This window comes from Labrys monachus (assembly GCF_030814655.1).
GTDB lineage: Bacteria > Pseudomonadota > Alphaproteobacteria > Rhizobiales > Labraceae > Labrys > Labrys monacha.
Genome location: NZ_JAUSVK010000001.1, coordinates 3721882 through 3778590, shown reverse-complemented (window position 1 = coordinate 3778590; position 56709 = coordinate 3721882). Strand labels below are relative to the sequence as shown.

Here is a 56709-nt window from a genome sequence, read left to right as displayed (position 1 = left end):
GCGGCGAGATGGCCCTCATAATCGGAATCGATGCCATAAGTGGGATCGGTGAACCAGATGCTGTGGTCCGATTTCACCACCACGTCGTTCGGGCTGTTGAGCCGCTTGCCGTCATGGCGGTCGACAAGCGTCGTCACGCTGCCGTCGAATTCCGTGCGGGAGACCCGCCGTCCGCCATGCTCGCAGGTCACGAGGCGCCCGGACCGGTCCACCGTATTGCCGTTCGAGTGGCCGGCCGGGCTGCGGAAGACCGACACGATGCCGTTGCACGCGTCGAGGCGCAGCATGCGGTCATTGGGGATGTCGGACCAGACGAGCGAGCGGGCCGCCGGGAAATAGGCCGGGCCTTCGGCCCAGCGGCATCCGGTGAACAAGGTGTCGAGCCGCGCTGTCGGGATGAACAGGCGGCGGAAGCGCTCGTCTAGACACTCGAAACAGGAGGGGGTCGCAGGCATTTTCGCTCTCTTGATGGGCCGGGTTTGCGAGGCATCTTGACCTTAAGCCGACTTGTACCTTAGGTTCAATTCAAATTCGAGGTGACTTCTCGCGGTCGCCTCGAACGAGCCGCAAGGGCCCGGGGAGGCCACGGCGAACGCCGACGCAAAACGAACGGGAGGATCTCCATGAAACCTGCAATCGCCATCGCCTCGGTGCTGGCCCTGTGCCTCGCCACCACCGCGCTTGCCGACACGTCCGGCAAGAAGATCGCGCTGTCCAACAATTACGCCGGCAATTCCTGGCGCCAGGCCATGCTGCAGAGCTGGGACAAGGTCGGCAAGCAGGCCGTGGCGGACAAGATCGTCGCGGCCGCCGATCCCTTCACCACGGCCGACAAGGAGGCGCCGACGCAGGCCGCACAGATCCAGAACCTGATCCTGCAGGGCTACGACGCCATCGTCCTCGATGCGGCCTCTCCCGAGGCCTTGAACGGCGCCGTCAAGCAGGCTTGCGACGCGGGTATCGTCGTCGTCGCCTTCGACGGCCTCGTTACGGAACCCTGTGCCTACAAGGTCACCGTGGACCTCGCGGAGACCTATGGCGCCGAGCAGGTTCGCCAGGTCGCCAAGCGCCTGCCCAATGGCGGCAATGTGCTCTATGTCCGCGGCCTTGCCGGCACCAGCATCGACGCCGACATCACCACCGGGGTCCAGGCGGAGATCCAGAAGCATCCGAACCTGAAGATCGTATCCGAGGTCAACGGCAATTGGGACCAGACGACGGCGCAGAAGGCTGTCGCCACGGCTCTTCCTTCCCTGCCGGAGATCGCGGCCGTCATCGACCAGGGCGGCGACGGCTACGGCACGGCGCAGGCCTTCAAGGCCGGCGGACGCCCCTTGCCGCTGATCATGCTGGGCAACCGCCAGGACGAATTGGCCTGGTGGAAGCAGCAGCGCGCGGCCGGCAGCTATGACAGCTGGTCGGCCTCGGAAGCGCCGGGGATGGTCACCTTCGCGTTCTGGGTCGCCCAGCAAGGTGCTCGACGGCAAGAAGGTGCCCCATCAGGTGCCGATGGGTATCCTGACCATCGAGGCGAACGATCTCGACAAATATTTGGCCGAGACGCCGGTGGGCGGTGTCGCCAACAAGGAGTACTCGCAGGCCGAGGTGATCAAGGCGATCGAGCGCGCGCACTAGTCGCCCGCCCGCCTGGGAGGCCGTCGTGCCTGCCTGCGCATGTGCTCTCCGGGCCGGTTTACGTCCCGGCGCCGGAGAGTGCTCCGGCGCCGCGGATCATGACGGGGCCGATAGGCTGCCCCTGTCGCCGCCGCGACCGTGCACCGAGGGAGCGTGACCATGGCACGCCGGTGCGGGTTGCGGTCTCTTCGGCAAGGGCCGTTCCGGCGCGACACGCTCGTCGGCACGACGCTTGACGAGATCCCTCCCGGCCATGGCATCAAGGCGAGCCGCCAATTTCGATCGCCCGCCCGCAGGATCCTGCCCTCGAGCAGGAATGACGATATAGAGGAGGGCGCGACCGCAGCTCCACCCGGCGGCAGGAAGAACGATCATGGATGACGCGCCGACCGAAGCCTATGAGCACACCGAGCACGCCGAGCATGCCGCTCACAGCACCGATAAATTCGTTCCGCTCGTCGCGATGACGATCGCCATCCTCGCCGTGCTGGCAGCCGGCGTCGGCAGCCTGGAGACGATCGAAAGCGGGGCCTCGACCGCAGCCAAGACCGAATCGGTGCTCTTCCAGAACAAGGCCACCGACAATTGGAACTTCTTCGAGGCAAAGAGCCTGAAGAAGAACATGTACGACATCGCCGCCGCTCAGGGAGGTCCAAAATCGGAAGAGTTCCAGGCCCAGGCGGCACGGAACGAGGCGGACAGCCTGGACATCCAGAAGAGGGCCAAGGATTTCGAAGCGCGGTCCGACGACGCGCTCGAGAAAGCCGAAGTCCATGAACGGCGCCACCATTTCCTGACCGTCGCCGTGACGCTGCTTCACATTTCGATCGCCATCGCCACCATCGCCATCATCACCGGCGGCCGGCGCTGGCCGTGGTATACGTCGCTCGTCCTTGGCGTGATAGGCGCGGTCGTCGCGGCGGCGGCCTATGCGGCATGAGGGGGGTGGGAGCGCGCGAGGGAAACAGGGGGCCTCGCAGCGCCGCATGAACGTCTCCGCCGCTCGGCGCATCGGCCATTGCCGCGAAGCCGCTTCGAAAAGGCGGGACCCGCCACCCTGTGCCCCTGCGCTCGCCTCATCCGCAGCGACGCCTGCCCATGATCCAGGTCAATGTCGGCCGGCCGGTACCTTGATAGTCACGCATTGACAGGGTGGCCGGCGTCCCGCTGGCCAATGGTTCATTGGAGCTGTTTTCGGTGCGCTCTCCCGTTTCCTTCTTCATCGCCGCCGCGCTGACGGCCTGCATCGGCCTCGGCGGCGTCGGGGCGGCCGCCGCCGCCGAAACCAGCTTCGGCGACAAGCTGCAGGCTCTGTGGGCTCGGCTCGGCGGCAAGCATCTCCCCGACGGCATCGTGATGACGAACGGGCGCATCGAGGCCGAGGAGGTGCTGGTTTCGGCCAAGCTCGCCGGCCGCGTCTCCCAGGTTCTCGTCGACGAGGGGCAGACGGTCGAGGCCGGTGCCGTGGTGGCCCGCATGGACACCGCGGATCTCCAGGCCCAGCTCAACGGCGCCCAGGCGGTCGTCCGGCGGACGGAAAAGGCCGAGACCGAGGCGCAGGCCGTGATCGCGCAGCGCAACAGCGAGCTCGTGCTCGCCCAGCAGCAATATGATCGGGCCTTCACCTTGAACGCCCGGGGTTACGGCACGACGCAGGATCTGGATCTGCGCCGCAGCCAGCTCACGGCGGCCCAGGCCGCCTGCACGGCCGCCGGCGCAGGCCTCGAAGAGGCCCATGCGGCGACCGATGCGGCCCGGGCCGACGTCGCCCGCATCCAGTCGCAGCTCGACGATGCGGTGCTGACGGCGCCACGCCGGGGACGGGTGGAATACAAGCTCGTCCAGTCGGGCGAGGTCGTCGCCGCCGGGGCTCCGATCGTCACGCTGCTGGATCTTTCCAACGTGTATATGACGGTCTTCCTGCCGGCCTCGGCCGCCGGCCGCCTCGCCATCGGCGACGAGGCGCGCATCATCCTCGATCCTGCTCCCGACTATGTGGTGCCGGCGACGGTCTCCTTCGTTGCATCCGAAGCGCAGTTCACGCCGAAGACCGTGGAGACGGATGACGAGCGCGAAAAGCTGATGTTCCGCGTCAAGCTGCAGATCGCCTCGAGCCTTTTGCGCCAATATGAATCGCAGGTGAAGATCGGCGTGCGGGGCGTCGCCTATGCACGTACCAGCCGGGCGGCGGTGTGGCCTGCCGAACTTGCCGTGAAGCTGCCGCAATGAGCGAGGTCTCGGTCAACCTCCAGCAGGTCGTTCACCGCTACGGCAAGGCACTGGCCCTCGACAATGTCGACCTGGCGATTCCGGCCGGATCCATGGCGGGTCTCATCGGGCCGGACGGGGTCGGCAAGTCGACCCTTCTCGGGCTTGCGGCCGGCGTCGTCCGCGTCCAGCAGGGAGAGGTGCGCGTGCTCGGCGGCGACATGGCCGATGCCCGCCAGCGCCGTTCCGCAGGCGCGCGGATCGCCTATATGCCGCAGGGCCTCGGGCGCAATCTCTATCCGACCCTGGGCGTGGCGGAGAATCTCGATTTCTTCGGCCGTCTCTTCGGCCAGGACGGCGCCGAGCGCCGCGCCCGCATCGAGGAGCTTCTGGCCGCGACCGGCCTCGCTCCGTTCAGGGACCGGCCGGTCGGCAAGCTCTCGGGCGGCATGAAGCAGAAGCTGGGCATCTGCGCGGCGCTCATCCACGACCCCGACCTCCTCATCCTCGACGAGCCGACGACCGGCATCGATCCGCTGTCGCGCCGCCAGTTCTGGGATCTCATCGCCCGCATGCGGGCGCGCCGCCCGGACATGAGCGTCATCGTCGCCACCGCGTATATGGAGGAGGCCGAGCGCTTCGACTGGCTGGCGGCCCTCTATGCCGGGCGCGTCATCGCGACCGGCAGTCCGGCCGAGGTCCGGCAGCAGACGGGCGAGGCGACGCTGGAGCGGGCCTTCGTCGCCCTGCTGCCGGAGGACATACGCCGGGCCGACACGCCGCTGGAGGTCGCGCCGCGCGTCGTCCATGACGGCGCCCCGGCGATCGAGGCCGAGGGCCTCACCCGCCGTTTCGGCACGTTCACCGCGGTCGATCACGTCAGCTTCCGTATCGAGAAGGGGGAGATATTCGGCTTCCTCGGCTCCAATGGCAGCGGCAAGAGCACGACGATGAAGATGCTGACCGGCCTCCTGCCCGCCAGCGAGGGCCGGGTGGCGCTGTTCGGCCAGCCGCTGAACGCGGGCGACATGGAGACCCGCCGGCGTGTCGGCTACATGTCGCAATCCTTCTCGCTCTACGGCGAGCTCACCGTGCGGCAGAACCTGGTGCTGCATGCGCAGCTGTTCGGCATGCCGCATGAGGAGATCGAGCCGCGCGTGCAGGAGATGCTGAACCGTTTCGACCTCGCGGGCGTCGTCGGCAGCCGGCCGGAAAGCCTGCCGCTCGGCGTCCGCCAGCGGCTGCAGCTGGCGGTCGCCGCCATCCACCGGCCCGAGGTGCTCATCCTCGACGAGCCGACCTCCGGCGTCGATCCGGTCGCGCGCGACGGCTTCTGGCGCTTCCTCCTCGCCCTGTCGCGGGAGGAGGGCGTCACCATCTTCCTGTCGACCCATTTCATGAACGAGGCCGAGCGTTGCGACCGCATCTCGCTCATGCATGCGGGCCGGGTGCTCGCGGTCGGCAGCCCGGCGGAACTGAAGCAGCAGCGCGGCAAGGATAATCTGGAAGAGGTCTTCATCGAGGTGCTCGAACAGGCCGGGATGGGCAGCGAGGCCGGCGAGGGGAGCCTCTCCGCTCCGCCCCGCTCCCGGGCTGCTTCGGAGCCGAAGGCCGTCGATCCACGCCGGCTCTGGGCCTATGCATGGCGCGAGATCCTCGAGATCCTGCGCGATCCGGCACGGCTGGTCTTCGCCTTCCTCGGCCCGGTCGTGCTGTTGCTGGCATTCGGCTACGGCATCTCCTTCGATGTCGAGCACCTGCCCTTTGCGGCCTTCGACCAGGACAGGACGGCGCAGAGCCGCCAATTGCTGGAGAGCTTCCAGGGCTCGCGCTATTTCGACGAGCAGCCGCCCATCACCTCGGCGGGCGACATGGAGGCACGCCTGAAGAGCGGGGAACTGAAGCTCGCGGTCGAGGTGCCTCCCGACTTCGGCCGGGATCTCCTGCGCCAGCGTACGCCGGAGGTTGCCGTCTGGCTCGACGGCGCCATGCCCTTCCGGGCCGAGACGACGCGCGGCTATGTCACCGGCCTCGCGACGAGCTATGTGACGGATGAAGCGATGCGGCGGGGCGGCAAGGCCATTTCCCCCTATCCGATCGGGATCGAGCCGCGCTACCGTTACAACCAGGCCTTCAAGAGCGTGAACGCCATCGTGCCCAGCGTCATCGTGCTGATCCTGGTGATGATCCCTGCGATCATGACGGCGATCGGGGTGGTCAAGGAGAAGGAGACGGGCTCGATCGCCAATTTCCGGGCCACGCCGGTGACACGGATCGAATTCCTGCTCGGCAAGCAGCTGCCCTATGTGGCGATCGCCTTCGCAAGCTTCCTCTCGCTCCTGGCCCTGGCCTGGCTCGCCTTCGGCGTGCCGCTCAAGGGCTCCTTTCCCATGCTCGCCGCGGGGTCGCTGGCCTATGTGCTCGCCACCACCGGCTTCGGCCTGCTGGTGTCGAGCTTCGTCAGGAGCCAGGTCGCGGCGATCTTCGCCACCGCCATCATCGCCTTGATCCCGGCCGTGAACTTCTCCGGCCTGCTGGTGCCGGTCTCCTCGCTTTCCGGCAGCGGGCGGCTGATGGGGCTCGCCTTTCCTGCGGCCTGGTACCAGCCGATCAGCGTCGGGACCTTCGCCAAGGGGCTCGGTTTCGAGGCGTTATGGCCCAACCTCGCGGTGCTCGTCTTCTTCGGCGTGGGCTTCATCGCCGTGGCGATCATGACGCTGCGCAAGCAGGGAGTGTGACATGATCGCTTCCCTCGTCAGGATCCTGCGCCTCGGCATCAAGGAACTCTACAGCCTCAGGGCGGACCCGATCCTCGTGGTGCTGATCGTCTACACCTTCACCTTCGCCATCTACGCCGTGGCGACGGGCGCGAAGTTCGAGGTGGAGAACGCCTCCGTCGCCGTCGTGGACGAAGACCGCTCCATGCTTTCCGCCCGGCTGCGCGATGCCCTGCTGAAGCCCTTCTTCAAGGAGCCGGCGCTCATCGGGGCCGATCAGGTCGATACGGCCATGGACGCGGGAAACTATGTATTCATCGTCGAGATTCCGCCCAAATTCGAGCAGGACGTGATCGCCGGCCGGCATCCCGAGGTCGGCCTCGACATCGACGCGACAGCCATGTCGCAGGCCGGCAACGGCGCCTCCTATATCGAGAACATCCTCCTGAACGAGGTGACGGCGGCCATGCCCAGCCTTGCGCAGACCGACCCCATCAATCTCGTGGTGCGCGCCAAGTTCAATCCCAACCTCAAATCCGAGTGGTTCACCGCCGTCATGCAGGTGATCAACAACATCACCATCCTGTCGGTGATCCTGGCGGGCGCCGCGCTGATCCGCGAAAGAGAGCACGGTACCATCGAGCATTTGCTCGTCATGCCGGTGCGGCCCGTGGAGATCATGCTCGCCAAGATCTGGGCCAACGGGCTCGTCATCGTCACGGCGGCGATCCTGTCGCTGCTGGCGGTCGTCGAGCGCCTGCTGGGCGTTCCGGTGGTGGGGTCGCTGACCCTTTTTGCTACGGCGGCGGTGCTCTATCTCTTCTCGGTCACGGCGCTCGGCATCCTCGTCGCCACGGTCTCGACCTCGATGGCGCAGTTCGGGCTGATCGCCATTCCCGTGCTGATCGTCATGAATCTCCTGTCCGGCAGCACCACGCCGATGGAGAGCATGCCGGCATGGCTGCAGGACGTCATGCAGGTCTCGCCGTCGACGCATTTCGTCGCCCTGTCCCAGGCCGTGCTCTACCGCGGCGCCGGCCTCTCGATCGTCTGGCCGCAGATGGCGGCCTTCGTCGTCATCGGCGCCGCCTTCTTCGCTCTCGCGACCCTGCGCTTCCGCAAGGCGCTGCTCAGCATGCAATGACGCGCGATCGAGGCCGGGAGGCCGCCGCGCCCGCCCGATGCGGAACGCGGACGCGTTGACGTGCATCAAGCGCGCGGCGGCGATGGCGGGTACCTTTCCCAGCAGAATCCCTGCGGGCGGCCTCATCGACGCGCAGGAGCTATGGAGCGGACGGACATGCGAGGGATCATGGTGGCGACGGATGGCTCCGACAGCGCGAACCGGGCGGTGGATATCGCCGCGGAGCTTGCAAGGATGGGCGGCTGCGCCCTGCATATCGTCAACGTCGCCAGCGACTTGCCGGAGGAGGCTCTCGACCAGCTGAAGCAGAACCCGGCCATGGACCAGCTTGTCGGCGACGCCATCGAGATGCGGTCCCGGGGCGTTCTCGCGCATGCCCGGGAGCGGGCATCGGCCAAGGGCGTAACGGATATCCAGACCCGGCAGGCTTGGGGCGACGTCGCGGAGAAGGTCCTGGAGGCTTCGGCGCAGGCGGGCGCCGACATGCTCGTCGTCGGCCGGCGAGGCCGCGGCCGTCTCGCCGGCCTGCTGCTCGGAAGCGTGTCGCAGAAGCTGGCGAGCCTGTCGCCCTGCGCGGTCGTCGTGGTTCCCTGAGCAAATTCGTCCGCGTACGAACGCATCGAATCGCGAACGTCATTCCGGGGCGCCCGAGGGGCGAGCCCGGAACCCATAAACGCCGTCCTGCCGATGGTGCGGCTATGGGTTCCGGCCTTTCGCTTCGCTTCAGCCGGAATGACGGGTTCTGCGTTCAACCTGAAGCCATCATGTTCGAGCGCCCATCGGCCGATCGTGGACGACGGCTATCGCTTCAGCCGGGACAGCGCGAAGGGCGCCAGGTCGATCGTGCTCCTGCCTTCGAGGATCGTCTGCGCCACCGCTTCGCCGATCGCCAGGGAGTGCTTGAAGCCGTGACCGGAGCAGGCGCAGATCACGGTGACGCGGTCCATGGCCGGATGCCGGTCGATCACGAAGCCCCTGTGGGGCGTATTCGTGTAGAAGCAGGTGGCGTTGGCGACCACTTTCGGACGGACGCCGGCGATGTTGGGGGCGAGGAGCCTTGCGTGGAACGCCAGCGAGGCCTCGATATCGGCGGGCTCCATGGCTTCGTGGTCGATATCGGGGCCGTCGTCACTGGTGATGATCTTCAGCCCTTCGGCCGGGTCGGCGACCGGGAAGCCGGTGAAATAATCGCCCGGGCGCTCCGACACGAACCACATGAAGACCGGCATCTTCTCCGGCCGGAAGGATGAGGGATCCTCGACCGCGTACCAGCGGACCACCTGGCGCGTGACCGTCAGCAGGCCGTCATAGGGCGGACCGAGGAGCTTTCGCGTCCAGGCCCCCGCCGCGACGACCAGGTGGCGTGCGGCGAAGGCGCCGGCATTGGTCTCGATGCGAACCCGGTCGCCGGCCTGTCCGATCCTTTCGACCACGGTGTCCGGCAACACCGTCGCGCCGGCGCGGCAGGCGCCCGCGATCTGCGCGTCGATGAGGGCCTCCGGCCGCATATAGCCGGCATTCGGCTCGAAATAGCCGCGGTCCGCGTCGCGGATCGTGCGGAACTGCGGATAGCGCCTGCGCAGCTCGCCGGCATCCAGGATTTCATGCTCGATGCCGAACCGCCGGGCCATGGCGATGCTGCCGGCGACGAAATCCGGTGCGCCGTGCAGCGCACCCCCGGCGGCTTGGGAGCCGATGATCAGCGTGCCCGACCTCACGAGGAAGGTTTCGCCGAGTTCGCGTTCCAGCTCGGCGACGATCCGGTGCGAGCGCATCACCAGGGGAACGTAATCGGCGCCTTCGCCGACGGCCTCGCGCGTCACGCGGCTGTTGCCGTGGCTGGCGCCCCGCGCATGCGGCGGGCGGAAGCGATCGATGCCGAGGCTCGTCGCCCCCCGTGTCGTCGCCTGGTAGAGCGTCGCGGCTCCCATGGCGCCGAGCCCCACCACGGCGACGTCGAATTCCTGCGGCATCACTGCGTCTCGTCCTCGATCGTCAGCGCGGCCAGGGCGGCGGCCGGAAGGGGGGTGAGGGGCGAGCGGATGCGGTAATATCCGACCTCGCCGGGATCGGTCTTCCGCTGCCTGGCGGTGATTTCGGTCAGGCTGGTGCCGCACAGCCGCCCCTGGCACGGCCCCATGCCTGTGCGGACATAGGTCTTGACCTGGCCGGGGCCCAGGCCGCCGTGGGCGAGCGCGTCGCGGATCTGCCCGGCGCCGACATTCTCGCAGCGGCAGACGATGACGGCGTCGGACGGATTCAGGATTTCCTCGCGCGGCCTGTAGAGCCGTTGCAGCAGGGGGCGGACGGCGAGGTGGGCCTTGCGATGCCCTGCGAGCGTGCGACAGGCCGCGTCCCGCTCGGCGGCCGACAGCCTGCCCAGGCGGGCGGCGATCGAAACGGCCGCGATCTCGCCGTCGAAGGCGCTCGCACGCGCGCCGACGATGCCGCCGGCATCGCCGGCCACGAAGATGTTGCGCACCGAGGTCTCGCCCCATTGGTCTCTGCGGGGGCGGAAGCAGCGCTCCGCCGCGTCCCAATCATGGACGCAGTCGAGCGAGCGCGTCATCTGCTGGTGCGGAACGATGCCCTCATGCAGCGCGACCAGGCTGCAGGCTCGGCGCAATCGCCGGGCGCCGGCCGAGAAGGACAGGCCGGTCACCCGCTCGTCGCCTTCGATCGCGATGCCGCGCACGCCGCTGTGGACCTCCGCGCCGAGCCTTCTGATCGAGGCGAGCATGGCGATGCCCTTGGCGAGATAGCGCCAGCCCTGGCCGGCGAGCGCGCCCGGCAACCGGCCGAGCGAGGCGAGCCGGTCCGCCGTGGTGGCGGTATCGAGGATCACGACCCGGCCGGAACCGGCTTGCAGGCATTGCCGGGCATAGAGATAGAGCAGGGGGCCCGTGCCGGCGAGGACGACATCCTCTCGCGGCACCAGGCCGGATTCCTTCAGCATGATCTGCAGGGCGCCGATCGTCATAACCCCCGGCAAGGTCCAGCCGGGCAGGGGAACCGGCCTCTCGATCGCGCCGCAGGCGACGACGACGTGGCGGCCGCGCTGCCGCTCCAGCCGGTCGCCTTCCCTCGTCCAGACCTCGCCGCCGGCGTCGACGCGCCAGACCGAACGGCCGAGGGCCAGGGATGCGGAGGAACGGCGCAGCCTGTCGAGGAGCGCGCCGCCGCCCGCATAATCGGGGCCGAGCACGGCCATCAGCGCGGCGTTGTCGCGGTTCCGTTCGAGCCCGCGATAGATCTGTCCGCCCGGCGCATCCTGCTGGTCGATCACCAGCACGGAGGCGCCCTCTTCCGCGAGGCGCGCCGCGGCGCTCGCCCCGGCCGGTCCGGCTCCGATCACGATGGCGTCCCAGATCTGCGTCATGGCAGCACCCTGGCGCCGCGCTGCCGCCGCACGGCCATGCCGTCCTCGGCCTTCAGGAGGCAGGTCTGCCGGTTCTGCACGCCGTCCACTTCGGCCAGGCATTCGAAGCAGATCCCCATCATGCAATAGGGACCGCGGGCGGAGCGGGTGACCGCATGGTCGCGGAAGCCGTCGATCGATGCCGCGAGAAGGGCGGCGGCGACGCTGTCCCCGGCCTCGAAGGCTACCGCCCGGCCTTCGAAGAAGAGGGTGCCGCCGGGCCGCGCCGCGGCGCCGTCAATGCGCTTGAACATGGAAGCGATCGCTTGAGAAGGTCCGGACATCGTCCGGGAGCCGGCCGGCCAGGATGGCCGGGCCGAGGTCCAGCGCGTGCACGCTGGCGAGTGTCACGCCGCTGTGGCAGGTGACGGCGAAAGCGCCGGGATGGCGGGGCGACTGCTGATAGATCGGCCGTCCGTCCGGCGACAGGATGCGCAGGGCGCCCCAGACGCGGACCACCGAAGCCTCCGCCAGCGCGGGAAACACCTCGATCGCCGCCCTGACGAGCCTGGCCGCCGTTGCGACGTCGGTGCCGTCGTCGAGGCCCGCCTCCTCATGGCTGCTGCCGAAGAGGAAGGAACCCTCCTCGGTCTGGCGCAGATTGTTCGCCGCATAGGGAAAGAACGGGGCGACCCTTTCCGTGACCACGATCTGGCCGCGTTCCGGCTTCACCGGCAGCGCGATGCCGAGCTGCCCTGCCAGCGAGGGACCGCCCAGGCCGGCGGCGACCACCACCTTGTCGCAGCCCAGCCGCTCGCCGCCCGACGACAGCGTGAAGCCTTGCCCGTCCGGTTCGATGCGGTCGACCGGGAAGCCCGGCCGGTAGTTGCCGCCCCGGCGCCGGAGCGACAGATGCAGGGCGCGCAGCAGCAGCAGCGGGCTGACATGGGAATCCTGGGAGCAATAGGAGGCGCCGGCGACCCGTTCCCCCAGGCGCGGAAGATCCTTCTGCAGCTGCGCCCGCTCGATCACCTCGATGTCGATATCGCCGCCGGCCGAACGGGTCTGCTCCGCCACCCGCCGCCGGCCCTCGAGTTCCGCGTCGCTGAAGCAGAAATGGAAGCCGCCCGGCCGGCGCCAGCCGATGTCGAAGCCGCAATCCTCGGCCAGCGCGGCGTCGAAATCCTGCCAGAGCCTGCCGGCGCGCAGCGACCAGCGCATATAGGGGGGAGCGCCGAGCCCCTTTCCCTGCAGCCAGACGAGGCCGAAATTGCCGCGGGAGGCCCGCAGCGCCGTGTCGCCCTCGTCGAGCAGCGCGACATGCGCGCCTCGCCGTGCCGCGCCCCAGGCGATCGCGGCGCCGATCAGCCCGCCGCCGATCACCGCAAGATCGATGTTTTTTGCCGCCGCTGCCCTCATGGCCCCGCCCGGCTAGCCGAAGAGAGGGAAGGTTCGCGGGCGCAGGCCGCCATGCATCCAGGTGACCAGCGTCACGATGTCGAAGACCGGCAGGCCGAAGGTCCGCTGGATCGCGGCCGAATAAGGCGGGAGGTTGGCGCATTCGCTGACGATCGCCCCCACCTCCGGATGGGATGCGAGCAGGCGCCGGACGACGTCGAGCACCTCGTCTTCCTGCTCCCCGGCGTCGATGTCGAGGCTGTTCGTCCGCATGTTGCGGCGGATGGCGCCGGCCTCGGGCAATTCGGCGATCGGCAGGCCGGTGGGGGAGCCGACATTGGTGAAGTGGATGTCGCGCATGGCCGAGCGGTCGGATACGATCACGCCGGCCGTCTTTCCCGCCGGCAGCATGTTCAGCACCATCGGGATCTGTTGCAGGCTCGATGAGGCGAGAGGAACCGGGCTGTGCTCGCGCAATTGCCGATGCACCGCAGAAAGGTAGCCGCAGGACGTGGTGATGCCGTCCACGCCCAGGGCGACGAGCTGGTCGATGGCGCCCCGGAAGACGTCGAGGGCCTCCTGCGCATCGCCTTCGATGACGTCCTGCGGGCGCACGTTCCGCGCGACCGCGAACTGCACCGGAAAGTCCCAGCTGTCGACATGCGCGATGTCGCCGGGGAGCCTGCGGAACTGGGTGTCCAGCACGATGATGCCGATCATCGTGCCGTGGACCGGCCGTCGCCGCCGATCCGCATCGTCCTGCTTGTGCATCGGAACCTCCGGAGCGTGACCTAGCTTGTCGAGGGCGGACCGTCGTCGGCGTCGCCGGCGCCCGGGCCGGGCGCCCGCCTGGCCAGGCCCTCCCAGCGGACGACCGCGTCCGTCTCCACGTCGAACAGGTCGAGAGCCCGGCCGACGCTGTGGCTGACCATGCTCTCGATGCTGTCCGGCCGGGCATAGAGGGCCGGCACCGGCGGCATGATGACCGCCCCCATCTCCGCCGCTGCCGTCATTGTCCTTAGATGGCCGAGATGGAGCGGCGTCTCGCGCACCATCAGCACCAGCCGGCGGCGCTCCTTGAGGACGACGTCCGCCGCCCGCGTCAGCAGGCTCGAGGTAACCCCGGACACGATCTCGGACAGCGAGCGGATGGAGCAGGGCGCGATGATCATGCCGCATGTCCTGAACGAGCCGCTGGCGATGGAGGCGCCGATATCGTTGATGTTGTGCACGACGCCGGCCCATTGTTTCAGGTCGCGCGGCTGCATCTCCAGTTCCTGGGCCAGCGTCAGATGGGCGGAGCGCGTCACGACCAGATGCGTCTCGATGCCGGCCGCGTCGAGCATCTGCAGGGCGCGGACGCCGTAGAGGGCGCCCGAGGCGCCGCTGATGCCGACGATGATGCGGCGCGGCGGCCTGGAAGGCGCCTGGTCGCCGCGCTGCCGGCTTCTGGTCTGTTCCATCGCAGGCTCCTCCCGGTCGGCCTTCAGGTCGCGTTCTCGAACCAGTCCGCCAGGTTGATGTCGTTGGCCATCCGCAGCTTCTTGCGCACGAACTCGCTGCGCCTGTGGAAGGGGGCGGTGGCGTCGATCAGCAGGCGGCCCCAATGATCCCTGGCTTCGTCGCGGTAGAAGGAAGGCGTCTCGGGGATGATCAGCATATCCTTGTCGGGGCGGGCACGGGTGAGAATCGCCCACATCACGTCGTCCATGTCGTAGATGTCGACATCCTGGTCGACCACCGTGATGACCTTGGCCCAGGTCGGCTCGGCACCGATGGTGGCGAGCATCACCTGCCTCGCATGGCCTTCATATTGCTGGTCGATCTTGATGATGGGATGGGTGACGAAAGGCTGGCACGTGACGTCGACGATGCCGGGCAGGGCTGCGCTGAGCCGCTGGTAGATGTTGGCGGACACCGAGAGTTCGAGCGTCAGCACCTCTTCGGCCGAGCCGCAGAGGATGCTGTGGAAGACCGCGTCCTTGCGGACGGTGACGCCGAGCACCTCGAAGACGGCGTTCGGGCCGACGGGCACGTAATATCCCATGAACTCGCCGAACGGGCCTTCGGGCCGGCGGATGTTGGGCAGGAAGCGGCCCTCGATGACAGAGTTGGCTCGGTTTGTTTGGACAGCTTAGCCCTGCCGGATAAGTGGATTTCAGCCCGTATTATGCCGCGGCCGGGATTGGGGTTGGCTGGCTGAAGTAGGCCTGATCGGGTGTCTTCCGGTCAAGGCTCGAATGGGGTCTGCGGGTATTGTAGAAAATCAAATATCGGCCGATCGAGGCGCGGGCCTGGGACACCGTGTCGTAGGCGTGGAGATAGACTTCCTCGTATTTCACCGACCTCCAAATTCTCTCGACGAAGACATTGTCGCGCCAGGCGCCCCTGCCATCCATGCTGATCTTGATGTCGTTCTTGATCAGCAAGCCGGTGAAGGCCTCGCTGGTGAACTGGCTGCCTTGATCGGTATTGAAGATTTCCGGCTTGCCATAACGCACCAGAGCCTCCTCGACCGCCTCGATACAGAAGTCCGCCTCCATGCTGATCGAGAGCCGCCAGGACAGCACGCGGCGGCTGAACCAATCCACCACGGCTGCCAGATAGACAAAGCCACGCCGCATCGGGATGTAGGTGATGTCCATCGCCCAGACCTGATTGGGCTTGGTCACCGGCAGTTCGCGCAGGAGATAGGGATAGATCTTGTGTCCCGGCGCTGGTTTCGAGGTGTTCGGTCGCCGGTAGATTGCCTCTATCCCCATGCGCTTCATCAGCGTGGCGACGTGCAACCGTCCGGCTTGGTGCCCATCGGCAGCCAAAAGACCTTGCAGCATGCGAGAACCGGCGAAGGGATGCTCAAGGTGCAGCTCGTCGATCTGCCGCATCAGGGTAAGGTCGGCGGGCGGCACAGGACGGGGCAGATAGTAGACGCTGCTTCGCGCCAGTCCCAAAGCCTTGGCTTGGCGAGTGATCGGAAGTTCGTGCGTGCGGTCGATCATTTTCTTGCGCTCAGAAGGCCGGCCTTGGTGAGCGCTCCTTCTAAAAAATCATTCTCAAGCGTCAACTCCCCGATCTTGGCATGGAGGGTTTTGACATCAACCCCGGACGAAGCTGGCACGGCCGTGCCACCCGCACCGAATACCCCGGTTGCCCCTTCAAGAAGCTGTGTCTTCCACTGACTGATCTGGTTGGTGTGGACATCAAACTGCTGAGCTAACTCATTCAGCGTCTTCTCGCCCTTGATCGCCGCCAAGGCTACTTTCGCCTTGAAAGCCGGGCCATGGTTCCGGCGTGCTCGTCTCGTCATCGTCGCTCCTGTTCTTGGCATCCTATGCCAGGTTCAGGGCCAAATTCCACTTATCGGTCCTGTCCGTTTTTCCCGAGCCAGCTCTGACGATCTCCGTATCCGCGGGCACTTCGAGGTCGATATGCCGGCATTTGCGCATGGCGATCGGCTTGCCCGCCAGGGACGCGGCGACCTCGAGCTCGTCCACGTCGTAGGGAAGCGGCGCGGCGGCGGTCAGGAAGCTCGTCGGCGGCGGGCCGATCAGCATGGCCGCCTCGAGCGGCTTGCCCATCTTCTCCGCCTTCTCGTGATAGATCGTCAGGTGGTGGCGCGGCGCGAGCCGGCAGCGGAGCTCTTCGTCGCTGATATACATCGAGCGGTGGAAGGAGAGGTTGCCGACGCCGGTTTCCGGATCCCTAGCGATGAACATGGCGGAGGTGAAGTAGGTCCCCCCGTCCCGGTCGGAATAGGTGATGAGCGGGAGATCGCTGAGCTTGCAGTCGACGAGTTCCGGCTCGGCGTCCCTCGTGAAGAAGCCCCCTTCCTTCATCCGGCTGCCGAGATTGGACAGGTTGCTCCACTGGCGGCAGAAATCGGACGCCTGGATGCCGATCAGCTCCGCCAGCCGGTCGCGGGAGCCGTAGATGTTGGTGAGAACCGGAAAGCGCGTTCCCTTCACATGGGTGAAGAGGATGGCCTTGCCCCAGCGCTTCTGCGCGGCGGCCGTCACTGCGGCGAGTTCGTGGGCGGGATCGATCTCCCTGTCGACGACCAGAAGGTCCCCGCGGTCCCGCAACCGCTGCATATAATCTCTCATCGGATCTTCCTCGGCGGCTGGATGTTGACGGCGGGCGAAGCGGCCTTGCCGCCGGCGGTCTTGCTGCCCTGGTAGGACGCTTCGTGGGAACTCCGCAGCCGGTACCGGTCGCCCGGGTAGAGAAAGCGGCTGCGCGTGACCGGCACGGCGTTGCGCCAGGTCCTCCTGTCCAGCAGGAGGCAGGGCTGGTTCTCGTCGATCTGAAGCAGCTGCGCGCTTTCGCGATCCGGCCGGATCGCCCGGATCGTGTTGTCCACCGACGTCACTTCGGTCTCGCGCAGCAGATAGTCATGCGGGGTGAGGCGCGCGAAATCCTGGCGCATATAGTCGGGCGCCTCGCTGGAATTGACGAAGCGGTCCTCGATCTGGATGGGCGTGCCGTCCTCCTTGTGGACGATCCGCGAATGAAAGACTGGCACGTCCGGCGGCAGTTGCAGCAGTTTGCCGAACGGGCTCTGCGGATCGAGCACTTCCAGGACGATGACCTCGCTGGTGTGGACGCCGCCGGCGTCCTCGATCTCCTCGGAAACGTCCTTCAGATCGAAGACCGCGCATTGCATCCTCGATCCCAGCACGAAGGTGCCGCGGCCCTGGATGCGCACCAGCAGGCCTTCGGACTGGAGTTCCCGCAGGGCCCGGCGAACCGTCAGGGGCGATGCGTCGAATTCCTCCGCCAGATCCTCTTCCCTGGGGATCTGGAAGTCGACCGGCCATTTGTCCTCGTTGATACGTTTGGTGATCGCCGCCTTGATCTGCGCATAGAGCGGCTGCTGGGTCGCAAGCGACGAACTCATTCTGCTTCGCCTTAAACGTATGTGATAACCAGTCAGATATTATATCATTAGGACGCCGTCCAGCCTTGGAATGCATCATATCGTGCCATTTTTTTATGCTTGACACAAAATTATGCGCTGCCTATCGATATCATTAATGCGATGAAATGATATCTTATCGGGGTGCCACCCCCGGTGGATCGCATGTCAGGCTTGGAATGGACGGGGTTGAAAATGAGCGACGGGCACGCGGCTCTCGATCGGCTGAAGATGTATGTCGGGGGCGAATGGGTAGAGCCGGCGCAGGGCGACTATCTGGAGACCGTCGATCCGTTCACCGCCAGGCCCTGGGCGCTGGTTCCCCGCGGGTCGGCCGCCGATGCCGACCGGGCCGTGAAAGCGGCGCACAAGGCGTTCAAGGAAGGCCCCTGGGGGCGCATGCATCCCAGCGAGCGCGCCCGCATCCTCTATCGTTTCGGTGAGCTGATCGAAGCGAACGCCGACGCCCTGGCGGCCACCGAAGTCCGCGACAATGGCCGCCTTCTCGCCGAGATGCGCCATCAGATCCGCTACATCCCGAACTGGTACCGGTATTACGCGGGACTGGCTGACAAGATCGAGGGGGTCGTCCATCCCTGCGACAAGCCGGCGCTGAGCTTCTCCCGGCCCGAGCCGCTGGGGGTGTGCGTCGGCATCGTGCCGTGGAACGCGCCGCTATTGCTGCTGTCGCTGAAGGCGGCGCCGGCGCTCGCTGCCGGCAATACCATCATCATCAAGCCGGCCGAGCATACTTCGGCGAGCGCCCTCCAGCTGATGACGCTGGTCGAGGACGCCGGCTTTCCGCCCGGCGTGTTCAACGTCGTCACCGGTTTCGGCAAGGAGATCGGCGAGCCGCTGGTGACCCATCCGCTCGTGCGGCATGTCGGGTTCACCGGCTCGACGGCCACCGGCGCGCACCTCTATTCCCTCGCCGCCCGCGACGTGAAGCGGGTGTCGCTGGAACTCGGCGGCAAGTCGCCGAACATCGTCTTTGCCGACGCCGATCTCGACAATGCCGTCAGGGGCGTGGTCGGCGGCATCTTCGGCGCCACCGGCCAGACCTGCATCGCCGGCTCCCGGCTTCTCGTGCAGCGATCCGTTCACGACCGCTTCCTGGAGAAGCTGATCGATTTCACCCGCAAGGCCCGGGTCGGCGACCCCACCAATCTGGAAACCCAGATCGGCCCCATCGCCAACCGGATGCAGTACGACAAGGTCCTCGGCTATATCGACATCGCCGTCAGCGAGGGCGCCGAGCTGCTCTATGGCGGCTGCCGGCCGGAGCTGGCGGAATGCCGGGACGGCTTCTTCATCCAGCCGACCATCTTCTCGGGCGTCCGCAACGACATGCGCATCGCCCGGGAAGAGGTGTTCGGCCCCGTGCTGTCGACCATTCCTTTCGACGATCCGGAAGAGGCGGTGGCGATCGCCAACGACAGCGAGTTCGGCCTGGCGGCCGGGGTCTGGACGTCGGACATGCAGCTCGCGATCCGCATGTCCGAACGGCTGGAGGCCGGCAGCGTGTGGATCAACACCTATCGCGACATCTCCTACACGACGCCCTTCGGCGGCTACAAGAAGAGCGGCATCGGCCGGGAGAACGGCGTGGAAGGCATTCGCGAATATCTGCAGACCAAGGCCGTCTGGATCTCGACGGCGAGCGAAGTCCCCAATCCGTTCGTGATCGGATAGGCGGGGCCCGATGCGGATCGCGCATGGCCCGCCCTCCCGGCACGCACCTCGATGAAGGAGACGGAAATGGAAGCCCGGACAGGAAGCGACATCATTGCCGACGAGCTGAAGGCGAACGGCGTCGACCTCGTCTATCACGTGCCCGGCGAGAGCTTCCTGCCGGCGCTCGATTCCTTTTCGACGCGCCACCCCGACATACGCTGCATTTCCTGCCGCCACGAGAACGGCGCCGCCCAGATGGCCGAGGCCTATGGCAAGCTCACCGGCCGGCCGGGCATCGCGTTCGTCACCCGCAGTCCCGGGGCGACCAATGCCGTGAACGCGGTTCACACCGCCTTCCAGGACAGTTCGCCGATGATCCTCTTCGTCGGGCAGGTCAAGCGCTCCCTGATGGAGCGTGAAGCCTTCATGTCCTATGATTTCAGGACGCTCTTCGCCCCGCTGACCAAATGGGTCGCCCAGATCGACGATCCCAGGCGCATCCCTGAATTCATCCAGCGCGCCTTCCACACGGCGATGACCGGCCGCATGGGCCCGGTGGTCCTGGTCGTGCCGGAGGACGTCTTCGAGGAGCATTGCGAAACGGCGCCTTCGCGTCCCTATGAGCGCGTCCGCGCCGGCGTTCCCGCGGCGCAGGATCTCGGCCGCATCGCCGGCATGATCGCGGCTGCCGAGAAGCCCGTGCTCGTGGTCGGCGGTTCGGGATGGACCGAGGCGACGCGCGACGCCGTCCAGGCCTTCTCCCGGACGCAGGCCATCCCCGTCGTCACCACCTTCCGCCGCCGCGACATTATCGATCACGCCTTCGAGCACTATGCCGGCGAGATCGGCATCGGCTCGAATCCGAGGCTGCTGGAACACATCAAGCAATCCGATCTCGTCATCATGTGCAACGACGCGCTGAGCGACGTCAACACCATCGGCGCCGGCTATATGGAGGGCTTCACGCTCTTCAGCATCCCCACGCCGAGGCAGCAGCTCATCCACGTCACCGGCAGTTTCGGCGATCTCAACCGGGTGTTCCAGGCGAGCCTGGCGCTGGTGGCCGACAACGACGCCTTCGCGGCCGCCCTCGGGGCGATGGCGCCGATCCAGCCCGAGCGCTTCCGCCCCTGGAGTTCGGCGTTGCGGGCGACCTTCGAGGCGGAGAGGGCGCCGCAGCCTTGTCCGGGCAGCCTCGACATACCCTCGATCATGACATGGCTGCGCCGGCGCCTGCCGGACGACGCCATCGTCACCAACGGCGTCGGTGCCTATGCGACCTGGAGCCAGCGCTATTTCTCTCATTCGAAGCTTCACACCCAGCTCGGCCCGATCAGCGGCTCGATGGGCTACAGCCTGCCGGCGGCGATCTCGGCCAAGCTCCTCCACCCCGGCCGCACGGTGGTGTGCTTCGTGGGCGACGGCTGCTACCAGATGAGCGCTGAGGAGCTCGCCACCGCCGTCCAGTACAAGGCGAATGTGGTGATCGTGCTGTTCAACAACAGCCTTTACGGCACGATCAGGATCCACGAGGAAAACCGCCTGCAGGGCCGCACCCACGGCACCGAGCTTGTCAATCCCGACTTCGCCCTGCTGGCGAAGGCCTACGGCGCCCATGGCGAGAAGGTCGCCTCGACCGAGGAATTCGAGCCGGCGTTCGAACGCGCCCTCGCGGCGGGCAAGCCGGCGCTCATCGAGCTCATCGTCGACCGCGACGTCATCCACACGCGCTACACGCTCTCCGACCTGAGGCGCAGGCGCCTCGCAGCCTCATCCTCGTCTGCCGGCTGAGGCGGCAACCCAACCTATCGGAGCAATCCCTCGCCAGAAGGGGATGCCGACGAACCACTTCATCCAGAAAGGGAATCCTATGAGAAATCTCGAGTTCGAACCGTCTGTCGGTGGAGCGCCGGGCCGCTTCGCCTCCAGGCGCATCCGCGCCGCCCTCGGCGCGGCTGCCGTCGCGCTGGCGGCCGTGGCCGGCGCCGGCCTCGCAGGCCCGACGAAGGCGTGGGCGGACGATGCCATCACGGCGGCCGTCAAGACCGATCCCGCGCTCCACGCCCTGCTGCCGAAGGCGATCCAGGATGCCGGCGTGATCAAGCTGGCGACCGACGCGCATTATCCGCCATGCGAGAGCTTCGCCGAGGACAACGTGACCATGGTGGGCTGGGAGCCCGACCTGTGGGAAGCGCTCGGCAAGAAGATGGGCGTGAAGTTCGTGGCCTCGTCGATCGATTTCGACGGCCTCATCCCCGGCGTGCAGAGCGGGCGCTTCGACACCGCGATGGAGTGCATCTCCGACACCCCCGCACGGCAGAAGCAGGTCACCTTCGTCGACCTGTCGATCTCGGTGAACGGCATCTTCACGCTGGAGGGCAGCCCGGTCACCAATGATCCGCTGTCCCTCTGCGGCCTCAAGACCGCGGCCCAGAAGGGCACGACCTTCGGCCAGAGCGTCGACGACGTCCTCAATCCCTTCTGCCTCAAGCACAACAAGCCCGCGATCGCCAAGAGCGAGTTTCCGACGGCCGACGCGACGCTGCTCGCGCTGTTTTCCGGCCGCGTCGACTTCCTCGTCAACGACGCTTCCTCCGCCGCCGAGATCAAGAAGAGGAGCTCGCGCCCTCTGAAGCTGTTCACGCCGGACATCCTGCCGCGCAAGATCGACGGCTTCGTCGTCAAGCGTGACAATATGGAGCTGGCGAAGGCGCTTCTCGCCGGTGTCGAGGCCCTGATCGCCGATGGCGTCTATGACAAGGTCATGGACAAGTGGGACCTCGCGGCCCTGAAGGTCGACAAGCCCGGCATCAATCTCGGCTCGCCGGCCCCGAAGCCGTAATTTCGATGCCTTTGCAGGCGAGCCTCGACGGCTCGCCTGCAAGCTCTGCCCGATCCCGACCGCCGTTCCCACCGCATCCGGCTTGACAGCATGACCTTGCAAAGTTCCGACCGCTCATCGATTGAGATTGTGATGTTGGCAAACAAAGCGACCAGGCCGAGCGCCGCCGTGCAGTCGAGGGACGACGTCGAAGATCATCTGCTGCCCGTCGTGCCGCGGCGGCGGCCGGGACGGTGGGTGGCCGGCATCGTCATGGCCCTGGCCACGATCTGGTTCATCCTGTCCGCGGCCGAAAACCCGAACTTCGAGTGGGATGTCGTCGCCGCCTACGTCTTCTCCCCGACCATCCTGCAGGGACTCTGGCTGACGATCTGGCTCACCGTCGTCTCCATGCTGATCGGCACCGTCATCGGCACGGTCTGCGCCTCCATGCGCATCTCCACCAACGTCTTCCTACGCATCCCCGCTTCCGCCTATGTCTGGCTCTTCCGCGGCACGCCGATCCTCGTGCAGCTGATATTCTGGTTCAACCTGGCGATCATCGTGCCCATCGTCTATCTGAAGCTGCCTTTCGGGCCGGTGCTGTATCAGGCCTCCGCCAACGACCTGATCACCCCCTATACGGCGGCGCTGCTCGGCCTCGGGCTGAACGAAGGCGCCTATATGAGCGAGATCGTCCGGGCCGGCATCCTGTCCGTCGATCCGGGGCAGCGGGAGGCGGCGAGAGCGCTGGGCATGACGCAGGGCCGCATCATGCGGCGCATCGTGCTGCCCCAGGCCATCCGCATCATCATCCCGCCGACCGGCAACCAGATCATCAGCATGCTGAAGACGACGTCGCTGGTGAGCGTCATCGCGCTGTCCGATCTCCTCTACTCCGTGCAGAACATTTCCTCGCGGACCTTCCAGACCATCCCGCTGCTTCTCGTCGCCTGCGTGTGGTATCTCGCCGCCACCACGGTGCTGTCCTTCCTCCAGGGACTGGTCGAGAAGGCGTTCGCGCCGAAGGACGTCGCCGCCGGCGGCGCTGCGGCCGTGCTCGCCGCCAAGCTGAACGGAGCCGCGCCATGACGAAGCCGACCGTGCTGGGCCAGCGCATCTCCAAGAGCTTCGGCCATCTGCAGGTGCTCAGGAGCGTTGACTTCCATGTCGGGCAGGGCGAGGTCGTCTGCCTGGTCGGCCCGTCGGGATCGGGCAAATCGACCCTGCTGCGATGCATCAACCATCTCGAGAAGATCGACGGCGGCGCCCTCTATGTCGATGGCGAGCTCGTCGGCTACCGCCGTGTCGGCAACAAGCTCTACGAACTCGGCGAGGCGGAGGTCGCGGTCAAGCGGGCCGAGATCGGCATGGTCTTCCAGCGCTTCAACCTGTTCACCCATATGACGGCGCTCCAGAACGTCATCGAGGCGCCGATCTGCGTGCAGCGGCGCAATCGCCAGGAGGTCGTCGACGAGGCGAAGGCCCTGCTGAAGCGGGTGGGGCTCGAGGACAAGCTGGCGTCCTATCCCCACCAGCTGTCGGGCGGCCAGCAGCAGCGCGTGGCGATCGCGCGGGCGCTCGCCATGAAGCCGAAGCTGATGCTGTTCGACGAACCGACCAGCGCGCTCGACCCCGAACTGGTCGGCGAGGTCCTCGCCGTCATGCGCGGCCTTGCCGCCGACGGCATGACGATGATCGTCGTGACCCACGAGATGCGCTTCGCCCAGGAGGTCGCCGATCGCGTGCTGTTCATGGACGGCGGCGTCATCGTCGAGCAGGGCAGCCCCGGGCAGATCTTCGGCGCCCCGCAGCAGGAAAGGACGAGGGCCTTTCTGTCGCGGCTGGGCTGACCGGTCCGGCGTCGCTGCCTCGATCACCGGGCAGGGCGGTCGCATGATCTCAATGCCGCAGCCGCGCCCTGTTCACGCCCACAGGCCTGCCGGCAGGGGCAGGCCCTCATAGAGCCGCGGCGGCGCTGTCCGGGCGAGGGGAACCGCGAAGCCCTGCAGCACCGCCTCCAACTGGCGGACGTGCTGGGCCGAATGCCAGGTCTGGCGTTCCAGGAGCTCCCATGCCGGACGGGCGCCGTAATAGGTCTGCACGGTCCACAGGCATGCCCGGTCATCGAGCCCTTCCCACCATCCGATCATGGCAGCGCTCGCCCGGCCGCCGAAGGCGAGGATGTCGCCCGTGGTCCTGACCGCATCGGGGACCGGCAGGTTGACATGATGCGCCCAATCCTCGAACTCGCCGGCGACATTGCGCACGAAGACATCGGGGATCTGATAGATGTGATAGGCGAGTTCCCGCATCGTCCTGTCTCGGCGGGGGATGGGCCGATGCTCCAGAAGTTCGCCGGGCATGTCCGCAACGAGAGACGAGGCGAGGCCGAGGAAATCCGCCCATCGCCGCACCAGCATCTCCGGCGACAGGCGATCGGCGCCGGTGTGCTCGCGGCCGAGGAATTTCGCCACCTGGTCGAGCGACTGGGCGAACACGAAATCCCCGCCGCGTGCGATCACCGGCAGGGATCGGGCACCCAATGCGGCGAGATCGGCGGCGCCCTGCTCGTTCTCCAGGAGATTGACCGATTCGAAGGGCACGCCGAGGCTGGTGAGGAATTCCTTGGCCTTGACGCAGGCCGAACATCCCGGCACCCAGAACACCCTGATCGGATCGATGTGCATCGCTGCGTTTCCTGTATCGTCAGTAGGTTGCGCGGCCGCCCGACAGATCGAACACCGCGCCGGTGGTGAACGAATTCTCTTCCGTCGCCAGCCAGCAGATCATCGAGGCGGCTTCCTCGAGTTCCAGCATCCTGCCGCGCGGGATCTTGCTGAGCATGTAGGCGATATGCTCCTGCGTCTGCATCATCGCGCCGGGCGTCTTCGCCACCGCCGGCGTGACGCAGTTGACGGCGATGTTCGTGGCGGCGAGCTCCTTGCCGAGCGATTTCGTCAAGGCGATCACGCCCGCCTTCATCGAGGAATAGGCGACCGCATTGGGATTGCCCTCCTTGCCGGCGACCGAGGAGAGGTTGACGATGCGCCCGTAATTGCGCTCGCGCATGGACGGCACCACCGCGCGGCAGCAATGGAAGGTGCCGACGAGGCCGACATGCACGACTTCGGCGAACGCCTCGGGCGGATATTCCCAGGTCGGCGCATTCGGGCCGACGAGCGCTGCATTGTTGACGAGGATGTCGATCTTCCCGAAGCGCTCCAACGTGCGGGCGACGCCCGCCTCCACCGAGGCGAGGTCGCCGATATCGACGTTCACGCCGAGGACGGCGTCCGGCAGCGCCAGCTCGGCGAGCGTGCGGCCGAGCAGGGCGCCGTCGCGGTCCCAGATGGCGACCCTGGCGCCCGACCGGGCGAGGCGCTGCACCACGGCCAGGCCGATGCCCTGCGCACCGCCGGTGACGACGGCGACGCGGTCCTTGAAATCATAGAGGTTCATTGATCAAATCCGAACTGGCGTCGTCAGGCTCGCGCATGCGCCTGCCCTAACGGCAAATCTCCTTGACTCTGGGAGGATCAAGGGTAAGGGCCATATTCGCCGTTTGACGGTCCGCCAGAAGACTTCATTCGGAACGCGGTCGTCGCGGTCGGCGATGCGGTCATGCCGTCGCGGCGGGCCTGGTGACCCGCCTTGCCGGCGGCCCGACATCCGCTGCCGATACCGGAGAATGCCACGTGCGTTTCGACCTTCTGTCGCTCCAGCTTTTCGTTGCGGTCTGTGAAGAGCAGAGCATCGCCAAGGCGGCCGACCGCGAGCATATCGCGGCGTCGGCGGTCAGCAAGCGCATGTCGGATCTCGAGGCGAGGCTCAACACGCCGCTCTTCCACCGCAGCTCGAAGGGGCTGGAACTGACGGCTTCCGCCCATACGCTGCTGCACCATTCACGGGTGCTGATGCGCGATCTCAACCAGATGGAGATCGAACTCGCCCATCACGCCAGCGGTGTCAGCGGCCAGGTGCGCGTCTATGCCAGCGTTTCCACCATCATCCAGCATCTGCCCGACGACCTCAGGGACTTCCTTGCGCGCCATTCGGCCATTCGTATCGTCCTCCAGGAAGGCACTAGCCAGCAGGCCGTCGAGGCGGTCGCCGAGAACGCCGCGGATATCGGCATCTTCGGCGGCGTCGTGCCGCGGCAGGGCCTGAAGATCTTTCCCTATCGCGCCGACCGGCTCGTCGTGCTGCTTCCTCTCGGCCATCCGCTGGGCGACAGGCCGTCGCTGCGTTTCGCCGACCTGCCGGATTACGACCTGATCGGTCCGACGAAGGGAAGCTTTCTCGATTCCCTGGTGCTGCGGGCCGCGTCGGATCTCAGCCGGCCGCTGAAGATGCCGGTGCGTGTCAATGGTTTCGAGACCGTGAGGGGCATGGTCGAGGCCGAACTCGGGGTCGGGCTCGTGCCCGAGGGATGCGCCGCGCGCTACGTCACCGGCGGCAAGCTCAAGGCAATCGAGCTCGACGAGCCCTGGGCCGTGCGCCAGTGGAACATCTGCGTTCAGGACGGCCAGTCCCTGCCGTCTCCGGTGAAGCTCCTGCTCAAGCACCTGACGAAGGACGGCGCCTGAGGGCGTTCTCCCGCGGTTCATCGCATGCCCAAACCATCGCAGCCGACGATGTGAGCGTTCCGAAGAACGACTCCCGGCGGCGCCGGGCCGGCTCCTATAAGACGGCAACGGCGGAAGACGATCGTCCATTCCCGCCCTGTCCTGTCGAAAGGTATTGCCTTGAAGATCGCGGTTCTCCCAGGTGACGGCATCGGAAAAGAAGTGACGGCGGAGGCGGTCAAGGCCCTGCGCGCGGTCATCGGAAACGAGTTTTCCCTGGATCTGCAGGAGGCGGTCATCGGCGGCGAGGGCCTCGACACCGTCGGCGACGCGCTGCCTCCCGAGACCCTGGCCGTCGCGCGTCAGGCCGACGCGATCCTGCTCGGCGGCACCGGCGTGCCGGAGGACGAGAAGCGCCCGCCCAGCGAAGGCGCCGGCTACGGCCTCCTCAAGCTGCGCAAGGCGCTGTCGCTCTACGCCAATTTCCGGCCGGTGAAGCTCTTCCCGGAACTGCTCGACGCTTCGACCCTGAAGCCGGACGTCGTCGGCGGTGTCGACATGGTCATCCTGCGCGAACTCAACGGCGATCTCTATTTCGGCCAGCCGCGGGGCATCGAGACGGATGCCGAAGGCAGGCGCGTCGGCTTCAACACGATGCGCTATACCGACGCGGAGATCGAGCGGATCGCCCATGCCGGCTTTCAGGCTGCGAGGCGGCGCCGGAAGAAGCTCTGCTCGGTGGACAAGGCCAATGTGCTGGAGACGATGGCGCTGTGGCGCGAGGTCGTCATCGAGGTCTCGAAGCAATATCCGGACGTGGAACTCAGCCACCTCTATATCGACGCCGCCTCCATGGTGCTGATCCGCAATCCCCGCCAGTTCGACGTCATCGTCACCGGCAACGTCTTCGGCGATATCCTCTCGGACGCCGCCGCCATGCTCGCCGGGTCCATCGGCATGCTTCCTTCCGCCTCGCTGGGCAGCGACAACAAGGGTCTCTACGAGCCCGTGCACGGCACGGCGCCCGACATCGCCGGCAAGAACATCGCCAATCCGCTGGCCGCCATCCTGTCGGTGGCGATGATGCTGCGCTATTCCTTCGGGCTCGAAAACCATGCCGCTCGCGTCGAGGAAGCCGTAGGCTCGGTCCTGCGCGACGGCTATCGGACGGGGGACATCATGCAGCCCGGCAGCAGGCTGGTCGGCACCCGCGAGATGGGCGATGCCGTGGTCGAGGCCGTCCTGCAGTCGGGCGGCGGCAGCAAGCTGGTTTCGGCTTCCCTCTCGTGAGGCTGTCGCTTCCTCTCCGCAAGGGGGAGGCGGTCACGGGCCGTTGTTTTGACGCATTGCAGATTCGAAATTCATATCGACATTTTTCAAGAACGATCTGGTGAGGAAGACGAATGGAAGCGCCGGTCAACTCGAATGAGCACAGGCCCCCGCTTGTCGGTATCGGCCAGTCCGTTCCGCGCAAGGAAGACCGCACGCTGGTGCGTGGCGAGGGATCCTATTCCGACGACCAGAACCTGCCCGGGCAGGCCTATGGCGCCGTGGTCAGGAGCCAGCATGCCCATGGCCTGATCCGGGGTATCGACCTGACGGCGGCTCTCGCCATACCCGGCGTCCTCGCCATCTATACGGGCGAGGATCTGGTGAAGGCGGGCCAGCGTCCGCAGCCGGCCGGCGTGACGGCTCCCAACCGCGACGGCTCTCCCATGCGCTGGCCGGCCTGGCGCGCGCTGGCCGTGGGCAAGGTCCGCCATATCGGCGAGGGCGTCGCCTTCGTGGTGGCGGAAAGCGCCGTCGCCGCACGCGAGGCGGCGGTCCTGGTCGATGTCGACATCCAGGCCTTGCCCGCGGTGACCGCGGCGAGCGAGGCGGTGAAGCCGGGCGCGCCGCTGGTTCACGACGAATTTCCCGGAAATGCCGCGCTCGACTTCCACTTCGGGGACAGTGCCGCGGTGGCGGCGGCCTTTGCTGCCGCCGCCCATGTGACGCGCCTGCCGATCATCAGCAATCGCGTCATCGTCGCGGCCATGGAGCCGCGAGCCTCGCTGGGCAGCTACGATGCGCAGGCGCAGCGCTTCACCCTGCGCCACGCCTGCCAGGGCGCCCATGGCGCGCGCAAGGTGGTCGAGCACATGCTCGGTGTCGAGGATGGCAAGGTGCGGATCCTCACCGGCCATGTCGGCGGCTCCTTCGGCATGAAGGCCCATCCCTTCGCCGAGGATCTGTGCGTGCTCCATGCCGCGCGCGACCTCGGCCGGCCGGTCAAATGGTCGGATTCGCGCAGCGAGAGCTTCCTGTCGGACACGCATGGGCGCGATCACGAGATGACGATCGAGCTCGCGCTCGACGCCGACGCCAATTTCGTGGCGATGCGCGTGCGCGGCGTCGGCAATGTCGGCGCCTATCTGACCCAGGGCGGCGTCTTCCCGCCGGCGGTCAACCAGATGAAGAACCTGCCGAGCGTCTACCGCACGCCGCTGCTCGAGGTGGAGACGAAATGCGTGCTGACCACCACCAATCCTGTCGGCGCCTATCGCGGCAACGGCCGCCCCGAGGCGAACTACTATGTGGAGCGCGTCATCGATCTCGCCGCGCTGGAGCTCGGCATCGATCCGGTGGAACTGCGGCGGCGCAACCATGTGAGGCCGCAGGAGCTCCCTTTCACCTCGGCGGGCCGGCAGGTCTATGACAGCGGCGATTTCACCGCGCTGATGGACGATGCGCTCCGTCTCTCCGACTGGGACGGCTTTGCCGCGCGCCGGGAGGAGAGCAGGGCACGCGGCCTGCTGCGCGGGCGCGGCGTCGGCCAATATCTCGAAGTGACGGGAGCGCCCGGCACGGAGATGGGCGGCGTGCGTTTCGAGCCGGACGGCACCGTCACCATGATCACCGGCACGCTGGACACCGGGCAGGGGCATGCCTCCGCCTTCGCCCAGGTGCTGGTGTCGGAACTCGGCATCCCCTTCGACAAGGTGAAGCTGATCCAGGGCGACAGCGACGAACTGGTAGCCGGAAGCGGCACCGGCGGCTCGAAATCGCTGGTCGCCAGCGGCCGCGCCATGATCGAGGCTTCCGCCAAGGTGATCGAGGCCGGCCGCAAGATCGCCGCCCACGAGCTGGAGGCGGCCGAGCAGGACGTGGAATTCGCCGCCGGCCGCTTCGTCGTGGTCGGGACCGACCGCGAGATCGGCCTGATGGACCTCGCCGCCAGGCTTCATGCCGGGCTCGATCTTCCGCCGGGCCTGCCTGCCACACTGAACGTCACGCATGTGCATGACGGCGTGCCTTCGGCCTTTCCGAACGGGTGCCATGTCGCGGAGGTGGAGATCGATCCGGAGACCGGCGCCTGCCACGTGGTGCGCTACACGGCGGTGAGCGATTTTGGCACGATCGTCAATCCGATGCTGGTCGAGGGGCAGTCGCATGGCGGTGTCGCGCAGGGCATCGGACAGGCGCTGATGGAGCGCACGGTGTTCAACGAACAGGGCCAGCTCCTGACCGGCTCCTTCACCGACTACGCTTTGCCGCGCGCCGGCGACGTGCCGCCGATCGCCATGGGCAACCATCCGACGCGGGCCCTGACGAATCCCCTCGGTGCCAAGGGCTGCGGCGAGGCGGGCTGCGCCGGCTCCCTGACGTCGGTGATGAACGCAGTCACCGATGCGTTGCGGCCGTTCGGCATACGCCACATCGACATGCCCGCCACGCCGGAGCGGATCTGGAATGCCATCCAGGAAGCGAAAGCCGGCGCCGAGCATCCATCGGCGGCGTGAGGGCGGCGATCATCGCGCTTTGCGATGATCGCCTTCCCAACAAAGATTCCTTTCGGGCACTTCACGCGGTCTAGAAATAGAATTGTCGGAATCGTCAGAGTTCCGGCGTGGATGAGCGCTGGATCGACCTGATAACGCTTGTCTCTCATGCCTGCCCGACTTGATTTCTATGGAGAATCCTATGATCCCGGCCCCTCGTCCTGCCGCGATGACCATGCTGGACAAGATCTGGGCGCAGCACAGCATCCTGGAGCGCGCCGACGGGCAGACGCTGCTCTATGTCGACACGCATCTCATCCATGACGGCTATGCCCCCGCCTTCGAATTCCTGCAGGCCCGGCAGTTGCGGCCGCGCTCGCCGAAGCAGACCTTCGGCACGCCCGATCACTATGTGCCGACCGACGGGCGCATTGTCGAACGCATCGCCAGCGCCGAACGGCGCGACATGGTCCAGTCGCTTGTCGAGAATTCCAACGATTACGGCATCACCCTGTTCGAGCTCGCCGATCGCCGGCAGGGCATCGTCCATGTGATCGGCCCCGAGCAGGGCATCAGCCAGCCGGGCATGACCATCGTCTGTGCCGACAGCCACACCTCGACGCATGGCGCTCTCGGCGCGCTTGCCTTCGGCGTGGGCATGACCCAGGCGACCCAGGTGCTCGCCACCCAGACGCTCTGGCAGCGCAAGCCGAAGTCGATGCGGATCTTCGTCGAGGGCGAACTCGGCTTCGGTGTCACTGCCAAGGACGTTATCCTGGCCATCATCCGGAAGATCGGCCCCGCCGGCGCGGTCGGCCACGTCATCGAATATGCGGGCTCGGCGATCCGCAGCCTGTCCATGGAAGGGCGGCTGACCGTGTGCAACATGTCGATCGAGGCGGGCGCCCGGGCCGGCATGATCGCGCCGGACGAGACGACCTTTGCCTATGTCAGGGGTCGCAACTACGCGCCGCCGGAAGGCGATGCCTGGGACCGCGCGGTGGAGCGCTGGTCGAAGATCGCCAGCGATGCCGATGCGGTCTTCGACCGCGAGGTGACGCTCGATGCCGGAGACATCGCGCCGATGGTGACCTGGGGCACCAGCCTCGAGGACGTCGCGCCGATCGACGGCCATGTCCCGGATCCCGACGGCGCCGCGACGGCCGAGCGCCGGGAGGGCATGTCGAAGGCGCTGGCCTATATGGGATTGTCACCGGGCACGGCGCTTTCGGAGATCCGCGTCGACCGCGTGTTCATCGGTTCCTGCACCAACGGACGCATCGAGGATCTGCGGTCCGCCGCCGCCGTCGTCAAAGGCCGCAGCGTGCATCCGGGCGTCGAAGCCTGGGTGGTGCCGGGCTCCGGGCTGGTCAAGGAGCAGGCCGAGTCCGAAGGTCTCGACCTCATCTTCCGCCAGGCCGGCTTCCAGTGGCGCGACGCGGGCTGCTCGCTCTGCCTCGGCACCAATGGCGAGACGGTGGCGGCGGGCGAGCGCTGCGCCTCCACGTCCAATAGGAACTTCGTCGGGCGGCAGGGTCGCGGGGCGCGGACGCATCTGATGAGCCCGTCCATGGCCGCCGCCGCGGCGGTGACCGGGCGGCTCGCCGACGTGCGGCAGCTTCAGCTGGGAGAATGACGGTGGAATCGTTCGAGACCTTCCGCGCGCCGGCCTTGCCCTTCGCCGGCATCAATGTCGACACCGACCAGATCCTGCCGGCCCGTTTCCTGTCCAAGCCCCGCTCCGGTGGCTTCGGCCAGTACCTTTTCCACGATCTGCGCTTCGATGAGACCGGTGCGGAGAGGAGTGGCTTCGTCCTCAACCAGCCGGCGTTTCGCAATACCCGCATCCTGGTCGGCGAGGAGAACTTCGCCTGCGGGTCATCCCGCGAGAACGCCGTCTGGGCCATCGCCGACTATGGCTACCGCGTGGTCGTCGCCTCGAGCTTCGGGGATATCTTCTTCAGCAACAGCCTGAAGAACGGCCTGCTGCCCGTCGTCCTGCCGGCCGAGGCGACGACGGCGCTGATCGCCGCCCTGTCGCGGGAACCCGGCGCGACGATCGAAGTCGACCTGGAGGCCCAGAGGCTCACCGGGCCGGACGGTGTGACCCATTCCTTCGACATCGATCCCTTTTCCAAGCATTGCCTGCTCAAGGGCATCGACGAACTGGACTATACCTTGTCCCAGATGGACAAGGTCGACGAATTCGAGCGGCGTCGCGCCGAGAGCGAAGGCTGATCCGCCACGATCGCCGAATGGAGGAAACGCACGTTGAGCGTCATACTGTACGTCAATGGCACGCCTTACAGGCGCGACATTGAAGACCGGATCCTGCTGGTCCAATTCCTGCGCGAGCACCTGCATCTGACCGGAACCCATGTCGGCTGCGATACCACCCAATGCGGCGCCTGCACCGTCATCATGGACGGCGTGGCCGTGAAGTCCTGCACCGTCCTGGCGGCCTCGGCCGACGGCGCCCAGGTCACCACGATCGAGGGCCTGGCACGGGGCGAGACGCTTCACCCCGTGCAGGAAGCCTTCCGCGCCCATCACGGCCTGCAATGCGGTTTCTGCACGCCGGGGATGCTGATGATGGCAGTCGACATGATCGCCCGGCACGGCGCGGCGCTGACCGAAGAGACGGTGCGCGACGAACTGGAAGGCAATCTGTGCCGGTGCACGGGCTACCAGAACATCGTCAAGGCCATCATGTCGGCCAGCGCGGCGATGAGCCGGCCGGCGCCGGCGTCGAAAGTTGCATCATGAGCATCGTCCTGCCGAATTTCAGCTATCACCGCCCGGTCACGCTGTCGGATGCCCTCGCGCTTCACGGCGGAAGCGACGACGCCATGTTCATTGCCGGCGGCCATACGCTGCTTCCGGTGATGAAGGCGGGCCTCGCCGCCCCGGACACGCTCATCGACCTGCGCGCCATCCCGGACCTGCAGGGCATCGACATCGCTGACGGCCTGCTGCGCATCGGAGGCGGCGCCACCCATGTCGCGGTGTCGAAGTCCGAGACGGTGAGGACGGCGATTCCGGTGCTTGCGGCCCTTGCCGGCTCGATCGGCGACGTCCAGGTGCGCAATCGCGGCACGATCGGCGGCTCCGTCGCCAACAACGATCCGGCTGCCGACTACCCGTCGGCCGTGCTGGCGCTGGACGCCACGGTCGTCACCGACCGGCGCTCGATCGCCGCCGGCGACTATTTCACCGGTCTCTATGCGACGGCGTTGGAGCCAGGCGAGATCGTCACGGCGCTGACCTTCCCGATTCCCGCTTCCGCCGGCTACGCCAAGTTCCGCAATCCGGCCTCGCGCTACGCGATGGCGGCGGTCTTCGTCAGCCGCCTCGGCGACGGCTCGATCCGGGTGGCGGTGACGGGCGCCGGCAATGAAGGGGTGTTCCGCTGGGCGGAGGCCGAGGAGGCCCTCGCGCGGGACTTCTCGGCACAGGCGCTCGATGGCGCCGCCCTCGATCCCGACAGCCTCATCGGCGACATCCACGCCTCCACGGCCTATCGGGCCAACCTCGTTCGCGTCATGGCGCGCCGGGCAGTCCAGAACCAGGGCAAGGCCAGCATCTTCAGCTGAACCGGGACGCCGACATTCCCATGCCGCCGCCGGCTTCGGCGGAAATATGCGAGAAGGGAGAGGGGCGACCATCGATCCCCGCCTCCGATCCTGTGCTCGGCTGCCGCAGGGCGTGGTTCACGCCGCCTTTGCGAGGCGACGATAGACCTGCTGCTCGAAGGCGCCGTAGAGCCTCAGCACGCGCGGATCGCCGAAGGGCAGGATCTGCGTCATCACCACGCCCCCGAGGCGCTTGGTGCGGTCGATCCAGAAGTAGCAGTTGGCGAGGCCCGCCCAGGTGAGGCTGCCGGCACTGCGCCCGTTCGGGGCGTCGGCGGTGTTGATGAGGAAGCTCAGCCCCCATTTTTGCGACATGCCGGGGAAGAAATCGGTATCGTTGGCGAGCTTGGGCAGGACGGGCCGCAGCACGCCGGCCTCGATGTCACCGATGGCGTTGCGCCCCATGAGATCGACGGTTTCCGGCTGGAGCACGGCCGTGCCGTCCGGTGCGCGCCCATCGTTCAGCATCATCCGGATATAGGCGATATAGTCGCCCGCGGTGCCATAGAGCCCGCCGCCGCCCATGAAGAATTCGGGCTCCTGGGAGATCTCGTGATCGATCGTCTCCAGAGAGCCGTCGGGATGCCTCTGGTGGACGTCGGCCCGGCGCGCGCGCCGCTCGGGATGCACGATGAAGGCGGTGTCGTTCATGCCGAGGGGCTTGAACAGGTGCTCGGTCAGATAGGCCTCCAGGGATTGCCCGCTAAGCGCCTCGACGACCTGGCCGACCCAGTCGATGCTGATGCCGTATTCCCACTTCTCGCCGGGATCGGCCGCCAGCGGCTGGCCGAGCGAGCTCAGCTTGCAATCGACCAGCAGCGGCACGCCGTTCTCGCGCATGTAGCGCTCCACCGAGGCGTTCCAGATGTCGTATCCGAAGCCCGAGGTGTGGGTGAGGAGATGGCGCAGGGTGATCGGCCTCTTCGCCGGCCTGAGGAGGGGCTTGCCGGCGGCGTCGAAGCCGTCGAGCACCTGCGGCGCGGCGAGGGCCGGGATGATGCGGCCGATCGGCTCGTCGAGGGCGACACGCCCCTGCTCGACCAGCTGCATGGCGCCGGTCGCGACCAGCGCCTTGGTCATCGAGGCATACCAGAGCACGGTATCGAGGCTCATCGGCACGCCGGTGGCGAGGCTGCGCACCCCGAAGGCGCCCTCATAGAGGCGGCCGCCGCGGTCCGCGGCCATCGCCACGACTCCCGGAATCTCCTTCGCGTCCACCGGCTCACGAAGAAGGCTGTCCATCGCCTGGACGTCCACTATCGTCATGTTCTCGCTCCCTGTGCGGCGCCCTGTCCCGGGATGCCGAGATCGGGTCTCGACAATTCGCCCGCTATGTCTTCCATCTGCTCGCCGCCCGCCATCAGCGACAGCAATTCGGCGCTGCTCTTCTCGCCCCGCCTGAAGCTGGCGGCGACCCTGCCCTGGATGAGCACGGTGAAATAGTCCCCGACCAGCGTCGCATGATGCGCGTTGTGGGTGATGAAGACGATGCCGACCCCCTCGGCGCGGGCCGCCAGGATGAAGCGCAGCACCGTGGCGGCTTCCTTGACGCCGAGGGCGGAGGTCGGCTCGTCGAGGATGAGGACACGGGCGCCGAAATACATCGCCCGGCCGATGGCGAGAACCTGCCGCTCGCCACCTGAAAGCGCGCCGACGAGCTGGTTGCCGTCGCGTACCCTGGTGATGCCGAAGCGGCGGATCTGCTCGAGCGCGATGCCGTTGGCCTTGTCGATGTCGAGGCGTGCGAACGGTCCCCAGCCCTTCTTCGGCTCGGCACCGAGGAAGAAGTTCCGCCCGACGCTCATCAGGGGAATGGTGCCGACATCCTGATGCACGGTGGCGATGCCCCGGGCGCGGGCATCGCGCGGATCGCTGAAGCGCGTTTCCTTGCCGTCGAGCAGGATGGTGCCGTCCGACGGCTGGTAGAAGCCCGACAGCACCTTGATGAGGGTGGACTTGCCGGCGCCGTTGTCGCCGAGGAGGCAGACGACGCTGCCCGGCGGAACGCGGAGCGAGACGTCGCTCAGGGCGTGGACGCCGGCAAACCGCTTCGAGACGTTGCGCAACTCGACGAGAGGGGTGGCTTCGGACGGCATGGCTTCATCCCGTTGCTGGAAATGTCGACTTCGCCATCCCCGCCCTCAGCTCGAGCTCATGGCGAGACGGCGGAAATAGTGATTGGTGAGCACGGCCAGCATCAGCAGCACCCCGAGGAAGAGCTGCACCCAATCGGTGCTCCATCCGGTGTAGAAGATGCCGATATTGATCACGCCGAAGATCACGGTGCCGAGGAACACGCCGAAGGCCGAGCCGTAGCCGCCGCCCAGCAGCACGCCGCCGATGACGGCGACGATCGGCGCCTGGAACACATAGCCGAGCCCCGCCGTGGCATTGCCTGAATGGTATTCGACTGCCTGGATGACGCCGACCAGCGCGGCGCCGGCCCCCGTCGCGACAAACAGCGCGGTCTTGACCAGGCCGGTCGGCACGCCGGCGCCGCGGGCGGCGACAGGGTTGCCGCCGGTCGCGAAGATCCAGTTGCCGAACGGGGTGCGGGCGAGCGCCCAGCCGCCGAGGAGGGTGACGGCGAACCACCAGAGGATGGCGATGTTGGCCTGGCCCCAGGTCGCCGCGAAAAGCGAGTCGGCGAGCGGCGGCGACTTGACCGAGACCGACGTCGTGTTGCTCAAAACGCGTGCCAGGCCGAGCGAAAGCCCGCCGACGCTGAAACTCGAGGCCAGCGTGACGATGAAGGAGGGCAGACCGGTCCGCACCACCAGGAAGCCGTTCAGGAGCCCGACGGCGACGCCGAGGGCCAGTGCAGCGGCGATCATCGGCCAGATGGACAGGCCGAACAGGGTGGTGCCTATGGCGACGGTGATGGAGGAGGCGCCGACGACGGCGCCGACCGACAGGTCGAATTCGCCGGCCACCATCAGCAGGCCGACGGGGATGGCGATGATGCCGAGTTCGGCGGAGGTGTTCATCCAGCCCGCGGTGCCGTCGAAGGTGGCGAAGCCCGCGTCGTAGGCCGTGGCGGCGAAGAAGCCATAGACCAGCACTGTCGCGATGAAGGCGCCGAACTCCGGCCGGCGCGTCAGCCCGGACCATGAAAAGCGCCGCGCCGGCGCTTTTGCCGCCGCTCCCCTGTCGCGAAGTTCCTGGCTGTAGGACGTCATGCAAGTGCTCCGCTGGATGAACGGCTCGAGGCCCGGCGCTGCGGCGGACCGGCGTGCCGGTCCGCCTTTTCGTCGGCGGCGTGCGTCAGGAGGCGCCGCGAACGCCCGGGAATTGCTGGTTGACCTTGAGGACCTCGTCCACATTGTCCTTGGTCAGCATCAGCGGGCCGGTCGAGATCTGGCCCATCGGCAGCATCTTGAACTGGACGTACTGATAGGCCGCGAGCAGCGCATAATAGCCGTCGAGATAGGGCTGCAGGTCGGCGATGAAGAGCAGATCGCCGTTCTTGAGCGCTTCGAGCGAGCCGAGCGAAAGGCCGAGCGAACCGTTGACGATCTTGCGTCCCGACTTCTTGACCGCATCGACCGAGGCGACGCCCTGCACCGCGCCGATGGTCCAGATCGCGTCGATCTTCCTGTCGCCCTGCAGGGCGCCCTTGATGGCGTTGACGACGAAGGTCGGATTGCTGGCGTCCGAGAACTGGATCATCAGCACCTTGGAATCGCCGCCGGCCGCCTTGAAGGCGTCGTTGTAGCCCTGGCAATCGAGGTCCAGCGTGGTGTTGCCGGGCACGTGGTCGACGCAGAGGCCGAACTTGGCGCCCGCTGCGACTTCCCGCTCGCCGACGGCCCGGCCGAGATCCCGGGCGCTGAAGCCGACATAGGAGATGGCGCCGTCCTGCTGCCAGGACGCGCCGCCGTCATGCTGGATGATGACGGGAATGCCGCTGGCGGTGATCTGCTTGATGATCGGGTCGAGGGTGTCGGGAAAGTAGTTGCCGATCACCATGGCGGCCGGCTTCTGCGTCGCCGCCTGCTTCACCAGCTTGGCGTAGTCGGCGACGAAATTGTTGGGGTCGGTGCCGGTGATCCACTGATAGTTGACGCCGAGATCGCGGGCGGCGTCGTCGGCGCCTTTCTTCATGGCGCCGAAGAAGGGGTCCCATTGCGGGCCGGCGAGCATGACGATCCTCGGCTTGCCCTGCGCGGCGGCGGGGCTCGCCCCTCCGAGCCCCGCAAGAAGAAGGGCGGCGGAAACGGCCGCGACGGAAGACTTGCCCAGCCTGGACAGCGTGGCCTTCAGCAGTTTCATGTTCTCCTCCCGGTTCCCGACTGGCTGCTGTGCCGCCCGGATACTGGAAGGAATTTTTAGGACACCGCCCGGCGTGTTCTGAGTCGTCGTTCAGCATGCACCCATCGCGATGCGCGATCATGATAGGGCGTTGACGCCGTGTGCTGCCGCGCTTACCCGTCGAGACGCGAGGCTGCCGCCCCCTCGCCCCGCAGCGCGGGGAGAGGGCAAGGGAGAGGGGCAGCGCATATGGGGTGGGGGCGGCGTAAACCTGCAAGGGATTTCCGTCCTCTGACGGTCCAGGGACTCTCCATCGCCTCTCCTCAGCCCAGTTGTTCGGCCATGCGCCGCCTGCGGGCCCGCTCGCCGGCGGCGTTCAGCGTCAGGGCGACGAAGAGGATCACGCCGTACATGATCTGGATGTAGAAGATCGAGACCTGGGCGAGGGTGAAGAGCGTTTGGATCAGGAAGAGCAGCGTGCCGGCCGCCGCCGCCCCCAGCATGCCGCCGCGGCCTCCGTTCAGGGCGATCCCCCCGAGCGCCACCGCCGAGATCGAGGTCAGCGTGTAGGGGACGCCGACGCGAGGGTCGCCCGAGCCGAGCGCGGCCGTGAACACCAGACCGGCGACCGCGGCGAGCAGGCCTCCGATCACATAGGCGATGATCCGGACCCCCGTGACGTTCACGCCCGAGGCATAGGCCGCGCGGGCATCGCCCCCGACGGCGAGGAGATTGCGCCGGTAGGCCGTGCGTTCGAACAGCACCCAGAGGAGCCCGAGGCCGACGAGCAGCACCAATACGCCCGAAATGCCGCCATGATTGTTGGCGAGGCCGACGAGCCAGGCCGGTGCCTGGCCGCCGGCCATCGGCAGCATTTCGAGGGTGATGCCCTGGAAGGCGAGGAAGGTGCCGAGCGTGGCGATGATCGGCTGCACGCGGACCACCGCGATCATGAAGCCGTTCAGCAGTCCCGACAGGGCGCCGACGGCGAGGCATGCACCGATCACCGTGAAAGGGTCGGCGAAGCCCTGCGGCACCAGGATGGCGGTGACGAGCGCATTCACCAATCCGGCGAGAGGGCCGACGGACAGGTCGATGCCGCCGTCGCCCGACATCACGGGCGCCGTCTGGGCGAGGGCGGTGATGATGAAGGGGGCGACGCCGATCAGCATGCCGTTCCAGTTCGAAGGATCGGTGAAGGCGGGGCTGATGATGGCGTTGAGCGCGGTGAACACCACCACGGCGGCCAGGATCGGCCAGGCATAGCTGCGGCTCTTGATCCAGTTCATGCCGATGCTCCCATCGTGGCTTCCAGGGACGTGCGGTGTTCGAACATGGCATCGATCAGCGCTCGTTCGTTGAGCGCTTCCCGGCCGATCACGGCGCTCACGGCGTGGTCGTGGAAGACGACGACGCGATGGCACAGCAGGCAGAGCTCGACGAGCTCGGTCGATAGCAGGAGGATCGACATGCCGCCGGCGGCGAGGGCGCTCAGCACCTCGTAGAGGTCCCGCTTGGCGCCGAGATCGACGCCGCGCATGGGGTCGTTCAGCACGAGGACGCGGGGGTTCCTGGCGATCAGCCGGCCGAGCAGGGCCTTCTGCTGGTTGCCGCCGCTGAGGGACGATATCGGCGTGTGCGGGCTTGCCATCTTCACCTTGGTCTGCCGGCAGACCTGGTCGGCCATGCTCCTGCGCCGCGACGAACTGAGCATGCCCCAGCGCGCCACCGAACCCAGCGCGGAGATGGTGACGTTGTCGAGCACCGACAGCGGCGCGAAGATGCCTTCCGTTTTGCGGTCGCGGGGGAGGAAGGCGATCCTAGCGCGGGCGGCGTCGCCCTGCGACCGGATCGTCGCCTCGCCGGCCCGCACGCTGCCGGACGGCGCCTGGCGCGTGCCGGCGATGCATTCGAGGAAGGCGAGCTGGCCGTGGCCCTCCAGGCCGCCGACGCCGATGATCTCGCCGGCATGGATGTCGAGGTCGAAGCTGCGCTTGCCGCGCAGGACCGACAGGCCGCGCACCATGATGACTTTCTCGTCGCGCACCGCGCCGAGCGGGCGCGAGCCCGCGCCCTCGGCCGCCTTTGCGCCTTCGCGCGTCGACATCAGTTCGAGCAGCTTCTCGCTGGAGAAGTCGCCGCGGTCGAGGCTCGCGACGCTGCGGCCCGAGCGCAGCACCGTCGCCCGGTCCGCCAGGCTGTCGATTTCGTCCATGCGATGGGACACGAACAGGATGGAGCGCCCTTCCGCCCGGAAATTGCGCAGGGCGGCGAACAGCCTGTCGCGATCCTCGATGTCGATGGCCGAGGTGGATTCATCGAGGATGAGCAGGCGCCAGGGCCGCATCAGCGAGCGGGCGACGCCCACCAGCTGGCGATTGGCCAGCGACAGCGTGCCCGTCAGCCGCTCGACGTCGAGATCGCCGATGCCGACGACGCTCAGCGCCTCGCGCACCAGCGCCTGCTCGCGCGCCGTGCCCGCCTTGCGGCGGATGACGCCGTCGAGCCCCAGCATGACATTGTCGCGGATCGACATGTCCGGCAGGATCAGCGTCTCCTGGAACACCGTGGCGATACCGGCTTCCTGGGCGGCGCGCGGCGAGCGGAAGCGGGCGGGCTTGCCGTCCCATTCCAGCGTGCCGGATTCGGCTCTCACGATCCCGCTCAGAATCTTGATGAGCGTGCTCTTGCCCGAGCCGTTCTCGCCGACGACGGCATGGATCTCGCCCGGCTGGACGCGGAGCGAGCAGGAATCGAGGGCGATGGTCTCGCCGAAGGTGCGCCGGATGTCGCGCGCTTCGAGGAGGGGGCGGTCCGCCGGTACCGCAGCGAAGCTCTCGCCTCTCATGCTGAAGGCCATGTCTTTGTTCATATGCGCATGCTCAAGGGGGGCTCGCGGCCATAGAGGGCGACCAGCCCCACGATCAGGAAGCCGAGGAAGATCTGCTGTGCCGCCTGGTCGAGCCCGAGCCCGACCAGCAGCGTGCTGAGTTCCGTCACCACGAGGCAGCCGGCGATCGTGCGGCCATAGCCTCCGCGCCCGCCGGTCAGCGACGTACCGCCGACCACGACGGCGGCGACCGTGGTGAAGAGGTAGGCGGTGCCGACGGTCGGGTCGGCCGCGCCGCTGAAGCCGGCGAGGAGGATGCCGGTCGCCGCGGCGAGGACGGCGCTGAGGGCGTAGACGCTCATCCACACGAACAGCATCGGCACGCCGGCGACTTCGGCGGCGCGCGGGTTGGCGCCGGCGGCGAAGATCCAGCGGCCGAGAGTCGTCCGGTGTTCCAGGAAGAGGATGCCGGCGGCGATCACCATCCATACGACGACGGAACCGGGCAGGGGGATCGGCCCGGTCTGGCCGATGACCGAGACCATGTCGACGAGCCAGTCGGGTACGAAGCCGGAAACCTCGCCATGCGTGCCGGCCCAGATCGCGCCGAAGATGATCGAGCCGGAGGCCAGGGTGACGACCAGCGGATTGAGCTGGAGGTAGCGCGAGGCGAACCCGTTGGCGAGACCGATGAGCGCGCCGACGGCGAGGATGAACACCGTGACGGAGAAGGCGGAGTAGCCGGCGCCGTAGAGCAGCGAGAACAGCACGTTGGCAAGGCCGATGACGGCGGGGATGGACAGGTCGAAGCCGCCGATGACGATCGTCAGCGTCTGCCCGATCGATGCGATGCCCAGCAGGCTCGACAGCAGCAGCAGCGAGAGCAGGCTGTTGATGTTGGCATAGCCTGGAATGAAGATGTTGATGACGAAGAACAGGCCGATGGCGAGGAGGAAGGGGACGCCGGGCCCTGCCGCTCGCCGGAGGATCTGCAGTGCGGTTTGCATCGCGTACACCCGTGATCGCCGGCCGGCGGGCCGGCGCATTGGACAGAATGGGAGGCCGCTCGCGCGCCTCCCCGGACGAAAGAAGCGTTCGCGCGGAGAGGCTCCGCGCGAACGCCGGGTGGCGGAAGACGGCCTATTGCTTGGCGACGATCTTGACCTGCGCCCGGGGCTGGCCGCCGGTGAAGAACTGGTCGAAATAGGCGTCGGGCACCAGATGCAGGTCCTTGCCATTGGCGAAGCAGGTGCTCTGCACGGTCATCGACGGGTCGTAATAGTCGTTGAAGTTCTCGGCCGTGATGCTCGGCAGCGGCATGAAGATGGTGCTCACCTTCGGCTTCTGGCCGGCCATCATGTGAAGGGCGGGGATGAAGGCGGCATAGGCCATCGGCCCGCCGTCCTGCACGAAGGTGTTGGCCGTCAGCTTCTTCTCCTTCCAATAGGCAAGCAGGCTGCACAGGTTCGTCACTTCCGTGATGATCGGGATGGGCCGGCCCGACTGCTCGAAGGCCTGGCCGATGCCGACGCCCATATTGCCGGTCGAGAACGCCGCCTGGATCGGCTGCGGATGGGTGGCGAGGAACTTCAGCACTTCCGACTTGGCGACGGAGCCCGTCCACATGCCGAACAGGCTGCCGGCCACCTTGATGCCCGGATAGGGCGCGACGGCCTGGCGGAAGCCGGATTCCTGGGCGACGGTGTTCGCCGTGCCCGGCTGGCCGTTCATGACGATGACGTTGCCCTTGCCGTTCAGCTGCTTGGCGATCCAGTCGCCCTCGAACTGGCCGCGGTAATAGGGGTTGGTCGCGACGTTGAGGGCCTCGGGGCAGGTGACCGTGGAGTCGATGGTCACGAACAGGATGCCCTTGTCATAGGCCTCCTTGATGCCGGAGCACAGGCCGGTGGCCGAGCCCGGATAGCTCATGATGATGTCGCAGCCCTGGGCGATCTGGGCCTTGAGCTGGGTGAGTTCCAGATTGATGTCGCCGTTGGAATTGGTGACGTTCAGGTCGGGCTTGGCGAGACCCTGGTCGGCAAGCTGCTTGGTCAGCGCCCGCAATTCGGCGACGAGGTTGGCGCGCCAGGAATTGCCCAGATAGGAATCATTGTGGCAGATCTGCCATGGCGGCGGATGCGGCTTCCAGTCGGAGAACGGGTTGGCGATGATGTCGCTGGCATACCAGTAGCCGCCGTAATATTTCTGGGCGTCCTTCGGCACGGCGGACAGCGCCTTGGCCTGCTGCTCCGCCGTCGGGTCGGCGGCCTGGGCCGCCGGCATGCCGGCAAACGCGATAAGAGCGGAACAGGCCGCCACGGCGCAAAGGCGCAGGGCTCCTGCCGCTCGATCCCTCCACGAAGTCATCTTCATCCTCCCTTGGTGAAACAGGGCCGGACGCGCCCTCGAATCCCGGTCGCTTCCGGCCCGGCGGGCGCTTGTGCCCCGCATCGATGCGAGCCCGCCTCCGGCGGCGAGGCCGGGGCGCGCTTCTTGCCGGCAATTTATAGGAACATGAATCTCGCCGGCGAAGTCGTGGTTTGGAAGGGGCGCCTCGTCCTTTGCGATGGACCGGCGTATTGGCCGTCATGCAGGCGCGACTAGACGAGCTGCATTCGAATGGAGCGCGGGCCCGCCGCGTTCTTTTACTGTGGAGGCACAGTTTTTCAGAGCAAAGCCGCGGGGGCTTTGCTTGAGAATGCTCGGGGTGCCGCGCGGCGTGCTCCGGCTTCCCGCCTCAATCCGTGCCAGGCACCGCGTAATTCGAGCGGAATTCGTCCCAGCCCGTGCGGATATGGGCCTCCATGGCGCGGACCGCCTCGTCCGGATCCCGGCGCTCCAGCGCGGCGAGCAGCGCCGCGTGCTCCTCGAAGACGCGCATCGGCCGGCCCGGCATCGTGCTCAGCATGTCCAGCGGATATTTGGCCCAGAGAATGCGCACGAAGTCGATCGTCTGCGGCTGGTTGGCGAGTTCGTAGAAGCGGAAGTGGAAGCGGAAGTTCTTCTCCTGGAGCGTGGGGCGCGTCTGCGTCCTCACCGCCACCAGGAGATCGTGGTTCACGGCCTTGAGGACGTCGAGATCGTGCGGGGTGATGCGCCGCGCCGCCTCCAGGGTCAGCCGCGTCTCCAGCACCTGCCGCAGGCGGTAGAGCTCCTCGGCCCCCTCGACGACGAACGGGGCGACCACCGCGCCGCGATGGGCGACGACGGCGACATAGCCCTGCGCCTCCAGCAGCCGCAACGCCTCGCGCACCGGCGTGATCGACACGCCGAGCATGCTGGCGATCTCGGCCTGCTTCAGCTTCTGGCCGCGTGCGATGACCCCGACGATGATCTTCTCGCGCAGGACTTCGGCGATCTGGTGCTCGACCGTCGTCCTCGACTGCAGCGCCCAGTCGCCGCTGCCGTCGGCCAGGGGGGCCTTCCTGCCGGCGCGGCGCGGCAGCCGCGCGAGGGGCTCGAGGTCGGTCATGCCTCTCCTTTCAGGATGCCCGGCACCCAGGACCGCGCCGGCCTGCCCTCATCGAATCAGACGCGGATCGTAACGCATTTGAGCTGCGTATAATGATGCAGCGCCTCCACGCCCTTCTCGCGGCCGTGGCCGCTCTGCTTGTAGCCGCCGAACGGCGTCTCGACGCCGCCCGCCAGGCATTCGTTGACCGCGACCTGCCCGGCCTGCAGGGCCGAGGAGACCCGCAGCGCCCGGCTCAGATTCTGCGTCCACACCGTGGCGACGAGGCCGTAATCGGTGTCGTTGGCGATGGCGATGGCCTCCGCCTCGTCCTTGAACGGGATGACCGTCACCACCGGGCCGAACACTTCCTCGCGGGCGATGCGCATGCTGTTGTCGACACCGGTATAGATGGTCGGGGCCACGAACCAGCCGGCCTTCAGCCGCTCTTCCTCCGGCAGGCTGCCGCCGACGAGCGCCGTCGCGCCGTCCTCGCGCGCCACCTGGTAGTAATGCTGCACCTTCCTGTACTGCGCCTCGGTGGTGAGCGGACCGATGCGGGCATCCTCCTCCGGCCCGACCGTCAGCTTGCGCACCTCGCGCGCCAGCCCTTCGGCGACTTCGTCGTGGATGGATTCATGCACGAGGCAGCGCGTGCCGGCCGAACAGGTCTGCCCGGCGTTGAAGGTGAACACCCAGGCCGAATTGGGGATGGCGCGGGCGAGGTCGGCATCCTCGAAGATGATGTTCGGCGATTTGCCGCCGAGTTCCAGCGTCACCGGGATGATGCGCTCGGCCGCCACGCGCCCGACCTCCCGCCCGGCGCGCACGCTGCCGGTGAAGGCGATCTTGCGCACGTCCGGATGCTCGACCAACGCGGAGCCGGCCGAGGCGCCGTCGCCGAGTACGACATTGAGCACGCCGGCGGGCAGTTCGCACGCCTCGACCGCGATCCTGGCGAGCGCGACCAGCGTCGAGGGTGTCTTTTCCGAGGGCTTGGCCACCACCGTGTTGCCGGCCGCGAGCGCCGGGGCGATGCCGCGCGCCGCCTGATTGATCGGCACGTTCCACGGCAGGATCACGCCGACGACGCCGAACGGCTCGCGGCGGGTGAAGGAATGGTAAGCGGCGCCGAGATCGATGGTTTCGCCGTGCAGCGCGTTGACCATGCCGCCATAGAACTCGAAATATTGCGCGGCCACCTCGATGTCGGCGAGCGACTGCCACAGCGGCTTGCCGGTCTCCTCCGATTCGATCGTGGCCAGCGCCTGGCGCGTCTCGCGGATCTTGGCGGCGATGGCGAGGAGCACGCGGCCGCGGACGATCGGGCGCACGTCGCGCCAGGCCGGAAACGCGGCCGAGGCCGCATCGACGGCGGCCGCGACGTCCTGCGCGTCGCCGGCGGCGACGGTGGCGATGGCCTTGCCGGTCTTCGGATCCTGGTTGGGCAGGTAGCGGCCTGAATGCGGCTTGCGCAGGCTGCCGCCGATATAATGATCCAGCCTTTCGGCGGTGAGGCCCATCGTCGTCGCGGCGTTCTCGTTCATCTCGATCACCTGGAAAGGGAAGGGCGCCCGACCTCCGGCCCGGCCTTGAGCCTGCGGCCGGGATCGAATTCGGGCGTGGTCAGGCCGTCATTGTCCGGCCCGGACCGCCCGATTGCAAACCTGCGCGCCGGGCGCAGGGGCGATATCACGTACGTGATTTCTCGGCCCGGGCGTGCCGGAACGCTTGAATTCGGGGCTGCGAGACGGCGGAGTCCCGCCATTCCCGCACGCAGCGCCGCCGCGGCCGAGTGCCGGCGGCGGACCGAAGATGGAGGATCGCCCATGCCCGAAGAGGACCGATTGGTCATACCCGTCGACGCCGTCCGCGACGGCGTCAACCGGGACCCGGAATTCGCCATCGCCGGGCGGTTCTGGAACGCCCGCATCCGCTTCTACACCAATGAGGCGGACGAATATTTCATGCAGATCGAGAAGGGCATGGTGACGGATTTCCGTAAGGGCACCGACGGTTACCAGTCCTCGACCATCTATGTGGGCGGCCCGCGCGCCACCTGGCGGGCGATCCTCGAGCCGATGCCGAAGCGCTTCTGCAACGATTTCTTCCCCGCCGCCATCCATGCCGGCATGCGGCTCGGGGGCGATCTGTCCTCCCTCTACGCCTATTACGGCGCGCTCCAGCGCATCGCCGCGGTGATGCGGGCCGAAGTCAACAGAAGCAGGGCGTAAGGGAGCTGAACATGGCGAAATTCGCGAAGGTCGACTGCGGCTATCTCTATCTCACCATCGACGGCGTCGAATACCGCGTCTATCTCGAACAGGCGGGCACCGGCATCCCGGTGCTGTGCCAGCACACGGCGGGCACCGACGGACGGCAGTTCCGCCATCTCCTCGAAGACGAGGAACTGACGAAGCATTTCCGCTTCATCGCCTGGGACCTGCCCTATCACGGCAAGTCGCTGCCGCCGCTGACGCAGCGCTATTGGGAGACCGGCTACAAGCTGCACATGGATTGGTTCATGCGCTTCGTGCTCGATCTCGCCGGCGCGCTTGAGCTCGACCGGCCGGTGTTCATGGGCTGCTCGATGGGCGGCCTGCTTGCCACCGACCTCGCGCTCTACCATCCCGAAAAATTCCGCGCCGCGATCGCCATCGAGCCGCTGATCAAGAGCCCCGAGCCCGGCACGCTGACCGACTGGTACTGGCACCCGACCGTCTCCAACGACAGCCGCGCCGCCCTGCAGCACACGCAATGCTCGCCCAACAGCCCGGAGGCGCATCGGCGCGAGACGATCTGGATGTACAGCCAGGGCGCCCCCTGCGTCTTCCCGGGCGACCTGCATTATTACGTCGAGGAGCACGATCTCACCCACACGGCCAAGGACATCGACACCTCGAAGATCGACCTCTACCTCCTCAACGCCGATTACGACTGGTCGGCGACGGTGGAGGAGGGCCGCGAACTGGCCGCGATGATCCCCGGCTCCAAATTCGTGCACATGACCGATATCGGCCACTTCCCGATGGCGGAGAACCCGGCGCGGTTCAGGGAGTATCTGGTGCCGATCCTGGAGGAGATCCGGGCGAAGGCGGGGTGAGGGGAGGCGGAGCGGCTGGCGGGAGCGGCCGCTTCGCGCAGGCATCCGCCGCTCAGGCGGATCGGCCGCAATCCGGGAACGGGCATGGGAACGTGCAGCGCTCCTGGCCGGGATAGGGAAAGGGGGGCCGGGCTTCGACGGACGGACGCTTGGCGAGGGCGGTTTCGGTGTGGGGGTTGATAGGCGTGTGGCTTCGATCCGAAGCAAGGCTCGCAAAGGTCTGTTTGGGGCGGGCTGTTCACTTTGGCGGAACGGCCGGTCTGGGGCCGATAGCGGAACGGCAGCTTCGTGATATCCGAAGGGCGCTAGCGGACATTTCCTTCGCCTGAAGTATCGGCTCGCGGACATTGTCCGGGCCATCGTCGCCGATAAGCGTGTCACACCGAGCCACGGTTGAGAGCGCCGCTTCTTACGAAGAGCCAAAACACGGGCTGGTGCAGGAAAAGCGGCGGATGATCTCCAGCCAGGCTGGCGAAAGCTTGGGCGAGCGGGTCTGCAGAGATCCTGCCGGGCGATTTGCGATGTCTGCAGGCGCTGCCCCCGTACGTCGTAGCGCGGGTCTCCATGGCGGACTGACTATCCGAACAGGTCAGGCTGGATCATCTCGTCTAGCCGGATAACACCCAGCAACTGCCAAGTCTGCGGCCTTTTGGCTTGGTTGCCCAGTGCGAAGGCCATGCCTTTGCTGGGATACTTTTTGTCGTAAACAGCTCTCATGCGATCCAGTGCACCTGCCTCGCCGTACTCGGCTTGCCAGCGCCAGAACATCGCGTGGGTCTCCCAGTCCCCGTTCTGATAGTTATGGTGACCGTCGTTGTCGTCGAATTCAAACCGAAAATCGAATGGTGGAGCCCCCGGGTATAACTCGCTCCGGACAGGATCGTGGGTTGGTGGGCCCTAGCGCCGCAGAGAGGCCATGGCGTCGCCGACCGATGAGACGCGCTCGCGATGGCGGATGGCAATCTCTTGCAAATGGATCTGGCGGCCGCCCATTCTCATCCCTGAGCCGCCTTCCATCCGAACCAATCGTCATGTGCCACGTCGTCCTCTAAGTGACGGAAGCGGTCGACGAGCAATTTCCTTATGGCATTGAAATCCGGCGTTCGACGCAGCACGCTTAACCCCCAGCTCTGGGCGACGGTGCCGATAGAGACCTGCATAACAATGGGAAGCTCCTCCGCTTTGAGCCATTCGCTTCTGAAGGGTGGTGCTGCCGTACCTTCGAGGAGCTTCTCAGACATGGTCGCCATGCGCTTCCTCAAATCGCCATATGCAGCGGCGGACATCTCACGCGGATCCACCTGAAGGGAGCGATTGAGGGTGATGTTGAACAGTATTAGGACGAGCTCCCAATCCTTTACCCCGAGGTCGTGCTGGTCCTGAAGGATTTTTCTCGTTCTGCCGTTGGACATGAGCCCGGGGACGACCCGCGCGGCGAAGGGCCCCATTCTTCGGTAGCGGTTGGAGATCATCTCGGTCGCCTTCTCGGCTGAGTAGATGGTCGCGTCGCCCTTGGGACCGCTGAGCTCGGACGCGGTCAAAGGGTCGTAGTCGGGCCTGGAGCCTTGGAGCATCAGTCGGCCATCCTCGCGCTCGAAGTCGGCCATCGCACGAGCTTCCTGCATTAGCAGGCTGCGGAAAAAGTCTTCCTCGAAGCGTTCCATGGTGATTCACTGCTGGTGCATGAACGGGAGGGGATCGATGCGCGGAGCGGATGTTCGGACGGAGAGTCTGTTCTCGTATGTGAGCTGCGAAGCTCGGGTTCCTGCGGATCATCCGCTGCGTGCGATCCGTGCGATTGTCGACGAGGCGCTGGAGGCGCTGTCGCCGGAGTTCGACAAGCTGTATTCGCGGCATGGGCGTCCTTCGATCCCGCCGGAGAAGCTGCTGCGTGCGCTGTTGCTGCAGGCCTTCTTCACGATCCGCTCGGAGCGGCAACTGATGGAACAGATGGATTACAATCTGATGTTCCGCTGGTTTGCCGGGCTGTCGATGGATGCGCCGATCTGGGATGTGACGGTGTTCACCAAGAACCGCGAGCGCCTGCAGGAAGGCGATATCGCCGCCAAGTTCCTGGCTGCGCTGCTGTCCCAGCCGCGGGTGACGGCTTTGCTGTCGGAGGATCATTTTTCGGTGGACGGCACCCTGATCGAGGCCTGGGCGAGCATCAAGGGCTTCAAACCCAAGGCCGATAGGGCCGACAGCCCGGATAAGGGCGATGATGGCGGTTCGGGCAGCGTCCCGCCGGCTTCCGGTGCGGCTCCGGAAGGCAAGCCCGCCGGCGGACGGAACGCCGAGCGCGATTTCCATGGCGAGAAGCGCAGCAACCGGACCCATGCCTCGACCAGCGATCCGGATGCCCGGCTCTACAAGAAGGGCCGCGGCGCCGCGGCCAGGCTGTGCCATATGGGGCACTTCCTCATGGAGAACCGCCACGGCCTGATCGTCGACACCGAACTGACGCTTGCGACCGGCACTGCCGAGCGGGAAGCGGCCCTGAGCATGCTCAGGCGCCGCAACGCCCGTCATCGCATCACGGTCGCTGCCGACAAGGCCTATGACGTGGCTGGCTTTGTGGCGGATCTGCGCAGTATCAAGGTCACCCCGCATGTGGCGCAGAACACCACCAACCGGCGTTCCGCCATTGACGGGCGCACCACCCGGCATGCCGGCTACGCTCTCAGCCAGCGCATCCGCAAGCGGATCGAGGAAGGGTTCGGCTGGATCAAGACCTGTGGCGGACTGAGCAAGACCCGCCATCGAGGCACTGAACGCGTCGGTTGGTCCTTCACGCTGACGGCGGCGGCCTGCAATCTGATCCGATTGCCCAAATTGATCGAAATCAAAGGATAACTGCGCCAAAATGTCGGAAAACGCATCCAAAATGCTGTTTTGGCAGCGGTCATTGCATGAAAATCGGCCGCCAAAATCAAACCGAGCCCAAAAAATCAGGCCCTCAGCCAAAATATGCGGCCACGCAACACGTTTTTCCGCAGCCTGCTAAGCCCTCGCTTGATCTCGAGGAATTCGGCGAGATTACTGGGACCACGTTCTTCGCCGGCGAGCCACCGCTCCCTCAACGCCTGATACTCGGCATCGACCGTAACCGGGGGGAACATCTCGGACGGTACGGACAAATAATGCTCGGCGATCCAGAACGTATCTCCGTCGCTGAGCATATCTGAGATCGTCTGGCCGTCGAACAGGTCCAGGTCGGCCTTGTGCTCCTCGCGACAATGGGCTTGCAACTTGTGCCGTAAGGCGACCGGGACATCGGGAACGCAGAAATAGGCGACCCTGTCCGGGCGCGCTCCGCCCCCGAAGATGGTGCTCAGGTCTGCGCGGATCTTGGCCTCGATTCGCTTATTTAGGGTGCAGGCGAATACGATGGTGCTCCCCGAGGCCTTGGCGACGAATGCGCTGCCCGCTATCGCTGACTTGCCGAGGTACGTCCGGAATGTCTCAAAATCGCGACCCTGGTCGCCGCCCGATTGCACTGGGCCGGTCGCCCTGACGACGTTGGATGCGACTCGTGCGCGCGCCAGTTCGAAGGCGAGGTCTTCGAAGCGATGGGCTTCGTTCCCCGCGCCCATCTGCTCGAGCTGGAAACGGATGAACTTGCGCAGCGAGATTCGATTTGGAGCCATTCTGTACGGTAGCTGCATCTGGAATTCGAGAGAAGTGGTGCTCGTGGCGCAGATCGCGATCAAGGCGCGCCGGCTGCGGGATTCAACGATGCCCACCCCAAGGCTCCAGCGTGAGATCCCAGCCCGTGGGATGTTTTCTCCAAAACATGACCGGCTTCTTCCCACCTCGATTGGCCGGTACCAAATGTCCGCTTATGGGAAATAAAAGATGGTATCCGAACGACCGCCATGGGGCGCAAAGCTGAGGTTAGCGACGGCGTGTGGAGAAGGCCGGTATGGGGCCGAGTGCGGACCTCTTTCTGTTGCTTCGCGCAAGAGCTGTACCCAGAAGAGCAATTATATAGCGGCACGATTTCTGAAACTGTCCCCTCCACAAGCCACTTGCAGATACTATCGCATGCGCAGATTTGGCTCGTCCTTGAGCAGGCCGGCCACGAAGTCGACGAAGACCTTGATCGCCCCCGTCATGCGCCGCGTCGTGGAACTGACGGCCTGAATGGGATAGAGCCGCGGCCTATAGTCCTCCAGGACCGACACCAGCCTGCCGGCCTCGATATCGCCGGCAAACATCCAGTTCGGTCCCTGGGCCAGGCCCATCCCTGCGAGCACTGCCGCATGGACACTTTCGGGGTCGTTCGTGCGGAGCGGTCCGAACGGCATGATGGCGATGGGGCCTTCGGAGGTCTTGAACTTCCAAGTCTTGGAATTGCCCTGGAAGGTGAAGGGCAGGCACTTGTGGTGAGCTAGATCATCGGGGCTAGCCGGCGTTCCGTATTCTGCGAGATAGGCGGGCGAGGCGACCACGGCGGCCTCCACGCAGCCGATCTGGCGGGCAAGCAGGCTCGAGTCCGGCAAGTCGCCAATGCGGATGGCCACGTCGACGCCATCCTCGATCAGGCTGACATAGCGCTCGGACACCTCCAGATCGATGGTCAGGTCCGGGTGCCTGGCGAACAGCGCCGGCAGTCGCGGGCTGATCAGCCGGTTGGAAAAGACGGGCGAACAGGTCACCCGTAGACGGCCCCTTGCGGACAGCTCTCCCGAACGGATGCGCGCCTCCGCCGCTTCCAGATCGCCAAGCATGCCGGTGGCGAAGTCGTAGAATTCCTGCCCCTTTTCGGTGACGCTCAGCCCGCGTGAGCTGCGCCGGATCAGCAAGCTGCCCAGATGGGCCTCCAAGGCGGCAACTTCCTTGCTGACGGTCGACTGCGACACGCTCTCCGCCTTGCCGGCGCGCGAGAAGCTCTCGGTTTCCACGGTTCGGACGAACAGGCGCATCCTCTTGAGCTGATCCATCGTCTCGCTTTCGGGCCGTCGGTATCGGGTATGACAGCACAAATCGGAATAGAGAGAAAGCCCAGTATTCCGCCAGGGAATTGCAGCTATTCGGATGACCACGATTGGCAATCGCCAGCCAGTCCGTAGGTAGAGGGCATTCCCGGCCGTTGCCGGGTGTCTCACCAACGGAAGAGGCCCGCATGTCCAGGCTAAGTGGAAAAGTCGCCGTCATCACCGGGGGAACCACGGGGATGGCATTGGAAACGGCAAGGATCTTCGTGGAGGAAGGCGCCTATGTCTTCGTGACGGGCCGGCGCCAAGACGTCGTCGATGCAGCGGTCGCCTCGATCGGGGAGAACGTCACCGGTATTCAGGGCGATGTCTCCGACCCCGCCGATCTCGATCGCCTATTTGCCGCCGTCAAGGCAGAGAAGGGCCATATCGACGTGCTGTTCGCCAGTGCCGGCGCCGGCCATATGGGCGAGCCGGTGGCGAGCCTATCGCCCGAATTGTTCGATCACACCTTCGACGTCAATGTGAAGGCCGTGCTGTTCACGGTTCAGAAGTCCCTGCCGCTGTTTCGCGACGGCGGCTCGATCATCCTCAACAGCTCGATCGCGCATTTGAAGGGCATGCCTGGCGCCAGCGTCTATAGCGCCAGCAAGGCAGCTGTCCGCGCCTTCGCCCGCGGCTGGACGATGGAGCTCAAGGAGCGCGCCATCCGCGTGAATGTCATCAGTCCCGGGCCCATCGATACCCCCTTTACCCAGCCCGCGCCGCAGGGTTGGAAGGATGCGATGACGGCGATGGTGCCAATGGGTCGCTTCGGCCAGCCACGCGAGATCGCCACCGCTGCGCTGTTTCTGGCGTCCGAGGATTCCAGCTTCATCACCGGCATCGACCTGTGTGTCGACGGTGGGCTGACCCAGGTCTGATCGAAGCGGAGCGCGGTCATGACGCCAGTGCAGATCCATGTCGCCCAGGTGCTCGCCCTGGTCGCGTTATCGCTGCTGACCGGCTTGGCAATCCTGGCGGGTCGCGGCTTCGACATCCTGAAGAACGGCCGCCCCTTGCGCTACTACGAGGAGTTCAATGGCGCCTCGATGCTGGCCTATGTGACGCGGCCGACGCGCCAACTGGCTAACCAGTTCGAATATCCGGTGCTGTTCTTCACCCTCGCGGCAGTCGCCATTGCCGTTCCCGTGGAGAGTGCATGGCTTGTGAGCCTCGGCTGGTGTTATGTCGCGCTGCGCTGGATCCATGCCCTGATCCACCTGACGCTCAACCGGCTCTATCTGCGCACGCCCGTCTTCATGGCCAGCAACGTCGTGTTGCTGACCATGTGGATCATTCTGGGCACCTACATCCTGGCGTAAGCGCAACTGGCTTCAATCGCCTCTTTCACGCAGTTCCGCGATCACCTGCGCCAGCGCGCTGGCGAACCCGACGATCGGCCGGCGCTCGGGATAATAGAGGCAGAAGCCCGGACCGGGCGGCATCCAATCGCCCAGAACGGCAACGAGCCTCCCCGACGCGACATAATCGGCAACTTCGGCTTCAGCTACATAGGCAAGGCCCGCGCCCGCCAAGGCCGCGCGGGTGATCAGGCCATGATTGTCGAGGCTGAGCGACCAGGGCACATCGACCCACATCGCCTCGCCGTCCTTCTCGAATTCCCATTCATAGGGCGCCCCGCTCGGCCAGCGAATCCGGATGCAATCATGGGCGCCGAGATCATCGGGATGAACCGGGCGAGGATGGGTCTTGAAGTAGTCCGGCGATGCAACGACCCGGTGGCGCAGACCGTGATGCAGGGGAACGATGGTCATGCCGGGCGGAACGCCGTTGGCCACGCGTACCCCGGCGTCGAAGCCTGCCTGCACGATATCAACCAGGCGCCCCTCGGTCACGACATCGACCTTTACGCCGGGATAGCGGCGGAGGAATTCGGTGACGAAGGGAACCAGAATCTGATGCCCCCCGGCGATGGAACAATTGATCCGCAACGTCCCGGTCGGACTGCCCCGTTGGCTGCGGGCGGCCTCGGTGGCGGCGTGGATATCGGACAAGGCTGGCGCGATGGCACGCACGAAGTCATGGCCGGCCGCCGTCAGGCTCACCCGCCGGGTCGTCCTGTCGAAAAGCCTCACGCCTAATTCATCCTCGAGCCCGGCCACGGCATTGCCGATAGCCGTTGGAGAAAGGCCCAGATCCCGCGCTGCGGACCGAAAACTGCCGCGGCGGGAGATCGCCAGGACGGCTTCGAGTTCGAGGAGTTTCGCTGGTCGCATTATCGCGGTTTCCGTTACTCTGAGATCCGTTTTATCTCAATTGTCGCGACGATCAATTCCTCCTAGTTGAGAGGGCAAAACCCAACGATTGGTCTGCAACGGCCCTGGCCTGTTCTGCGAGGAAATCCTGAAATGACCTTCACGCCCGATGATATTGCCGGCTCGGCCCGCGTGCTGCTGGGCCATTCCGATCTTCTTGTCCGCCCCGTCGGGCTGGGCTGCATGGGCATGTCGCAGTTCTACGGGGCGGCTGATGACGCCCAGTCGACCAGGACGGTCCGCGAGGCCTTGGACCTCGGCATCGACTTCATCGACACCGCCGACATCTATGGCGCGGCCAATATGTTGGTCGGTGATGAGAACCGCGGCTTTGGACACAATGAGCAACTGATCGGTGGAGCGATCGCCGGGCGCCGAGACGAGGTCGTGCTGGCGACCAAATTCGCCGTCCGGCTCACCGAAGACGGCAAGGGCGTCCGCATCGACGGACATCCGGCCTATGTCGCCTCCGCTTGCGAGGCGAGCCTGAGCCGTCTAGGCGTCGAGGTCATCGACCTCTATTATGCCCATAGGCTCGATCCCAAAGTGCCGGTCGAGGATACGGTCGGCGCCATGGCCCGGCTGGTCGAACAGGGCAAGGTGCGCGCCATCGGCCTCAGCGAAGTGAGCGCGGCCCAGCTTCGCAAGGCCCATTCCGTTCACCCGATAACGGCGCTGCAGTCCGAATATTCGCTGTGGGAGCGTGGCGTGGAGGCGGAAATGCTGCCCGCCTGCCGAGAGCTCGGCATTGCCTTCGTGCCGTTCAGCCCGCTCGGGCGCTCGATGCTGACTGGTGCGGTCACCGCCGGGACGCGCTTTGCCGCGGGCGACTTCCGGATCACCGATCCGCGCTTCTCGGCCGAGAACCTCGCCACCAACTTTGCCGCGGTCGAGGCACTCACGGCGCTGGCCGAGGGCAAGGGCTGCCGTCCGGGCCAGATCGCGCTCGCCTGGCTGCTTGCCCAGCCATTCGACATCGTGCCGATCCCTGGCACCAAGCGCATCGAATATGTGCACGAAAACCTGGCCGCGACCAATGTGCCCTTGAGCCGCGACGAGATCGCCTATCTCGGTGCCGCCTTCGCGCCGGATCGGATCGCAGGAGCGCGCTACGCCCCAAACGATCCCGGGCGACGCGTAGATGAAGACTGAAACTGCCGGAAGATTGAAGTCGATACTCGAAACTTATGACCCGTTGCCGAGCGAGATATAGAGCTCGTTGCAGCGCCTGTAGCCTGGTCGGCATGAACGTCTGCCCTTGGGAGTCGGCCCAACCAAGCTGAATGGCCGAGATGGGCGCGAAGCTGAACTTCTGCTATTTGGCAACGAGCTAATGTCTTTTTCTGGCGCCAAGCCGCTATAGTCTGTACGACCGCATGAACACCGTTGGGACCAGTCGCGCGGCCTGCCGATGGCTTTTTGAATCCAGAACGGCAGCCTGTCCCGCCATTCCCATCACCGCACCCACAGCCCAGATCCGCTCTTCGCTTGAAAATGCCCTATCCGCTTTCACCCGCCACCGGACGCCGATCCGGAGCAGGCATCTCAACCGTCGCCCTCACCCATCCACCCCCAATGCACCCCACCGCCGGCGCCCGGCAACCCACCCTGTCCCAGATTACGATGGTTTGTGGTCGCCGGAGGGGCTATAGGGCAGGGGCGCGCAAGCGCAGCGTGGCGGTGGGGCCATGTCTTACCCCACCTGACAAGGATTTCGAGATTTGAAGACTGCGAAGGGTAGCGACCTCTCCGATCGTCGCAAACTGGCCACCGACGCGAAGGCGGCCCTCCTCGATCGCTATCGGGCCGCGATGGCGGCGGCGGAGCCCGGCCGTGCCGCAAGGCAGGCGGAGCGGCAGGCCGTGTCGACGGCGCGCGAAGAGCGCCGGGCCGAGCGCGACCGCCTGAAGGCGGAAGAGCAGGAAAGGCTCCTGGCCGAAGCCAAGGCGCGGGAGATCGTCGCCGAATCCGAAGCCTTCCTGGCCGAG

At 66.3% G+C, this 56709-nt stretch carries 51 protein-coding genes and 3 pseudogenes (2 of these 54 cut by a window edge); 25 read left to right on the top strand and 29 right to left on the bottom strand.

Annotated features, from left to right (window positions below; all coding sequences use genetic code 11):
* Positions 1-455 carry the start of an SMP-30/gluconolactonase/LRE family protein gene (locus J3R73_RS17155; protein ID WP_307429285.1) on the bottom strand. Its footprint begins 463 nt before the window's first position, so only the first 455 of its 918 coding nucleotides appear in the window; its start codon is at positions 453-455; the stop codon falls past the left edge of the window.
* A 168-nt stretch (positions 456-623) separates the two neighbouring features.
* On the opposite strand from J3R73_RS17155, the pseudogene J3R73_RS17150 reads away from it, so the two are divergent.
* The 6 genes and pseudogenes from J3R73_RS17150 (at position 624) to J3R73_RS17125 (ending at position 8298) form a co-directional block, all read left to right on the top strand.
* Positions 624-1635, top strand: a pseudogene (locus tag J3R73_RS17150) (ABC transporter substrate-binding protein).
* A gap of 373 nt (positions 1636-2008) precedes the next feature.
* Positions 2009-2575, top strand: coding sequence for a DUF4337 family protein (locus J3R73_RS17145; RefSeq protein ID WP_307429282.1), 567 nt, complete (start codon positions 2009-2011; stop codon positions 2573-2575).
* A 257-nt stretch (positions 2576-2832) separates the two neighbouring features.
* Positions 2833-3864, top strand: a complete 1032-nt coding sequence (locus J3R73_RS17140) for an HlyD family secretion protein (RefSeq protein ID WP_307429279.1) — start codon at positions 2833-2835, stop codon at positions 3862-3864.
* A complete protein-coding gene (gene rbbA / locus J3R73_RS17135; RefSeq protein ID WP_307429276.1) occupies positions 3861-6581 on the top strand; it encodes a ribosome-associated ATPase/putative transporter RbbA in 2721 nt (906 codons plus the stop codon). Before J3R73_RS17140 ends, rbbA begins: the two co-directional genes overlap by 4 nt.
* 1 nt (position 6582) lies before the next feature.
* Entirely contained in the window at positions 6583-7704 is a 1122-nt protein-coding gene (locus J3R73_RS17130; protein ID WP_307429273.1) for an ABC transporter permease, read from the top strand.
* Positions 7705-7860: 156 nt separating this feature from the next.
* On the top strand, positions 7861-8298 hold the full coding sequence (locus J3R73_RS17125; RefSeq protein WP_307429270.1) for a universal stress protein: 438 nt from the start codon (positions 7861-7863) through the stop codon (positions 8296-8298).
* A 206-nt stretch (positions 8299-8504) separates the two neighbouring features.
* Here J3R73_RS17125 and solA read toward each other — a convergent pair whose 3' ends face one another.
* From solA to hutC, 11 genes and pseudogenes are all read right to left on the bottom strand, one after another.
* Positions 8505-9677, bottom strand: coding sequence for an N-methyl-L-tryptophan oxidase (gene solA / locus J3R73_RS17120; protein ID WP_307429266.1), 1173 nt, complete (start codon positions 9675-9677; stop codon positions 8505-8507).
* Positions 9677-11083 carry an FAD/NAD(P)-dependent oxidoreductase gene (locus J3R73_RS17115; RefSeq protein WP_307429264.1) on the bottom strand — a complete coding sequence of 469 codons (1407 nt, stop codon included), beginning with the start codon at positions 11081-11083 and terminating at the stop codon, positions 9677-9679. Before J3R73_RS17115 ends, solA begins: the two co-directional genes overlap by 1 nt.
* Positions 11080-11376: a (2Fe-2S)-binding protein gene (locus J3R73_RS17110; protein WP_307429262.1), complete on the bottom strand. Its 297-nt coding sequence runs from the start codon at positions 11374-11376 to the stop codon at positions 11080-11082. The genes J3R73_RS17115 and J3R73_RS17110 overlap by 4 nt, the downstream gene beginning before the upstream one ends.
* The gene (locus tag J3R73_RS17105) at positions 11360-12481 is read right to left on the bottom strand and encodes an NAD(P)/FAD-dependent oxidoreductase (protein ID WP_307429259.1); all 1122 of its coding nucleotides are present in this window, start codon (positions 12479-12481) and stop codon (positions 11360-11362) included. Before J3R73_RS17105 ends, J3R73_RS17110 begins: the two co-directional genes overlap by 17 nt.
* Before the next feature lie 12 nt (positions 12482-12493).
* Positions 12494-13231: an aspartate/glutamate racemase family protein gene (locus tag J3R73_RS17100; RefSeq protein ID WP_307429256.1), complete on the bottom strand. Its 738-nt coding sequence runs from the start codon at positions 13229-13231 to the stop codon at positions 12494-12496.
* A 20-nt stretch (positions 13232-13251) separates the two neighbouring features.
* Positions 13252-13923 carry a UbiX family flavin prenyltransferase gene (locus J3R73_RS17095; RefSeq protein ID WP_307429254.1) on the bottom strand — a complete coding sequence of 224 codons (672 nt, stop codon included), beginning with the start codon at positions 13921-13923 and terminating at the stop codon, positions 13252-13254.
* 23 nt (positions 13924-13946) lie between these two features.
* On the bottom strand, positions 13947-14399 hold the full coding sequence (locus J3R73_RS17090) for a hypothetical protein (protein ID WP_370880095.1): 453 nt from the start codon (positions 14397-14399) through the stop codon (positions 13947-13949).
* 21 nt (positions 14400-14420) lie between these two features.
* Positions 14421-14567 (bottom strand): annotated as a pseudogene (locus J3R73_RS31550) (UbiD family decarboxylase domain-containing protein); the annotation flags it as partial.
* 61 nt (positions 14568-14628) lie between these two features.
* A protein-coding gene (locus J3R73_RS17085) for an IS3 family transposase (RefSeq protein WP_307421818.1) occupies positions 14629-15767 on the bottom strand; the annotation gives its coding sequence in 2 pieces (ribosomal slippage) (positions 14629-15500 and positions 15500-15767; 1140 coding nt in all).
* A 22-nt stretch (positions 15768-15789) separates the two neighbouring features.
* Entirely contained in the window at positions 15790-16563 is a 774-nt protein-coding gene (locus J3R73_RS17080) for a UbiD family decarboxylase (protein ID WP_307429251.1), read from the bottom strand.
* Positions 16560-17357 (bottom strand): histidine utilization transcriptional repressor HutC, encoded by a 798-nt coding sequence (hutC, locus tag J3R73_RS17075; protein WP_307429248.1) that lies wholly within the window; start codon positions 17355-17357, stop codon positions 16560-16562. The genes J3R73_RS17080 and hutC overlap by 4 nt, the downstream gene beginning before the upstream one ends.
* Positions 17358-17570: 213 nt before the next feature.
* Here hutC and J3R73_RS17070 point away from each other — a divergent pair, with 213 nt between their 5' ends.
* The 5 genes from J3R73_RS17070 (at position 17571) to J3R73_RS17050 (ending at position 23723) form a co-directional block, all read left to right on the top strand.
* The gene (locus J3R73_RS17070) at positions 17571-19067 is read left to right on the top strand and encodes an aldehyde dehydrogenase (RefSeq protein WP_307429246.1); all 1497 of its coding nucleotides are present in this window, start codon (positions 17571-17573) and stop codon (positions 19065-19067) included.
* A 66-nt stretch (positions 19068-19133) separates the two neighbouring features.
* Positions 19134-20840, top strand: coding sequence for a thiamine pyrophosphate-binding protein (locus J3R73_RS17065; RefSeq protein ID WP_307429244.1), 1707 nt, complete (start codon positions 19134-19136; stop codon positions 20838-20840).
* A gap of 79 nt (positions 20841-20919) precedes the next feature.
* The gene (locus J3R73_RS17060) at positions 20920-21891 is read left to right on the top strand and encodes an ABC transporter substrate-binding protein (RefSeq protein WP_307429241.1); all 972 of its coding nucleotides are present in this window, start codon (positions 20920-20922) and stop codon (positions 21889-21891) included.
* 132 nt (positions 21892-22023) lie between these two features.
* Complete coding sequence (locus J3R73_RS17055) at positions 22024-22962, top strand: amino acid ABC transporter permease (RefSeq protein WP_370879943.1); 939 nt, start codon at positions 22024-22026, stop codon at positions 22960-22962.
* Complete coding sequence (locus J3R73_RS17050; protein WP_307429237.1) at positions 22959-23723, top strand: amino acid ABC transporter ATP-binding protein; 765 nt, start codon at positions 22959-22961, stop codon at positions 23721-23723. Before J3R73_RS17055 ends, J3R73_RS17050 begins: the two co-directional genes overlap by 4 nt.
* A 72-nt stretch (positions 23724-23795) precedes the next feature.
* Here the strand turns inward: J3R73_RS17050 and J3R73_RS17045 are convergent, their stop codons facing one another.
* Entirely contained in the window at positions 23796-24560 is a 765-nt protein-coding gene (locus J3R73_RS17045; protein ID WP_307429234.1) for a glutaredoxin family protein, read from the bottom strand.
* Positions 24561-24579: 19 nt separating this feature from the next.
* On the bottom strand, positions 24580-25332 hold the full coding sequence (locus J3R73_RS17040) for an SDR family NAD(P)-dependent oxidoreductase (RefSeq protein ID WP_307429230.1): 753 nt from the start codon (positions 25330-25332) through the stop codon (positions 24580-24582).
* Positions 25333-25568: 236 nt separating this feature from the next.
* Between J3R73_RS17040 and J3R73_RS17035 the strand changes: the two genes are divergently transcribed.
* The 7 genes from J3R73_RS17035 to J3R73_RS17005 all read left to right on the top strand — a co-directional run bounded on the left by J3R73_RS17035 (position 25569) and on the right by J3R73_RS17005 (position 33792).
* Positions 25569-26459: a LysR family transcriptional regulator gene (locus J3R73_RS17035; protein WP_307429227.1), complete on the top strand. Its 891-nt coding sequence runs from the start codon at positions 25569-25571 to the stop codon at positions 26457-26459.
* Between the two features lie 159 nt (positions 26460-26618).
* On the top strand, positions 26619-27728 hold the full coding sequence (gene leuB, locus J3R73_RS17030) for a 3-isopropylmalate dehydrogenase (protein ID WP_307429223.1): 1110 nt from the start codon (positions 26619-26621) through the stop codon (positions 27726-27728).
* 113 nt (positions 27729-27841) lie between these two features.
* Complete coding sequence (locus tag J3R73_RS17025; protein ID WP_307429219.1) at positions 27842-30220, top strand: xanthine dehydrogenase family protein molybdopterin-binding subunit; 2379 nt, start codon at positions 27842-27844, stop codon at positions 30218-30220.
* A gap of 181 nt (positions 30221-30401) precedes the next feature.
* Positions 30402-31835: a 3-isopropylmalate dehydratase large subunit gene (leuC, locus tag J3R73_RS17020; RefSeq protein ID WP_307429216.1), complete on the top strand. Its 1434-nt coding sequence runs from the start codon at positions 30402-30404 to the stop codon at positions 31833-31835.
* Positions 31836-31837: 2 nt separating this feature from the next.
* The gene (gene leuD / locus J3R73_RS17015) at positions 31838-32437 is read left to right on the top strand and encodes a 3-isopropylmalate dehydratase small subunit (RefSeq protein WP_307429213.1); all 600 of its coding nucleotides are present in this window, start codon (positions 31838-31840) and stop codon (positions 32435-32437) included.
* 33 nt (positions 32438-32470) lie between these two features.
* The gene (locus J3R73_RS17010; RefSeq protein ID WP_307429211.1) at positions 32471-32965 is read left to right on the top strand and encodes a (2Fe-2S)-binding protein; all 495 of its coding nucleotides are present in this window, start codon (positions 32471-32473) and stop codon (positions 32963-32965) included.
* The gene (locus J3R73_RS17005; RefSeq protein WP_307429208.1) at positions 32962-33792 is read left to right on the top strand and encodes an FAD binding domain-containing protein; all 831 of its coding nucleotides are present in this window, start codon (positions 32962-32964) and stop codon (positions 33790-33792) included. Before J3R73_RS17010 ends, J3R73_RS17005 begins: the two co-directional genes overlap by 4 nt.
* A 117-nt stretch (positions 33793-33909) precedes the next feature.
* On the opposite strand, the gene J3R73_RS17000 is transcribed toward J3R73_RS17005, so the two are convergent.
* The 10 genes from J3R73_RS17000 to J3R73_RS16955 form a co-directional block, all read right to left on the bottom strand.
* Entirely contained in the window at positions 33910-35097 is a 1188-nt protein-coding gene (locus J3R73_RS17000) for a serine hydrolase domain-containing protein (protein WP_307429206.1), read from the bottom strand.
* A complete protein-coding gene (locus J3R73_RS16995) occupies positions 35094-35927 on the bottom strand; it encodes an ATP-binding cassette domain-containing protein (RefSeq protein ID WP_307429204.1) in 834 nt (277 codons plus the stop codon). Before J3R73_RS16995 ends, J3R73_RS17000 begins: the two co-directional genes overlap by 4 nt.
* 45 nt (positions 35928-35972) lie before the next feature.
* Positions 35973-37010, bottom strand: coding sequence for an ABC transporter permease (locus J3R73_RS16990; protein WP_307429200.1), 1038 nt, complete (start codon positions 37008-37010; stop codon positions 35973-35975).
* An 85-nt stretch (positions 37011-37095) separates the two neighbouring features.
* Positions 37096-38103 carry a substrate-binding domain-containing protein gene (locus tag J3R73_RS16985; RefSeq protein WP_307429197.1) on the bottom strand — a complete coding sequence of 336 codons (1008 nt, stop codon included), beginning with the start codon at positions 38101-38103 and terminating at the stop codon, positions 37096-37098.
* A 302-nt stretch (positions 38104-38405) separates the two neighbouring features.
* Positions 38406-39371 carry an ABC transporter permease gene (locus tag J3R73_RS16980; protein WP_307429193.1) on the bottom strand — a complete coding sequence of 322 codons (966 nt, stop codon included), beginning with the start codon at positions 39369-39371 and terminating at the stop codon, positions 38406-38408.
* Positions 39368-40954 carry a sugar ABC transporter ATP-binding protein gene (locus J3R73_RS16975; protein WP_307429191.1) on the bottom strand — a complete coding sequence of 529 codons (1587 nt, stop codon included), beginning with the start codon at positions 40952-40954 and terminating at the stop codon, positions 39368-39370. Before J3R73_RS16975 ends, J3R73_RS16980 begins: the two co-directional genes overlap by 4 nt.
* On the bottom strand, positions 40951-41919 hold the full coding sequence (locus tag J3R73_RS16970) for an ABC transporter permease (protein WP_307429188.1): 969 nt from the start codon (positions 41917-41919) through the stop codon (positions 40951-40953). The genes J3R73_RS16975 and J3R73_RS16970 overlap by 4 nt, the downstream gene beginning before the upstream one ends.
* Positions 41920-42052: 133 nt before the next feature.
* Positions 42053-43195 carry a substrate-binding domain-containing protein gene (locus J3R73_RS16965; protein WP_307429185.1) on the bottom strand — a complete coding sequence of 381 codons (1143 nt, stop codon included), beginning with the start codon at positions 43193-43195 and terminating at the stop codon, positions 42053-42055.
* A 454-nt stretch (positions 43196-43649) separates the two neighbouring features.
* Entirely contained in the window at positions 43650-44384 is a 735-nt protein-coding gene (locus J3R73_RS16960; protein ID WP_307429182.1) for a GntR family transcriptional regulator, read from the bottom strand.
* Between the two features lie 56 nt (positions 44385-44440).
* On the bottom strand, positions 44441-45910 hold the full coding sequence (locus tag J3R73_RS16955) for an aldehyde dehydrogenase family protein (RefSeq protein WP_307429179.1): 1470 nt from the start codon (positions 45908-45910) through the stop codon (positions 44441-44443).
* 282 nt (positions 45911-46192) lie between these two features.
* Between J3R73_RS16955 and J3R73_RS16950 the strand changes: the two genes are divergently transcribed.
* Both J3R73_RS16950 and J3R73_RS16945 read left to right on the top strand, forming a co-directional pair.
* A complete protein-coding gene (locus J3R73_RS16950; protein WP_307429175.1) occupies positions 46193-46597 on the top strand; it encodes a hypothetical protein in 405 nt (134 codons plus the stop codon).
* An 11-nt stretch (positions 46598-46608) separates the two neighbouring features.
* On the top strand, positions 46609-47466 hold the full coding sequence (locus J3R73_RS16945; RefSeq protein WP_307429172.1) for an alpha/beta fold hydrolase: 858 nt from the start codon (positions 46609-46611) through the stop codon (positions 47464-47466).
* Positions 47467-48042: 576 nt separating this feature from the next.
* On the opposite strand, the pseudogene J3R73_RS16940 reads toward J3R73_RS16945, so the two are convergent.
* Positions 48043-48306, bottom strand: a pseudogene (locus J3R73_RS16940) (DUF8757 domain-containing protein); the annotation flags it as partial.
* Between the two features lie 155 nt (positions 48307-48461).
* Positions 48462-49130 (bottom strand): hypothetical protein, encoded by a 669-nt coding sequence (locus tag J3R73_RS16935; RefSeq protein ID WP_307429166.1) that lies wholly within the window; start codon positions 49128-49130, stop codon positions 48462-48464.
* Between the two features lie 37 nt (positions 49131-49167).
* Between J3R73_RS16935 and J3R73_RS16930 the strand changes: the two genes are divergently transcribed.
* Positions 49168-50319, top strand: a complete 1152-nt coding sequence (locus tag J3R73_RS16930) for an IS5 family transposase (protein ID WP_307429163.1) — start codon at positions 49168-49170, stop codon at positions 50317-50319.
* A 95-nt stretch (positions 50320-50414) separates the two neighbouring features.
* On the opposite strand, the gene J3R73_RS16925 is transcribed toward J3R73_RS16930, so the two are convergent.
* Together J3R73_RS16925 and J3R73_RS16920 are read right to left on the bottom strand one after the other, a co-directional pair.
* Positions 50415-51209: a hypothetical protein gene (locus J3R73_RS16925; RefSeq protein WP_307429159.1), complete on the bottom strand. Its 795-nt coding sequence runs from the start codon at positions 51207-51209 to the stop codon at positions 50415-50417.
* Positions 51210-51503: 294 nt separating this feature from the next.
* Positions 51504-52391 carry a LysR family transcriptional regulator gene (locus tag J3R73_RS16920; RefSeq protein WP_307437438.1) on the bottom strand — a complete coding sequence of 296 codons (888 nt, stop codon included), beginning with the start codon at positions 52389-52391 and terminating at the stop codon, positions 51504-51506.
* 200 nt (positions 52392-52591) lie between these two features.
* On the opposite strand from J3R73_RS16920, the gene J3R73_RS16915 reads away from it, so the two are divergent.
* Together J3R73_RS16915 and J3R73_RS16910 are read left to right on the top strand one after the other, a co-directional pair.
* Positions 52592-53326, top strand: coding sequence for an SDR family NAD(P)-dependent oxidoreductase (locus tag J3R73_RS16915; RefSeq protein WP_307437433.1), 735 nt, complete (start codon positions 52592-52594; stop codon positions 53324-53326).
* Between the two features lie 18 nt (positions 53327-53344).
* Entirely contained in the window at positions 53345-53767 is a 423-nt protein-coding gene (locus tag J3R73_RS16910; protein WP_307429156.1) for an MAPEG family protein, read from the top strand.
* Between the two features lie 12 nt (positions 53768-53779).
* On the opposite strand, the gene J3R73_RS16905 is transcribed toward J3R73_RS16910, so the two are convergent.
* Positions 53780-54682, bottom strand: coding sequence for a LysR family transcriptional regulator (locus J3R73_RS16905; protein WP_307429154.1), 903 nt, complete (start codon positions 54680-54682; stop codon positions 53780-53782).
* A 132-nt stretch (positions 54683-54814) separates the two neighbouring features.
* Here J3R73_RS16905 and J3R73_RS16900 point away from each other — a divergent pair, with 132 nt between their 5' ends.
* The gene (locus J3R73_RS16900) at positions 54815-55873 is read left to right on the top strand and encodes an aldo/keto reductase (RefSeq protein WP_307437430.1); all 1059 of its coding nucleotides are present in this window, start codon (positions 54815-54817) and stop codon (positions 55871-55873) included.
* Between the two features lie 569 nt (positions 55874-56442).
* A protein-coding gene (locus J3R73_RS16895; RefSeq protein ID WP_307429150.1) for a DUF6481 family protein crosses the window boundary here: on the top strand, positions 56443-56709 show its 5' portion. It continues 114 nt past the right edge of the window; only the first 267 of its 381 coding nucleotides appear in the window; it begins with the start codon at positions 56443-56445; its stop codon lies beyond the right edge, outside the window.

Coding starts and splice junctions, on each gene's coding strand:
- J3R73_RS17130 (WP_307429273.1), top strand. CDS start 6,583: ATGATCGCTTCCCTCGTCAGGATCCTGCGCCTCGGCATCAAGGAACTC.
- J3R73_RS17110 (WP_307429262.1), bottom strand. CDS start 11,376: ATGTTCAAGCGCATTGACGGCGCCGCGGCGCGGCCCGGCGGCACCCTC.
- J3R73_RS16985 (WP_307429197.1), bottom strand. CDS start 38,103: ATGAAACTGCTGAAGGCCACGCTGTCCAGGCTGGGCAAGTCTTCCGTC.
- J3R73_RS17055 (WP_370879943.1), top strand. CDS start 22,024: ATGTTGGCAAACAAAGCGACCAGGCCGAGCGCCGCCGTGCAGTCGAGG.
- J3R73_RS16930 (WP_307429163.1), top strand. CDS start 49,168: ATGCGCGGAGCGGATGTTCGGACGGAGAGTCTGTTCTCGTATGTGAGC.
- J3R73_RS16980 (WP_307429193.1), bottom strand. CDS start 39,371: ATGAACTGGATCAAGAGCCGCAGCTATGCCTGGCCGATCCTGGCCGCC.
- J3R73_RS17070 (WP_307429246.1), top strand. CDS start 17,571: ATGAGCGACGGGCACGCGGCTCTCGATCGGCTGAAGATGTATGTCGGG.
- J3R73_RS17025 (WP_307429219.1), top strand. CDS start 27,842: ATGGAAGCGCCGGTCAACTCGAATGAGCACAGGCCCCCGCTTGTCGGT.
- J3R73_RS17050 (WP_307429237.1), top strand. CDS start 22,959: ATGACGAAGCCGACCGTGCTGGGCCAGCGCATCTCCAAGAGCTTCGGC.
- J3R73_RS17105 (WP_307429259.1), bottom strand. CDS start 12,481: ATGAGGGCAGCGGCGGCAAAAAACATCGATCTTGCGGTGATCGGCGGC.
- J3R73_RS16915 (WP_307437433.1), top strand. CDS start 52,592: ATGTCCAGGCTAAGTGGAAAAGTCGCCGTCATCACCGGGGGAACCACG.
- hutC (WP_307429248.1), bottom strand. CDS start 17,357: ATGAGTTCGTCGCTTGCGACCCAGCAGCCGCTCTATGCGCAGATCAAG.
- J3R73_RS17125 (WP_307429270.1), top strand. CDS start 7,861: ATGCGAGGGATCATGGTGGCGACGGATGGCTCCGACAGCGCGAACCGG.
- J3R73_RS17095 (WP_307429254.1), bottom strand. CDS start 13,923: ATGGAACAGACCAGAAGCCGGCAGCGCGGCGACCAGGCGCCTTCCAGG.
- J3R73_RS17080 (WP_307429251.1), bottom strand. CDS start 16,563: ATGAGAGATTATATGCAGCGGTTGCGGGACCGCGGGGACCTTCTGGTC.
- J3R73_RS16960 (WP_307429182.1), bottom strand. CDS start 44,384: ATGACCGACCTCGAGCCCCTCGCGCGGCTGCCGCGCCGCGCCGGCAGG.
- J3R73_RS17065 (WP_307429244.1), top strand. CDS start 19,134: ATGGAAGCCCGGACAGGAAGCGACATCATTGCCGACGAGCTGAAGGCG.
- J3R73_RS17060 (WP_307429241.1), top strand. CDS start 20,920: ATGAGAAATCTCGAGTTCGAACCGTCTGTCGGTGGAGCGCCGGGCCGC.
- J3R73_RS16975 (WP_307429191.1), bottom strand. CDS start 40,954: ATGAACAAAGACATGGCCTTCAGCATGAGAGGCGAGAGCTTCGCTGCG.
- solA (WP_307429266.1), bottom strand. CDS start 9,677: ATGCCGCAGGAATTCGACGTCGCCGTGGTGGGGCTCGGCGCCATGGGA.
- J3R73_RS17045 (WP_307429234.1), bottom strand. CDS start 24,560: ATGCACATCGATCCGATCAGGGTGTTCTGGGTGCCGGGATGTTCGGCC.
- J3R73_RS16910 (WP_307429156.1), top strand. CDS start 53,345: ATGACGCCAGTGCAGATCCATGTCGCCCAGGTGCTCGCCCTGGTCGCG.
- J3R73_RS16950 (WP_307429175.1), top strand. CDS start 46,193: ATGCCCGAAGAGGACCGATTGGTCATACCCGTCGACGCCGTCCGCGAC.
- J3R73_RS16995 (WP_307429204.1), bottom strand. CDS start 35,927: ATGCCGTCCGAAGCCACCCCTCTCGTCGAGTTGCGCAACGTCTCGAAG.
- J3R73_RS16990 (WP_307429200.1), bottom strand. CDS start 37,010: ATGACGTCCTACAGCCAGGAACTTCGCGACAGGGGAGCGGCGGCAAAA.
- J3R73_RS16970 (WP_307429188.1), bottom strand. CDS start 41,919: ATGCAAACCGCACTGCAGATCCTCCGGCGAGCGGCAGGGCCCGGCGTC.
- J3R73_RS17145 (WP_307429282.1), top strand. CDS start 2,009: ATGGATGACGCGCCGACCGAAGCCTATGAGCACACCGAGCACGCCGAG.
- leuC (WP_307429216.1), top strand. CDS start 30,402: ATGATCCCGGCCCCTCGTCCTGCCGCGATGACCATGCTGGACAAGATC.
- J3R73_RS16945 (WP_307429172.1), top strand. CDS start 46,609: ATGGCGAAATTCGCGAAGGTCGACTGCGGCTATCTCTATCTCACCATC.
- J3R73_RS17000 (WP_307429206.1), bottom strand. CDS start 35,097: ATGACGATAGTGGACGTCCAGGCGATGGACAGCCTTCTTCGTGAGCCG.
- rbbA (WP_307429276.1), top strand. CDS start 3,861: ATGAGCGAGGTCTCGGTCAACCTCCAGCAGGTCGTTCACCGCTACGGC.
- J3R73_RS16955 (WP_307429179.1), bottom strand. CDS start 45,910: ATGAACGAGAACGCCGCGACGACGATGGGCCTCACCGCCGAAAGGCTG.
- J3R73_RS17005 (WP_307429208.1), top strand. CDS start 32,962: ATGAGCATCGTCCTGCCGAATTTCAGCTATCACCGCCCGGTCACGCTG.
- J3R73_RS17040 (WP_307429230.1), bottom strand. CDS start 25,332: ATGAACCTCTATGATTTCAAGGACCGCGTCGCCGTCGTCACCGGCGGT.
- J3R73_RS16900 (WP_307437430.1), top strand. CDS start 54,815: ATGACCTTCACGCCCGATGATATTGCCGGCTCGGCCCGCGTGCTGCTG.
- J3R73_RS16935 (WP_307429166.1), bottom strand. CDS start 49,130: ATGGAACGCTTCGAGGAAGACTTTTTCCGCAGCCTGCTAATGCAGGAA.
- J3R73_RS17115 (WP_307429264.1), bottom strand. CDS start 11,083: ATGACGCAGATCTGGGACGCCATCGTGATCGGAGCCGGACCGGCCGGG.
- J3R73_RS16965 (WP_307429185.1), bottom strand. CDS start 43,195: ATGCCGGCGGCCCAGGCCGCCGACCCGACGGCGGAGCAGCAGGCCAAG.
- J3R73_RS17100 (WP_307429256.1), bottom strand. CDS start 13,231: ATGCACAAGCAGGACGATGCGGATCGGCGGCGACGGCCGGTCCACGGC.
- J3R73_RS16920 (WP_307437438.1), bottom strand. CDS start 52,391: ATGCGCCTGTTCGTCCGAACCGTGGAAACCGAGAGCTTCTCGCGCGCC.
- J3R73_RS16905 (WP_307429154.1), bottom strand. CDS start 54,682: ATGCGACCAGCGAAACTCCTCGAACTCGAAGCCGTCCTGGCGATCTCC.